The sequence below is a fragment of the Caulobacter sp. 05T431 genome, assembly GCF_056665975.1.
Map to the genome: position 1 here is coordinate 1 of NZ_JBFTKU010000030.1, position 52,792 is coordinate 52,792.

Below are 52,792 nucleotides of genomic sequence, written 5' to 3' on the forward strand. Positions count from 1 at the left end.
GGTCGCGAAGGTCGCGAACCAGGCCGGGTCGGTGTGGCCGTGCGGGCTGATGATCGGCAGGCCCTTGACCTGGCCGTACAGCGCCCTCGCGATCCCCCGCGTGCGCTCGTCGGCCGGGAACAGGCGGTCGTCGTGAAAAACCAGAGGCCGGGTCATGGAACTGCACCTGGAAAAAAGGGCGGCCGACGCCGGGACGCCGGCCGCAGGGGGAGGACGAACGAGGTTAGGGCAGGGGCGTCAGCCCCTCCGCGCGGACGGTCCAGCCGGACCTGGGGAAGCCGGGGGCCGGACCCTTGGAGCCGTCCCAGCCGGCGGCCATCATGCCGACGGCCAGCAGCAGGGAACCGTTGGACGGGAAGTAGGTCTCGGCGGCGCGGCGATAGCCCGGACCGTCGGGACCAGCCCCGCCGGGCGCGCCGGGCGTGAAGGCGATGGCGTGCTCGTCGGCATGGACCCGCGGCGTCATGCCGGTGACGCCCCACTGGTTGTTCTTCAGGTCCTTGAACAGCCAGTCGACCGCGTCCTCCGGCTGACCCAGGCGCGCGGCGGTCATGGCCACCATGGGAAAATCCCAGCCCCAGGTCTGGCGCAGGTCCCAGTGGGCCTCGGTGGCGGCCAGCGTCCGACGCATGGTCTCCGGATCGATCCGGTCGCCGCCGATCAGGCCGTAGGCCATCAGGAACGAGGGGTGGTCGCGGTTCTCGCACGCCCCCGTCGCGTGGCCGTCGCAGGCCGGCGAGGCGGCCTGGGTCCAGAGGTCGGGCGAGCTTTCGGTCGCCAGGTAGAGGCCGTCGCGCTGGGCCGCCGTCGACATCTTGGCGATGACCTCGTCCCACTGGGCTTCGCGCGGCAGGCCCCGGCGCACGCGCCAGGCCTGGGCGACCTGCAGGCCGCGCCGGAAGTACTCGACCTCGAAGGTCGGGTTCACGGTGGTCAGGGGGTCGTAGTTCTCCTGCACCGGGATGATCGGCGGACCCAGTACGTAGCGGCCGCTGGCGGCGTCCCAGCGCGGCCAGGCGGCCAGCAGGCGGGCGGTCTGGTCGACCACCTCGCCGTAGCGCGCCAGGGTCGCCGGGTCGGGACGGGCCCGGAAGGCCAGCTCGGCCATCAGGATCGGGTGCGGCTGCTGCCACATGATGAAGGGCGAGATGGAGCTGGGGCTGTTGCGGCCCTCGGGTCCGGCCATCTTCGGCCACCAGGCGCCGTCGATCCCGTGCCGCCGGGCCTCGGCCCGCGCCTTGGGCAGGTCGGCCAGGTACCAGGCCAGGCCGCGCTCCAGTTCGGCGGGGCGGCCCCAGGTGGCGAAATGGGCCGAGTGCCAGGGATGCATTTCCAGGTGGAACTTGCCGTTCCAGCTGTTGGAGAACAGGCCCTCCTCCTGGGGCGGGGTGTCGCCCGCGCCGTTCAGGGCCGACAGGTACTGCGACAACACTACCCGGCGCTCCAGCTCGGCGGCGCGGGGATCGGTGCTGCCGGTGAAGTCGACGACCCCGCCCTGGGTCCAGTAGTCACGCCAGTGGGCGGTGACGGCGTCGCGGGCCTGGGTGTAGGCGAGGGGCGGCGGGGCCTTCGCGGTTCGTGAAAAGCCGACCATCACCACCAGCCTGTCGCCGGCGCCCGGGCGCACCGTGAAGGCGTGGGGGCCGCTCGCCGCAATCGTCGCCCMGGCGGCGTCGATGCTGGAGCCGTAGACCGTGCCGTCCAGGCGTCGCGACAGGACCAAGTGGCCCGGCGCGCGGCCGGTGACGGTGGTCGTGTGGCGCTCGGGATGGCTCCAGTCCGACGGATCGGGATTGAGGTTCGCCGACACGCCGGGATAGCGCACCGTCACGCCCAGCCGGCTGGCCGCCACCAGGGGCGAGACGATCTCGACAAGCACGACGTCGCGGTCGGCCGCGACGCGGGTCTCCACGCGCACCGGCTGGCCGTCATAGACGAAGGTGCTGGTCAGGGCGCCGGTCCACAGGTCCAGGGTCTGGCGGGTCTGGGACAGGTCGGCGAAGGCGGCGGGGCGGCCCTGAGCGTCGCGCAGGTCCAGGCCGATGCGGCCCAGCGAGAAGTGGTGCGGGTTCTCGCGCAGCCAGGCGTCGGCGGGGTTGGGTTTCTCCAGCCCGCCCTTCATCCAGGCATAAGGCTGCTTGCCGCGTCCTGGGACATCGACCGGAACCAGCCCGTCGGCCTCGGTGTAGCCCTTGGGGTTCGGGAAGCTGTGCCACGACCACTGGGCCATGGTCAGCAGCGGGGCCAGGGGCGAGTACTGTTCGGGGAAGGTCTGCAGGCCGGTGATGTCGGCGGCGAACCCCAGCGACCCGTTGCCGACCATCATCGGCGCGTGCGGATCGACGGCGGTCAGGCTGGGGTCGTGGCGTGAGACCAGGGCGTGGCGGTCGATCGGCTGGGCGAGGGCGGGACCGGCGGCGGCCAGGGCGACGATGKCGGCCAGGGCGGCGAGGCGGATCATGGCGTCACCGCCTTGACCGTCACCCAGTCGAAGTCGGCGTTCCCCGGCTTGGCCTGGCCCGGGTCGCTGTAGGTGAACAGCGCCGGCCGCGCGCCCTTCCACCAGCTGAAGCGCAGCGGGGCGGGGCCGCCCAGAGCGACGAAGGTCTTGCCGCCATCCAGGCTGTAGCTGTAGCGCGCGGTCTGGTCGGCGACCTCGACCCGCAGGTCCAGGACCTTGGCGGGCAAGGCGGGACCGGGGCTTTCGACGCCCGCCGACGAGAAGGTCACCCGCGAGGCGCCGTCCTTGCGGACCACGCCGATCCAGCTGATCCCCTGACCGAACATCGCCAGGCCCGCGCGCTGGCCGTCGGCCAGGCCGCCGGCGTCAAGGCGCGTGGTGATCACCGAATGCTCGGCCTGCAGCACCTGGGTCAGGGTGTTGCGCGCCGAGACCAGGTTCGGAGCCGGGGCCGAGGCCAGGCGCAGGAAGCCGGGGCGCCGGGTCAGGCTCCAGCGGCGGTCGTCGGGATTGTGGTTCCACTCCCACTGCGGCCCCAGCCGGGGCGCGGCGAAGGTGTCGGAGGTCTGGGGCTGGACCGGCGGGAAGCGTCCCCGGACATCCGGCATGGCGTGCTGGGACACCGGCTGGCCGGCGGTCTCGTCGGGGCCGGCGCCGGGGATCGGCTCGCCCATCACCGGCCAGTCGTCCTTCCAGGACACCGGCTGCAGGTGGACGATGCGGCCATAGGCGCCGGCGCTGTTGAAGTGGAGGAACCAACCCTGGCCGGACGGGGTCTCGACCCAGCCGCCCTGGTGCGGGCCCTTCCAGGCGGTCCGGCCCGGCGCCAGCACCGCGCGGTGCTCGTAGGGTCCCCAGATGTTCCGTGAGCGGAGCACCGCCTGCGGGCCGGTCTCGACCCCGCCGATCGGCGCGAAGATGTAGTACCAGCCGTTGCGCTTGTAGAGCTTCGGCCCCTCCAGCACGGGCAGGGCCTCGGGGTCCTCGACGATAACCTTGCCGGCGTCCAGCACCGACTTGCCGTCGGACGCCATGCGGTGCAGCACCAGCGGCCCGGCCCCGACCTTACCGTGGATCAGATAGGCCTGGCCATCGTCGTCCCAGAAGGGGCAGGGGTCTTCCAGGCCCGCCTGGGCGATCACCGCGACCGGCGCGCTCCACGGTCCCTCGGGCCGCTTGGCGGTGGAGACGAAGATCCCCTCGTTGGGCGTGGGGAAGTAGACGTAGAACAGCCCGTCGTGATGGCGGATCGACGGGGCCCAGACGCCGCCGGCGTAGCGTTGGCCCACCGTCCGCTGGTCGCGCGGCATCCGCGCGCCCGTGTCGTCGGTGGGGACGGGGCCGGGCAGGTCGTATTCCGGCGCGAAGGTCAGCTTGGGCAGCACGTGGCCCAGGATCGTCCAGTGGACCAGATCCCGGGACTCCAGCACCGGCAGGCCCGGCGAGAAATGGAAGGTCGAGGCGACCATGTAGTAGCGGTCGCCGACCCGGATCACGTCCGGGTCCGAATAGTCGGCGTGCAGGATCGGATTGCGGTAGGTCGCCGCCGGCTGCGCGGCGGGGACCGGCGCGGCGGCCAGCGTCAGCGCCAGGGCGGATAGTCCCATAAGTCCAAGCGGCTTCACGCGCATCGCACAGGTCCCGTCAAAACGATCGAGGGCAGTCGGGCGCGCGCGGGACGGGGAAGGACCGCCGAACGGACGCGCGCCCGGGCCAGGAGGAAGCGTCGCGCGGTCCGGGGTGATCAGGCCCGGCCCCGCTCGAACAGAAACACACGCTTCCTCCAGACATTCCTAGAACTTCAGCTTGCCGCCCAGGAAGAAGGTGGTTCCCAGGACGTCGTAGGTGGCCGCGTAGGTGTTGGCCGACGGCGACGAGCTGCCCAGGACCGGTGGGTCCCGGTCGGCGATGTTGTTGACGCCGCCGTACACCTGGACGTTCTCGACGATGTCGTAGGTGAACGAGGCGTCGAAGTAGTTCTGGGCCGGCAGCTTGGGGTTGGTCAGGGTTTCCAGGCTCGGCACCGTCCCGCCCGCGCGCTTGGGCAGGATGTACTTGTCGGTCATCACCTCGCCCACATAGCGGTGGCGCAGGTTCAGGGTCAGCGGGCCGGTATGCCAGATCACCTGGGTGCCGCCCTTCCATTCGGGGATCGGCTGGCCGCAGGTCGGGCCGTAGGCGCCCACGCAGTAGTTCTTGATGTTCGGGAAGGCCTGGACGGGGGTCGAGGTGAACTCGTCCAGCCAGGTCCACTGGGTGGAGATCTCGAACCGGCTGTCCTGGCTCAGACCCGGGATGCCGAAGTCGGCGCTGAACCGGTAGTTGGCCACGAAGTCGACGCCGGCGGTCTTCAGGCCGCCGGTGTTGGCGTTGGTGATCGTCGCGTAATAGGGCGGGGCGATCTCGCCGGTGACCGGGTTGCGCTTGATCGCCTGGCAGAACTCGCTCTGGGCGTTCTGGACGATGTTGTAGCAGAGGTTGAGGGTGTTGTTCAGGCCGCCGCCCAGGGCCGAGATCGCGCCGTCCAGGTTGATGTTGAAGTAGTCGATGCTGACGGCCAGGCCGGGCAGGGCGCGCGGGGTGATGACCGCGCCGAACGTGTAGGTGTCGGACTTCTCGATCCCGACGTTCGGATTGCCGCCCTGCAGGTTGCCGATGATGGTGTTGGACTGCACGCCGGGCGTGAAGACCGCGGCGGCCGGGACGCCGGTGGCCACGCAGACGGCGCGGACGGCGGCGGTCTGCTGGGCGACGGGGGCGCGGCTCGAGCACGGATCGGTGGCCGCGTCGAAGCTCTGGGCCAGGCCGCCGTACAGTTCGCCGACGTTCGGGGCGCGGATGGCATGCTGGAACTGGCCGCGGAAGTTGACGTCCGAGGTCACCTGCCAGGCGCCGCCGACCGAATAGGTCCAGACCCCGCCCACGCCTTTCAGATTATAGTCCGAATAGCGGAAGGCGCCGTTGGCGCTGAGGTTCTTGACGAAGGGCAGGTCGGCCAGGATCGGCACGCGCGCTTCGCCGTAGACTTCCTTGACGATCGTGCTGCCGCCGGTCGGCAGGCCGGGGTTGAAGCCGACCACGTCGCCCGAGCGCAGGAACTCGTCGGGGGTGTAGCGGGCCGCGTTGTAGCGCCACTCGAAGCCGGTGGAGAAGTCGACCGGGCCGGCCGGGAGGCTGAAGGCCTCGCCCGACAGGTTGGCCGCCGCGACCTGCTGTTCGGCCTCGGTGATGTTGGTGGCCGCGATCGAGATCGCCTGGACCCCGGCCGTCGAGATGTTCGCCCCGAAGATGTTCAGCACCGGCGGGGCGCCGCCCACCGACAGCAGGTTGGCCTGGAAGCGGCTGCGCGAGGCGTTGCCCTCCTGGTGGTCGGTCTCGGAGGTGCGGGCGTAGGTGTAGTAGGCGTCGTAGCTGAGGTTGCGCAGGAAGCTGTCGGAGACGCTGCCCAGGTCGCCGCGCAGGCCGGCCGCGAAGCGCCAGACGTTGCGCTCGGCGTTGTTGCGGCGCAGGCCGATCTCGCGCAGGCGCCGGCCGACATTGATCACCGCCAGGCCGTCGCCGGCCACCGTGGTGCGGGTGGCGGTGCCGGTGGTCACCGTCGTGGTCCCCACCTCCTTCAGGTCCATCTGCCGGAGCACCTCCTGCATCTGGGGCGAGAGGTAGGGGTTGTTGGTGTTGAACAGGAACGGGCCGTTGATGTTGGTCGGCGCCAGCTGCATGTCGACGACGTTGTTGCTGAAGTGGCCCTCCAGGTAGCCCGTCATCCGGCTGTTGAAGTCGTAGTGGGTGAAGGCGTTCATCATCCAGCGCTTCTGCGGGATGATCAGGTAGTTGTCCGGACCCAGGTTGAAGTCGTCCTGCGGGGTCAGGGCGGGGCGGGCGGTGGCGCCGGCGGTGTCGAAGGTGAAGCCGCGCGAGCCCATGCCGCCCAGGCCGGCGGCGATCAGAGCCGCGTCCAGGCCCGGGGTCGAACCCGCGCCGCCGACGGTCGGCACGCCGGTGAAGCGGCCGTTGGGGATGTCGCCGCTGCCGCCGGCGATCAGGCCCATGCGGCCGCCGGCCTGGGCGCAGGTCTGGCCGGCCGGGATGGCAAGGGGCACGCCGGCCTTGCTCTTGCTGAACGAACCGGCGGTGACGCAGCCGTCCGACAGGGAGTCATAGGTCCAGTGGCCGCGCATACCGCGCGAGATGGCGCCGCGATCCAGGTAGTTGACCGAGACGACGGCGTTGCCGCGGCCCTCGGCGAAGTTGCCGCCCACCGTCAGGTCGAGGTTGTAGGTCGGGGTGGTGGTGTGGCTGTCCCAGCTGGTCTGGCCGTTGAGTTCGACGCCCTCGAAGTCGTCGCGCATGATGAAGTTGACGACGCCGGTGATGGCGTCCGAGCCGTAGACCGCCGACGATCCGCCGGTCACCACCTCGGTCTGCTTGATCAGCGAGACGGGGATCGTGTTGATGTCGGTGGTCTGGTCGGCGCCGGCGATGGCGAAGCGGCGGCCGTTGACCAGCACCAGGTTCCGCTGCGCCCCAAAGCCGCGCAGGTTCAGGGTGGCGGTGCCGCCGGGGACGGTGTTGGCGGTCTGGCCGTTGTTCTGCGAGCCCACGAACTGCGGGTTGGTGCCCAGCAGTTGCTCGGCGTTCACGGTGCCGGACAGCTTGAACTCCTCGGCCCCCACGACCGAGACCGGCGTGGGCGCGCTGAAGCCCCGCGAGGCCAGGCGCGAGCCGGTGACCACCACGGTCTCGACCGTCGCGGCGTCGTCGTTGGCGGTCGCCGGCGGTGTGGCCTGGGCCTGTGCCAGCGCTGGCACAAGCAGCAGCGCCGCGGCCAGGACGGCGGGCGAAGCCGCGCCGAAGTAGTGCTTGGTGTTCATGTCGTTCCCTCCTGAGGCGGCTCTTGGGGCCGCTCGTTGCGCATAAGGTTGGTTAGAAGGTCTGGCTGACGGTCCCGTCGAAGCGGTGATCCTCGAGCCAGCGGCCGCCGAAGCTCCGGAAGCCCGTGACCTGGTCCAGCGCGAAATTGGCCGGGGCCTTGGGCAGGCGGAGTCGGAAGAGGTCGATGTCCTGCACGTCCCGCATCCAGAAGGCGGGGCGGGCGTCCGACGCCTCGACCGCGATCTCGACGTTGCTCATCTCGATATTGCGGGCGTGGCGGATGAAGAAGCCGGAGGCGGGCAGGTCGCCGAACATGTCCGGGTCCGGATAGGCCTTGTCGGCCTCGGGGGGCTGGCGGCGGGCCAGCTCGGCCGAGCCGCCGCCCTGCGAGTGGAAGTAGACGTCGCTGATCTTGACGTCCTCGACCGGATGGCCGGCCACGCCGGCGATGATCGAGGGTTGGGGCGTGGCCCCATGGCTGATGATGTTCTGGATGGTGATCCGCCGCAGCTTGCCCACCTCGACCCCGGCCGGACCGCGCATGCGGCTGCCCAGGCGCAGGAACAGGGGCGGGAAGCCCAGGCCGCGCATGGTGATGTTGCTGATGGCGATGTCTTCGGTCAGCGCCCCGTCCATGGTCTCCAGGGCGATGCCGTAGCAGTGGTCGAACACGCAGTTGGTGATCGTGACGTTCTTGAAGCCGCCGTTCGACTCCGTGCCCAGCTTGATCCGGCCATAGCCGTGGAAGCCCGGCGGCATGGTCTTCCACGTGCCGTCGATCACCGAGCCCATCTCGTAGTTGCCGGTCAGCAGGCAGTCCGAGATCGTCAGGTTCTCGGTGGGGCGGGCGTAGCCTAAGGCGAACGAGCTCTTGGGGCAGATGCCGTCGTCCCAGGGCGAGTTGATCGTGCAGTTGGTGACCCGCACGTTGCGGCAGCAGTCGATGTCCAGGCCGTCGCGGTTGGTGTCGACGATCAGGTTGTCGATGGTCAGGTTGTCCACGCCCGTGGCCAGCAGGGCGAACCAGCCGCCTTGCAGGATCTTGAAGTCGCGCAGCAGCACGTTGCGGCAGGTCTTCAGGGCGATGGCCTTGTCGCCGACGCCGGGGCCGCTGACGTCCGGCGGATCGTCGGGGAAGCGGTGGCCGCGGGTCAGGCCCTTGCCCCAGATCAGGCCGGTCCCGACGATGGCGATGTCGTGCAGGCCCTCGCCGAAGATCAGGCTGTTGGTCCAGTGGCTGTGGCCGTAGTCCTGATAGGCGTTGCCGGCGCCGGGGCCGGGATCGTCATAGCCGTTGGGCGCGACACCGGTCGGGGCGGCGGCCAGCAGCACGGCCCCTTCGCCCAGATGCAGGGTGACCCGGCTCTTCAGGCGCAGGGTGTAGCAGGCGTAGGTCCCGGGCGGGAAATGCACCACCCCGCCGCCCTGGGCCGCGGCGGCGTCGATGGCCTTGTTGATGGCGGGGGAGTCGATGGCCGCGCCGTCGCCCACGGCGCCGAAGTCGCGGATGTTGAACCAGTKGGCGCTCGGGTCGGTGCGCTTGGCCCGAATATCTTGGGGTTGGGCGGAAGCAGGGGCGGCGGAAAACGCCGAGGCGCCGGCCAGGCCCGCGAGCACGAGCCCTCTTCGATCCAGTCTCATCCTGCGCTTTCCCCTCGTTGGAAACCTGTCTTCCGCAGGCTCGTTGCGGGCAGGAAACAGTCGGATACCAACGGTGTCAAATGATTTTGGTACCGGTAGCATTGAAAATGCCAGCGCTGGCACATGAACTGCTAGCGCTGGCAACGCTGTCAAAGGCGCGCTATGCCATATGGTGGGAAAACGGGAGGACTTGGGTGTCTCAAGGCGAATTCGGCGCGACGCTGTCGGTGACGATCGACGACGTGGCCCAGGCGGCGGGCGTCTCGATTCGCACCGTCTCGCGGGTCCTCAACAAGGCCTCCAATGTCGGCGAGGAGACCCGCAAGACGGTCCTGGAGACCATCGACCGGCTGGGCTACAGCCCCAGCATCCGCGCCCGGGCCCTGGCTTCGGGGCGCTCGTTCCTGATCGCGGTGGTGCAGGACGATCCCAACGCCCACGTGATCAGCGCCCTGCAGCGAGGCATCGTCGAGACCTGTTCGCGGCACGGCTACGAGCTGGTCGTCCACCCGGTGCGGTTCGGCGATCCCGAGGTGGCCGCCGACGTCGAGAGCTTCGTGCGGCGCTCGCGGGTGGACGGGCTGATCGTGCTGCCGCCCACCTCCGAGATCGCCGCCATCCCCGCGCGCCTGACCCAGCTGGGCGTGCCGTCGGTGGGCATCGCCTCGGTGTCGCTGCCGGAATATCCCTGCATGCTGGTCAGCGACGAGCGGGGGGCGACGTTCGAGCTGGGCCGCCGCCTGGTCGAGCTGGGCCATCGCCGGATCGCCATGATCGAAGGCCCGCCGCACTTCCGCTCGGCCCAGCAGCGCAAGGCCGGCTTCCTGGCGGCGCTGCCCGAGCCGATGCCCGAGGCCTATCTCCAGAAGGGCGACTACGGCTTCGAAAGCGGCCTGGCCGCCGCCGAGGCGCTGCTGTCCCTGGACCAGCCGCCCACCGCGATCTTCGCCTGCAACGACATCATGGCCGCGGCGGTGATCAAGGCCGCCCGCGAGCGCGGCGTCGACGTGCCGGGTCGGCTGTCGGTGGCCGGGTTCGACGGCAGCGACCTGGCCGCGATGATCACCCCGGCCCTGACCACGATCCGCCGCCCGCTGACCGAGATGGCCCGGCTGGCCACCGAGAGCCTGCTGGCCATGATCGACGACCCGAACGGCGCCTCGCCGCACGAGCCGATCGGTCTGACCCTGATCCAGCGCCAGTCAGTGGGCCCGGTTCCGGCCGCCGGCTAGAACCGCGCCTCCAGCCCCAGGCGGACCTCCCGCCCGGTGTGGTGCTGGTAGTTGGCCAGGTCGCCGCTGTCGGTGAACTGGCGCTGGGCGTTGTCCAGCAGGTTGCCGCCCGCCGCCGTCAGCCACCAGCCGCGCGCGATCCTGTAGCGGGCCGACAGGTCCAGGCTGGTGTAGGCGTTGACGCCGTCCACGTCGCCGCCGGTCGGGGCGGGGATGGCGGTCAGGTAGCGGCCGCGATGCGACAGGGTCGCGCGCAGGTCCAGGCCGTTGCGGCGATAGGCCGTGGTGATCGTGCCCACCACGCGCGGCGAGCCCAGGCTGTCGTGGGCGATGAACGGCGTCCCGTCCAGCGTCCAGAACCGCATGCGCGAGCGGGTGTAGGTGACGCCGCCCCGGACGCTCCAGCCGCGCAGCGCCGGCCGGATCCGGTCCAGCGGCGCCTGCAGCGCCAGCTCGATCCCGTCCAGGTGGCCGCCGCCCTCGTCGGTCCGCGTCAGGAACTGCCAGATCGGCAGGTCCGCCGCGCAGCCCGGCAGGCGGCCGCAGGCCGTGGTCGCGACGCTGTCGGGCAGGCCGAACGGATTGTCGGAGAACACCGAGGGCGCGGTCGAGGTGACCTGGACGCTGGAATGCAGGGTCTTGTGGAACACCGCCGCCGAGAGGATCGCGCCGGGGGCGAAGTACCATTCCAGGGCGGTGTCGAGGGTGTCGGCGCGGGCCGGGCGCAGGAACGGATCGCCGGCCGAGACCGTCCGCAGGCCGCCGGTCGAGACGTTGATCCCGGGGCGCAGGCTGCGCAGGTCCGGTCGGGCCATCACCCGCGCGGCGGCGAAGCGCAGCAGCAGGTCGTGGCGCGGCTCGACGGCCATGTTCAGCGACGGCAGCAGGTCGTCATAGTCCCGCGTCGCCGACACCGGGGCCACGAAGCCGGGCGCGGCGGGATCGGTCGTGAAGCCGTGAGAGGCTTGGCGGGTGTGGGCGTAGCGCAGGCCCAGGTCGCCGTGCAGCGACAGGACGGACGGAACCGCGAAGGCCGCCTGCAGATAGGCGGAGTTGTCGTGCTCCTCGACCGCGTAGTTGAGGCCCAGCAGCGGCTCGGGACCCAGGTCCAGCGCGCCGCACGCGCCAGACGCGCAGGCCGCCTGGAACAGGGCGAAGGCCTTGGCGACGTCCGGGGCCAGCCAGGCGTCGGGCGTGCCCGTCGCGGTGGCGAAACGGTCGGACCAGGCCTGGCGCAGATAGGCGGACGGCGGGATTGCCGCCAGGGCGGGCGGGATGTCGGCGTTGAGGTTGGCGATGCTGCCGTCTGACCGCGCCTTGGCCACGGCGTCGGTGCGATAGACCTTGTGCTGCACCCCGCCCCGCAGGGTCAGGACGCTGGAGGGCGTCCATTCCAGGTCGAGGCCGACGGTCTTGAAGCTGTTGTCGACCCAGTTGGGCTCGGAGCGCAGCTCGGCCAGGGTCAGGTTCGCGCCGGTCGTCAGGTCGGCCGAACCGAAGCCGATCAGGGGCCTCCGACGATCGCTGAAATCGTAGCGGAACCCCTGGACGTCGTACTGGTCCAGCTGGACCGTGGCCTGCAGCGGATTGCTGAAATCCGACCGACTGTAGCCGGCCAGGGCCTTCAGGGTCAGCTGGTCCGAAAGCCGCTGGCTGACCGACAGGGTGGTCTGGCGGAAGATGGTCTTCAGTCGGTCCAGCCGCGACTCGGCGCGGACGTCGACATTGTCGAACGTGCCGGCGACCAGCGCCGACAGGCCCGGTCGCGGGGTGACGATCTCGCCCTCGCGCACCCGGACCGCGGCCAGGCCGCAATCGGAATTGAGCGGCGTGCGGCAGGCGCCCGCCGTGCGGAAGGTGAAGCTCTCCAGCAGGTCCTCGCGCCGCTCCGAGGACAGCTCGGAATAGAGGACGTCCAGCGAGAGGTCGGTGCGGTCGGTCGGCCGCCATTGCAGGTTGCCGGTCAGGCCCAGCCGCTCCTGCTCGATGCTGAAGGCCTCCAGCCGGGGGATGCGGGGGTGGAGGGCGGCGTTCAGGGCGGCCAGGTCGGGCGTGCCGGGCGCGGCGGCGCCGAAGCCCGGATAGACCGTGTCGCCGGCCTGCCATTGTCCGGCGTTGGAGCCGACGTCGTTGACCGCCCGCTTGGCGTAGGCGGCCGAGACCAGGACCCCGAACCGGTCGTCCTGGCTACGGCGCGACAGGATCGCCGAGACGCGCGGCACGGCCTTGTCGCTGCCGAAGTTGTAGGCCGCCTCGACGGTCAGCTGGGCTCGCGAGCGGGGACCTTCCAGCGGCGAGCGGGTCTGCAGGTCCACGGTCGCGCCCAGCGAGCCCTCGTCGACATCGGCCGACGGGGTCTTCTGCACGCGGATCTGGTTGAAGAGGTCGCTGGCGAAGACGTTGAAGTCGAACGCCCGGCCGCGATTGGTGCCGCCGCCCGCGTTCGAGCCGCCGAAGGTGGCCAGGGTCTCCATGCCGTTGATGCGGACCCGGGTGAACTCGCTGCCCACCCCGCGCACGCTGACCTGCCGGCCTTCGCCGCCGTCGTTGGTGACCGCCACGCCGGGCAGCATCTGCATGGCGTTTCCCAGGCTCGGCTCGGCCAGGCCGCGCAGGTCGTCGGCCAGCAGGATGTCGCTGCTCTCGGCCGACAGGCGCTTGCGCCACAGCGCCTCGCTGGCGGCGTCGCGGGCGATCACCTGGACGGCGCCCAGGGCGGCGGGTTCCTTGTCCTCCGGTGGCGGGGGAGGACGGGGGAGGGCGATCGCGGGCGGGGGCGCGGCGGGGCGGATGCTGATGACCCCGTCGGCGCTKACCGAAAGGTCGAGGCCGGACCCGCGCAGCAGTCGCCGCGCCGCCTCGGCCGGCTCCAGGCGGCCGCGCACCGCCGGGGCCGACCGGCCCCGGACCAGGGCGGCGGGGGCGATGATGATGGCTCCCGTCTGGCGCGACAGGGCCAGCAGGGCGGTCGACAGCGGCTGGGCGGGCAGGTCGACGGGCCTGGCCGGCGCGGCCTGGACCATCGCCGGGACAAGGCTCAGGGCCAGCGCCGCCGAGAGGCCGGCCCGTCGGGGGCCGAGGCCGGCGACGCGGGTCTCACCGGGCATGAGGCTCCGGCGCGCCTTTCGGATCGGCGGCCACCAGGACCCGCCCGCCCTGGCCGTCGGGGATCAGGCGCACGGGCAGCACGCGCGGCAGTTCGGCGACGAAGCGGTCGGCCTGGGCGATGTCGAAGGCGGCGGTGACCTTCAGCCGGCCCGTCGCGGCCGAGCCGATGGCCAGCGGCCGCCGGCCGTAGCGGTTGAGGTCGGCGACCACCTCGGCCAGCGGCGCGTCCTCATAGGCCAGGCGGCCCTGACGCCAACCGCCGGCCAGGTCCGGCCGGGGCAGGGCGCCGACGGTCACGCCGCGCGCGTCGGCCAGCGCGGTCTGTCCGGCGCGCAGGGTGACCGGGCGGTCCGCGTCGCCGTCCGAGACCTGGACCACGCCCTGCTCGACCTCGACTCGCACGTGCCGGTCGGGGCCGTGGTGGACGTTGAACCGCGTGCCGACCACGCGCACCAGGGCGTCGCCGGCCTGGACGGTGAACGGATGGCCGTCCTGGTGGGCGACCACGAAGAAGGCCTCGCCGCGCTCCAGCGACAGGGCGCGGGGCCGCCAGCGCGAGGCGGCCCGCAGGCGCGAGGCCGGGGCCAGGGTGACCTGGCTGCCGTCGCTCAAGGCGATCTGGCGGGTCTCGCCCGGCCGCGTGTCGTAGGCGGGGCCGGGGAGGGCGAGGACGGCCAGCGCCACGCAGGCCGCCAGCAGGGCGCCGGCGGCGGCAAGGGCCGGAACCCGCCAGGGCGAGGGGCGGCGCGCGGCGGGGCGCGCCGCGGCCGGGGCGACGCCCAGGCTCCCCAGGTCGCCCAGCATCAGGACCACGCCTTCGGCCTCTTCATAGGCGCGACGGTGCAGCGGGTCGGCGTCCAGCCAGGCGCCGAACAGCCGCGACCGCTCGGGCGGGAAGTCCTCGCCCGCCACCGCCAGGGCCCAGGCTCGGGCGGTCCGGCCGATCGGCGAGTCAGGATCGACGGCTTCGTTCACGCGACAGTCCTCGGTAATCGGCGGTTCCATGGATCAGGGCGCGCTGGCAGACGGCCAGGGCCTCCTCGACGGTCTTGCGGACCAGCGACTGCGAGACGCCGAAGCGCTCGGCGATCGCCACGAAGCTCTGGCCGTCCAGGCGGTTGGCCAGCAGGTATTGGCGGTGCCGGTCGGGCAGGCCCTGCACCACCTTCTCCAGCAGGCCCATCTGCTGCTTGGCGATCAGGCTGCGCTCCAGGTCCGGGGCCTCCTCGGCGTCGATGGCCAGCAGCGGGGCCGAGGCGTCGAGGTTCCGGCTGGCGCGGGCCAGCCCGCGGCGTTCGTCCAGCATCAGGTTGATCGCCACGCGGAACACGAAGGCCCGGGGGCTTTCCAGCCGCTCGGCGCCCTCCAGTTCGCCCAGCTTGAAGAAGGCCTGCTGGGCCACGTCCTCCGGGTCGGGCGGACCCGGCCCGAACCGCGCGCGCAGGAAGGCGCAGACGTCGCGCCATTCGCGGGCATAGGTCGCCGAATAGGACGGGCGGTCGCGCCATCGGCCTTCGACGCGGTCCGGCCCGCTGCGGTCGGGCCTGACGATTCGAAGCTTGGGCGTCTTCGCCTCGAACACCGGTGCTCCCCAGTCGCGTCGGTTCTTTTTCTTGAGGGCGCGACGATGAGGGGGAAGGGCCCCGCGATCAACCGGAAGCGAAAAAAATCGGGGCGATGCGGATTTTCTTGTGCGGATCGACACGTCGAAATCGTCGTTTCTATCGACTCTGTAAAAGGGAAAAATATTCAGCAATTTTAGTATGATACCGCTAACTTTTCCTCTTTTCTCCGCGTTCTCGCCATGTCTATCCTAATGACACCGGTGACAAAAGGCCGGACCAAAAATGGCGGCCCGCGAACCGCCAGGACGAACTGGGGAGGAAGAGTCCATGACCACCATGCATCCGCACACCCGCGCCCTGTTGCGCGATTCATCGCGCTTGGCGCTGACGGCCGCCGTCACGGCGGGCCTTTCGATGGGCCTCGCGGCGACCGCCGCCTACGCCCAGACCGCCGAGGCCCAGACCGCTCCGGCCGCCGCCGTCGAGAACACCGTCGACGAGGTCGTCGTCACCGGCTACCGCGCCTCGCTGCGCAGCGCGATGGAGACCAAGAAGACCTCGGACGTCATGCTGGACGCCATCAACGCCGAGGACATCGCCGACTTCCCGGATTCGAACCTGGCCGAGTCCCTGCAGCGCCTGCCCGGCATCTCGATCGACCGCGACAACGGCGAAGGCCGCACGATCAGCGTCCGCGGCCTGAGCGGCGACTTCAGCCGCGTGCGGATCAACAACATGGAGGCGCTGTCGACCGGCGCGGCCAACGACTCCGGCTCCAGCCCCAACCGCTCGCGGGCCTTCGATTTCAACGCCTTCGCCTCGGAGCTGTTCAGCTCGGTGCGGGTGACCAAGTCGTCGTCGGCCTCGGCGGACGAAGGCTCGCTGGGCGCGACGGTCGACCTGATCACCGGCAAGCCGTTCGACTACAAGGGCGCCGCGTTCGCGGCCTCGGCCGAGGACTCCTATTACGAGAACGGCAAGACCCACAGCCCGCGCCTGACCGCCCTGGCCTCCGACCGGTGGTTCGACGGCAAGGTCGGCATGCTGGTTTCGGGCGCCTACGCCAAGCGCAAGTCGGTGGACGACAGCTACGCCCGCGGCGGCGGCTCGTCCGACTACACCTATCGCGGCTCGACCTGGACCGGCGACGAACTGCCCGGCCGCGCCGGCTTCGCCGCCCCGACCGGCACGATCTTCCGCGCCCTGATCCCGACCACCCTGACGGGCGCGGCGCTGGACGCCTACAAGGCCAACCCGGCCAACTACTACAACCCGCTGGCCAACCCGGCCGCCTATGCCGAGATGACCGGCTCGGACCCGGTGGCCTACGCCAAGCTCTATCCGAACTGTTCGGCCGCCGCGGGCCAGCCGATCCAGACCCTCACCCCGACCTCGCCGGGCTGCAACGACTCGCTGATCCGCTTCCCGGCCTTGCCGTCGCTGACCGAAAAGGACGTCGACACCGAGCGCCTGGGCCTGACCGCCGCGTTCCAGGTCGAGATCAGCGAACGCACCAAGCTGACGGTCGACGCCCTCTACTCGCGCTTCAAGAGCGTGACCACCAACTACGGTCTCTCGCCCGTCGGCCTGAACCGCAACAACACCAACGCCAGCTACCAGTACGGCGCGAACGTGCCCACGGCGACCGCGCGGGCTGGCACCGCCATGACGGCGGCCCAGCGCCGCGCGCTCTATCCCGGCACCTGCACCTTCGCGGACGAGACCGATCTGAACCCGGGCCAGGACTGCGGCCAGTCGCTGTACGGCACGACGCCCCTGCCGGGCTACAGCTTCAGCTACTCGCCCTACAATCTCGATCCGTACGAGTACTACACCAACCCGCTGTCGCCGGGTTATGCCGGACCCGAGGCCTCGCTGCMGTTCCGCGGCGACCTGATCGGCCGTCCGTCGGTCAGGCTGCTGGACGCCGAGGTCGTCGGCCAGAACGCCGAATATCTGAAGCTGGGCAACATCGACTGGCGCTCGTACGCCGACCGCGGCGCCTACACGACCGACTTCAAGCAGGTGTCGCTCGATCTGACCCACGAGTTCAGCGACAAGTTCCGCGGCCAGTTCAGCGCCGGCCTGTCGGAGTCCAAGAACGACAACCAGGGCACCCTGGTCGAGTTCAACTACATGGACGCCCAGGAGGCCTTCATCTTCGACGAGCGCGGCGCCACGGGCATGCCGCGGTTCGACGCGGGCTTCAACGCCGCCGATCCCAAGAAGTGGGGGATCATCAAGGGCTTCTCGGCCATGCGCAATTACAAGCGCGAGACCGACAACACCTACAAGGGCGCCAAGGCCGACTTCACCTACGAGGTCGACGACAACTGGTCGGTGAAGTTCGGCGCCACCGGGCGCAAGTACGAGTTCAGCACCAACCAGTTCGAGCGCAACAGCGACCTGCTGAACCCCACCGAGAAGGAAGCCGGCGTCAGCATCGCCTCGCTGGGCCAGGTCATCGAGTTCGGCCAGGGCCTGGACGTGCCGGAAGGCACGACGACCAGCTTCTTCGCGCCCAGCCTGGAAGCCTTCGACAAGGTCTTCGGCTTCACCTGCAACTGCATCAACAAGTACGGCGACTACCGCATCACGCGGAAGCGCAACCGCTCGGCCTCGTTCGCGGTGAGCGAGAAGAACTACGCCTATTACGCCGAGTTCGACTTCAACTACGACGTCCTGGACGGGCGTCGCCTGTCGGGCAACATCGGCGTCCGCCAGACCCACACCGCCGTGGACGCCCAAGGCGAAACCACCGCCGGCCGGCCGATCTACGGCGGCAACACCTATGACGACACCCTGCCGTCGGGCAACGTGACGTTCGAGGCCTTCCACAACTTCTACATCCGCGCCGCGGCGGCCAAGGTCATGGCCCGTCCGCTGCTGGGCAACCTGTCGCCGGCCGTGACCGGCATCAGCGTCCCGGGCGACGGCTCGACGACCGGCGGCACGCTGACGGTGGGCAATCCCAAGCTGTCGCCGTTCCGCGGCGAGGCCTACGACCTGGCGGCCGAGTGGTACTTCCGCCCGGGCGGCCTGATCAGCCTGGCCTACTTCCGCAAGGACATCTCGTCGTACCCGCAGACGATCTTCTACGAAGCGCCGCTGACCGAGTTCCTCGACGCCGACGCGATCACGGCGCTGAAGGCCCAGTTCCCGGGCGCGACCGGCTCCGACGTGCTGCGCCGGGCCTATATCGACGCCAACTATCCGTTCCTGGCCCGCCAGGTCCGCGACGCGCCGGGCGGGGTCCTCCAGGGCTGGGAGTTCAACTTCCAGCAGGACCTGACCTTCCTGCCCTGGTACTTCAAGAACCTGGGCATCCAGTTCAACGCCACCAAGCTGGACACCGAGCTGACCTACATCCTGGATCCGGGAGCGGTGAACGCCACGACCGGCGTGGTCACCAAGGCGCCGACCTACGGCAAGGCGCCGTGGCTGGGCTCGTCGCCGCAGGGCATCAACTTCACGCTCTACTACGAGACCGACAAGTTCAACGCCCGCGTCTCCACGGCCTATCGCGACCAGTACTACACCAGCTATCCGCTGGCGGCGGGCAACTGCGATCCGGGCCTGCAATCCACCGGCGCGGCGTGCGACAGCCCGCTGATCAACGAGTTCAACGGCGCCAAGTCGACCATGAACGTCGACTTCTCGATGCGCTACTCGCCGATCGAGCAGGTCAGCATCACGTTCGAGGCGCTGAACATCACCAACGAGATGTCCGAACGGTTCAGCTACAACGACCCGGTCATCCAGTCCTACGGCGGCGCCGGCCCCAACTACCGGATCGGCGTCCGCTACAAGTACTGACCCCATTCGGCGCGGTCGCCCGGCGTCGAGCCGGCGCGATCGCGGCCGATCGCCAAGCCGCCTCCCGCGGTGACTTCGGCGGATGGCCGTTCTTCCCGGCCGTCCGTCACCTTTTCTCCAGTACCGAGTCCGGAGTCGACGGATGCGTTTCACGGCCCTTGTCCTCGCCGCCGGCCTGGCGGTCGGTTCCGTCTCCGGCGCCTGGGCCCAGACGCCGGTTCCGAGCCCGCCGCCGCACTTCAACGCGATCAAGATCGTGCTGGTCGGCGACTCCACGACGGCCGTCCAGGGCGGCTGGGGCCCCAGTTTCTGCGCCAAGCACGTGACCTCGTTCGCCGCCTGCATCAATCTGGCCCGGGGCGGCCGCAGCAGCGGCAACTACCGGACGGAAGGATCGTGGGCCTTGGCGATGGACGAGATCAGGTCGGGCGGGTTCAACGACACCTATGTGCTGGTCCAATTCGGCCACAACGACCAACCCGGCAAGCCGGGACGCTCGACCGACCTGGCCACCGAATTCCCGGCCAATCTGAAGGCCTATGTCGCGGACATCCGCGCGGCCGGCGGCAAGCCGGTGCTGGTCACGCCCCTGACCCGCCGCCAGTTCAAGGACGGCCTGCTGGTCGACGACCTGGCGCCCTGGGCCGAGGCGGTCCGCAAGGTCGCGGCCGAGACCGGGACGCCCCTGGTCGACCTGCACGCCGACAGTCATGCGGCCGTCCAGGCGATGGGCGCGGCCGAGGCGACGCGCTTCGCTCAGCGCCCGCCGGCGCCCCACGTGCTGGAAGCGGCCCGGACGGGCACGACCATCGCCGCCKACACCCCCGCGCCCGGAACCGTCGCGACGCCGGCTGTCGCCGCGCCCGCGCCGGCCGCCCAGAACAACGCCGCCGTCGAGCCGATGGGCCAGGCCAAGCTGTCGTTCGACTACACCCATCTGGGCGAGACAGGCGCGGACTATTTCGCGACCATGGTCACCGCCGACCTGGCCAAGGCCGTCCCGACCCTGCGCCGCTTCCTGATCCCCTAGCTTTCGCGTCACGAGGACCTCGCCKTGCGGCTGACCCGTAGAACCACCCTGGCGCTGGCCGCCGGCGCCGCCGCGACCGGCGGCCTGACCCCGGCCCGCGCCGCCGCGCCGGCCTCGCCCCTGCGGCTCTGGTACCGCCAGCCGGCCAAGGAATGGGTCGAGGCCCTGCCGATCGGCTCGGGCCGCATGGGGGCGATGGTGTTCGGCGGGGTGGCGGCCGAGCGGCTGCAGTTGAACGAGGACACCCTGTGGGCGGGCGGCCCCTACGACCCGGCCAATCCCGAGGCGCTAAAGGTCCTGCCGGAGATCCGCGCCCTGATCGACGCCGGCGACTACGCCAAGGCCACCGAGGTGGCCGACGCCCGCTTCATGGCCACGCCCAAGCGCCAGATGTCGTACCAGACCATCGGCGACCTGAAGCTGACCTTCCCGGGGCTGGACGGTCAACCGACCGACTATGTCCGAGACCTGGACCTGGACGGCGCGATCGCCACGACCCGCTTCGTGGTGGGCGGAACGACCTACACCCGCCAGGTCATCGGCAGCTATCCCGACCGGGTGATCGCCGTGCGGCTAAGCGCCGACAAGGGCAGGGCGATCTCGGTGGACCTGTCGTTCGACAGCCCGCTGAAGTCCAAGCCGGTCGCCGGCGTCGAGGGCCGCGACACCCTGGTCCTGGCCGGGTCCAACGACAGCCAGCAGGATATTCCCGCGAAGCTGACGTTCGAGTGCCGCGTCCAGGTGCTGAAGAAGGGCGGGACCCTGAGCGCCAGGGACGGGCTGTTGTCGGTCGCCGACGCCGACGAGGTGCTGCTGCTGATCGCCGCCGCCACCAGCTATCGCCGCTTCGACGACGTGGGCGGCGACCCGGTCGCGATCAACAAGGCGGTGCTGGCCAAGGCCTCGGCCAAGGGCTGGCGGACCTTGCTGGCCGCCCACCAGACCGACCACCGGGCGCTGTTCCGCCGCGTGGGCGTCGATTTCGGGACCACCACGGCGGCGCTGAACCCCACCGACGAGCGCATCAAGGTCTCGCAGAGCACCGACGACCCGGCCCTGGCGGCGCTGTACTACCAGTACGGCCGCTACCTGCTGATCGCCTGCTCGCGCCCCGGCGGCCAGGCCGCCAATCTGCAAGGCGTGTGGAACGACAAGACCTTCCCGCCGTGGGGCGGCAAGTACACGATCAACATCAACACCGAGATGAACTACTGGCCGGCTGAGCCGACCGGCCTGGCCGAGTGCGTGACGCCGCTGATTGAGCTGGTCCGCGACCTGTCTGTCACCGGCGCCCGGACCGCCAAGGTGATGTACGGCGCCCGCGGCTGGGTCGCCCACCACAACACCGACCTGTGGCGGGCCAGCGGACCGATCGACGGCGCCAAGTTCGGGGTCTGGCCGACCGGCGGGGCCTGGCTCTGCAAGCACCTGTGGGACCACTACGACTACAACCGCGACCGCGCCTACCTCGCCGACGTCTATCCGCTGATGCGCGGTTCGGCCCTGTTCTTCCTGGACGCCCTGGTGGTCGATCCCAAGTCCGGCAAGCTGGTGACCAATCCGTCGATCTCGCCGGAGAACAGCCACGGCCACGGCTCGTCCCTGGTGGCCGGCCCGACCATGGACCAGGCGATCATCCGCGACCTGTTCACCGCCTGCATCAAGTCGGCCGGCATCCTGGGGATCGACGCCGACTTCGCCGCCCAGCTGACCGCCGCCCGCGAGAAGCTGGCGCCCTACAGGATCGGCAAGGACGGCCAGCTGCAGGAGTGGCAGGAGGACTGGGATGCCGACGCCKACGACATCCACCACCGCCACGTCTCGCACCTGTACGGGGTGTTCCCCAGCGACCAGATCGCCATCGACACCACGCCGAAACTGGCCGACGCGGCCAAGGTGTCGCTGAACACCCGGGGCGACATCTCGACCGGCTGGGCCATCGCCTGGCGCCTGAACCTGTGGTCGCGCCTGGGCGACGGCGACCGGGCCCACAGGATCCTGTCGCTGCTGCTGGGCCCCGAGCGGACCTATCCCAACATGTTCGACGCCCACCCGCCGTTCCAGATCGACGGCAATTTCGGCGGGACCTCGGGCATGACCGAGATGATCCTGCAGAGCCGCAACGACCAGATCCTGCTGCTGCCGGCCCTGCCGTCGACCTGGCCGACCGGGCGCCTGACGGGCCTTCGGGCCCGGGGCGCGGTCGGGGTGGACGTGATCTGGTCGCGCGGCAAGCTGGAGACGGCGGTGCTGACCGCCGCCGCCGACGGCCGCCACCACGTGCGCTACGGCGCCGCCGCGATCGACCTCGACCTCAAGAAAGGCCAGCGCGTCCGCCTGACGGCGCGCGACGGCGTGCTGCGGAGAGCCTGAGCGTGACCACCCTCCTGAACCGGCGTCTCGCMGTGGTCTGCGGCGTCGCGGCGCTGTGCGTCGGCGGCCACGCCTGGGCCGCCACCCTGAAGGTCGGCAAGGGCGGGGCCTACACCAGCGTCCAGGCGGCGGTGGACGCCTTGCCGGACGACGGCGGGACCCTGGAGCTGGCCCCCGGCGAGTATCGCGAGAAGCTGACCATCGCCAAGCCGAACGTCCGGCTGATCGGCAAGGGCAAGCGGCCGCAGGACGTGGTGCTGGTCTGGAGCGACGGGGCGATCACCGCCGGCGGCACGTTCAAGTCGGCCTCGGTCAACGTCTCGGGCGACGGCTTCCGGGCCCGCAACCTGACCCTCCAGAACGACTACCACCTCAAGGACAGCCGCCCGTCCCAGGCCGTGGCCCTGGCCATCACCGCCGACCGCGCCGTGCTGGAAAAGGTACGCCTGCTGGGCGCCCAGGACACCCTGTACGCCGCCAGCAAGAAGACCGCCCCCAGCCGCCAGTACTTCAAGGACTGCTACATCGAGGGCCATGTCGACTTCATCTTCGGCGACGCCAAGGCCTTCTTCGACCGCTGCCACATCCACGGGATCGCCCATGAGACGGTGATGATCACCGCCCAGAGCAAGGTGCGTCCCGACCAGGACAGCGCCTATGTCTTCGACCGCTGCCGGATCACCGCCGATCCGAAGGTGGGCGAACTCTGGTTCGGCCGCGCCTGGCGGCCCTACGCCACGGTGGTCTTCATGCGCACCCGGATCGACGCCAAGCTGCAGCCGGCGGGCTGGCGCGAGTGGACGCCGGGCAAGACAGACACCTTCAGCACCGCGACCTACCGCGAGTTCGCCTCGACGGGGCAGGGGGCCAGTCCCTCGACCCGTGCGCCGCAGAGCCGCCAGCTGACCGCCGACGAGGCCAAGGCCTGGTCGCGCGACGTCTTCCTGGCCGGCGCCGACGGATGGCGTCCGTGAGCCTGGATCGCCGGAACTTCCTGGCCCTGGCGGGCGTGAGCGCCGCCGCCGGCCTGGCCCCGAACGCCGCCCTGGCCGCGACGGACCAACAGTCGATCCCCGACGACGGTTGGAAGCTGTGGATCGACCAGACMGCGTCCTGGAAGGACGACGACATCCACCTGCCGGGCCGGTTCGACCTGGCCAGCCTGCCGATCAATCCGCCCACCGGCGGCTGGGGCGCCCTGGCCTCGACGGACGCGATCACGGTGACCCTGCCGACCACGGTCGAGCAACATTTCTGGGGCAAGTTCGGCACGCGGCCCTACGGCCCGGACGAATACCGCTACGCCGAGGATGACGACGTGCCGCTCTACGGCGCCTACAAGGGCGTGTCGTGGTGGAGCCGGGCCATCGACATCCCCGCCAGCGCCAAGGGCAAGCGGGTGATGCTGAACATCCGCGGCGCGCGCCTGCGGGCCGAGGTGTTCATGAACGAGCAGCTGGTCGGCTACTCGATCATGTCGGAGTTGCCGATCGCCTGCGACCTGACCAAGGCCATGCGCCCGGGCCAGGCCAACCGCCTGGCGATCCGCATCACCAATCCCGGCGGGCGTTTCGACTGGCGCGACTCGACCACCATGATGTGGGGCAAGGCCAAGCTGTTCGCCTCGCACGGCTTCGGCGGGCTGGATCGGGGCCTGACTCTCAGCGTCCATCCCATGGGCGCGCGCATCGACGACGCCTGGGTGCTGAACACCCCCGACCCGCGCCGCGTCACCGCCTTTATGGAGGTCGCGCTGGAGAAGCCGCTGGGCGCCGGCGGGCTGGACCGGCTGAAGGCCAAGACCGCCGCGACGCTGGTCGACGACCAGGGCCGGCCGGTCGCCGCCGACGTCCGCCTGGAGGCAATGGAGCGGCTCGACGATCGTCGCCTGCAGGTCCGGTTCGCGGTCCATGCGCCCGACGCCCGGCTGTGGGACCTGGACACGCCCGTCCTCCATCGCCTGCGACTGCGGTGGACGGAAGGGAAGGGCGCCGTCGACACCCGCGAGGTCCGTTTCGGCTTCCGCTGGTTCGCGCCCGAGGGCCTGGGGACCGACGCCCTGCTGCGCCTGAACGGCCGGCGCGTGCGGCTCTATTCGGCGATCTCGTGGGGCTATTGGGGCTTCAACGGCCTGTGGCCGACGCCCGAACTGGCGCGGCGCGAGGTGACCTCGGCTAAGACCCTGGGTCTCAACACGCTCCACTTCCACCGCAACGTCGGCAAGCCCGAGGTGTTCGCGGCCATGGACGAGATGGGCCTGCTGCGGGTGATGGAGCCCGGCGGCGGTCGCCACGCCGTCGGCCGCGACCTCAAGCCCGGCGAGACCCTGTCGCCCGCCGACACCTTCAGCCGCGACTTCCTGGTCGAGAAGTGCCGGGCCATGGCGCGGGCCTTCCGCTCGCACCCGTCGCTGGTCCAGTACACCCTGCAGAACGAGATCGGCGCGAACCTGGAGAACCCCGACGTCCAGGCGGTGCTGAAGGCGATCCACGACATCGATCCCAGCCGCACCGTCATCCTCAACGACGGCTTCGTGGCGCGCGGCGCGGCCCAGGCCATGTACCTGCCCTATGACGACCGCTACTGGCGCTCGGACAAGGACGAGTGGGGCGGCTGGTGGGGCAACCACCAGGGCGCCGGCGACCAGTGGTACGACCGCTTCTACCAGGGCAAGGACGACTACATCCACCGCCAGACCGGCAAGCCGTTCATCGTCGAGTTTGGCGAGATGCAGGGCTGCGCCGTCGCCGACAACCACCCGGCCATGCTGGTCGAGATCCTGGCCAAGGGCGGCAAGAGCTACGACCTGGAGGACCACAGGGCCATCGTCGCGGCGACCAACAGCTATCTGGAGCGCTGGGGGTTCCAGAAGGCCTTTCCGACCAGCGAGGCCCTGTTCCTGTCGGTGGGCCGCAAGGCCTACGAGGCATGGCGCGAGTACCTGGAGAACATCCGCATCGGCGAGACGGTCGACGTCGCCGCGATCTCGGGTTGGGAGTCGACGGCGATCGAGAACCATTCGGGCATCGTCGACGTGCTGCGCGGCTTCAAGGCCGATCCGGGTCTTCTGAGCCAGAGCCTGCGGCCGGTGCTGGCCATCGCCAAGCCGAGGGCCCTGGCCTATGCGGTCGGCGACAGCGCCGAGCTCGACCTCTACCTGCTGAACGACAGCGGCAAGCCCGCGGCGGGCGAGATGGTGCTCAGCCTGGTCGGGCCCGACGGCGCCGTCGAGGCCCTGGGCCGCTGGCCGACGCCGGCCCAGACGCCGGATCGGTTCAGTTACCTCGTGGCCGAGAGCGTCAAGACGCCTGCCATGACCCGTCCGGGTCTGAACCGCATCCGCATCGCCCTGGGCGACATCGTCTCCGACCGCGAGATCTGGGTGACGGCCCCGGCGGCCAAGCCCGCTAAGCCGATCCGGGTCGGCGTCTCGGGCATCGCCAAGAGCCTGCGCGACCGGCTGGCGGGCGTGGCCGGACTGACGGTCGAGGACTTCAAGCCGGGCGTCCGCTACGACGGGATCATCGCCTCGGGCCTGAAGAGCGACGAGATCGTCCGCCGTCAGGTCGGCGAACAGACGGGCCTCGAGGCCCAGCCCAAGAAGGACGACAAGCCCGTGGTGGTCCTGGGCGACCTGCCGCCCGAGGTGCTGGCGGCGGTCAAGGCCGGTGCGCCGCTGCTGGCCATGGTCCAGGAGGACGGCCTGGCCGAGGGCGTCGCCAGGCAGCTGTCCGGCCTGGGCCTGTTCGACCATGCCGGCGCGGTCGGCGGCCTGCGCGCGCCCTGGATGGGCAACTGGAACTATGTGCGCGCCCACCCGACCTTCGCCGGCCTGCCGGTCGACATGGGGATGAGCGTGCTGCACCAGGTCGAAGGGCAGCCGTCCAACGGCCTGGTCGTCGACGGGGCCGGCGTCGAGGTGATCGCCGCCTACAGCCGCGACCACGACCGCAAGAACGGCGCGGCCAGCTTCATCGTCCGCAAGGACGGCATGCGGGTGCTGGTCCATCGCCTGCCCGACATGGCTGGCCCGCTGCAGCGGCGCTGGCTGGCCAACGCCGTCGACTGGCTGGTGCACGGAGCCTGACATGACCCAAGCCATGACCCGCCGCGCGATGCTGATGGGAAGCGCCCTGGCGCTTCCTGCCTTTGGCGCCCTGGCCGCGGCGACCCAGCCCCCGATGTTCGAGCGCCTGGGCTGGGCGGCCAAGACGCCCGGCGGCGACGGCGGGACCGTGATCCGGGTCACCACCCTGGCCGGCGACGGCCCGGGCTCGTTCCGCGCCGCCGTCACCGCCAAGGGTCCGCGCACCGTGGTCTTCGACGTGGCYGGGGTGATCGACCTGGGCCGCCGCAACCTCAAGGTCGTCGAGCCCTTCCTGACCATCGCCGGCGAGACCGCGCCGTCGCCGGGCGTCACCCTGATCAAGGGCGACCTGGCCATCGAGACCCACGACGTCATCGTCCGTCACCTGCGCGTGCGCGCCGGCCGCGACGGGGCGGCGGCGCGGAGCGGCTGGGAGGTGGACGGCATCACCTGCTGGAAGGCCCACGACGTGATCGTGGACCACTGCTCGATCAGCTGGGCCACCGACGAGAACCTGTCGGCCTCGGGCCCGCGCTTCACCGGCGGCGAGGACCCCAAGGGCTGGCAGGAAGGGACCTCGCACCGCATCACCTTCAGCAACAACATCGTCGCCGAGGGCCTGTCGAACGCCAGCCACGTCAAGGGCGAGCACTCCAAGGGCAGCCTGATCCACGACAACGCCACGCAGGTGCTGATCGTCGGCAACCTCTACGCCCACAACCGCGAGCGCAACCAGCTGTTCAAGGGCGGCGTCGAGGCGGTGTYGGCCAACAACCTGATCTACGACCCGGGCACGCGGGCCATGCACTACGCGCTAAACGCCGAGGAGTGCAAGGGTCACGCCTGGCGAAACGGGCGGCTGGCCCTGGTGGGCAATGTGGTCAAGGGCGGCGCCTCGACCGACCTGCGGCTGCCGTTCCTGATCGTGGAGGGGCAGGGGGACCTGGACCTCTACGCCCACGACAACCTGGCCGCCTACGCCGACGGCCGTCCGATGCCGGCCAGCCGCGTGATCCCCGCCGAGCCGTTGGCGAAGATCCGGCCGCTGGACAAGCCGCCGGTGTGGCCGGAGGGCTTCCAGGCCATCGACGCCCGCAAGGTCGAGGCCAAGGTCCTGGCCAACGCCGGCGCCCGGCCCTGGGACCGCGACGCCGTCGACCGCCGCATCGTCGCGGAGGTGCGCGCGGGGACCGGCCGTGTGATCGACGACGAGAAGGACGTCGGGGGCTATCCGATCTAGGTCGACCGCGACCCCAGGATCGCCAGCAGGCCGTCGATCGAATACGGCTTGCGCACCAGCGGGAAGCCTTGAGATCCCTGCTCGGCGATGACGTGGCTGTAGCCGCTGGTCAGCACCACCTGCAGGTCGGGCCACCGCTGCTGGATCTGCTGGGCCAGCTCGATCCCGCTCATGCCGGGCATGACCACGTCGGAGAACACCAGGTCGAAGGCGTCGCGGTTGTTGGTCAGCTGCTTGAGCGCGGCCTGGCCGTCGCCCACCCAGGTCACCGTCTGGCCCAGTTCCTTCAGCAGGCCGGCGGCGAACCGGCCGACGCCCTCGTTGTCCTCGACCAGCAGGATCTGGCGGCGGGCGACCGTGGCCAGGTCGACCAGGGCGGAATCGGGGGCGGGGCCGGTCAGGGCGCGACCGACCGCGCTGGGCAGGTAGAGGGTGAAGGTCGTGCCGAGGTCCAGCCGGCTCTCGACGTCGATCTCGCCCCGCGACTGCTTGGCGAAGCCGTAGACCTGGCTGAGGCCCAGGCCCGTGCCCTTGTCGACCGGCTTGGTGGTGAAGAACGGCTCGAAGATCTTCTTCAGCGTCTCGGGCGACATGCCCATGCCGTCGTCGGCGATGTCGACCGCGACGAAAGCGCCCAGGGCCGGGGCGTGGCCGCGCACCGCGGGGACTCCGTCGACCATCCGGGCGCCGATCCGGATCGTGCCGCCGCGCGGCATGGCGTCCCGGGCGTTGATGACCATGTTGAGGACCGCGGTGTCGAACTGGCTGGGGTCGGCCTCGACTACGTGCTCGGTCTCGGGCAGGTCGATCTCGATGGTCACCGACGAGCCGATCGTGCTGCCGATGATCCGGAGCAGACCCTGCAGGCGCGCGCAGACGTCGAAGACCTCGGGCTGCAGGGGCTGGCGGCGGGCGAAGGCCAGCAGCTGGCCGGTCAGGGTGGCGGCGCGCTCGGCGGTCTCGGCGATCGCCTCGACATAGCGGGCGCGCTTGTCCTCGGCCAGGCCGGGCCGGCGCAGGAAGTCGGCCGAGGCGCGGATCACCGTCAGCAGGTTGTTGAAGTCGTGGGCGACGCCGCCGGTCAGCCGGCCGATGGCCTCCATCTTCTGGGCCTGGACCAGGGCCTCGCGCGACTGCTCCAGCTCTTCCTCGGTCCGGCGGCGCTCGGTGATGTCGCGGGTTACCTTGGCGAAGCCCAGCAGGCGGCCGGTCTCGTCGTGGATCGGGTCGATCACCACGCTGGCCCAGAACCGCTCGCCGTCCTTGCGCACGCGCTGGGCCTCGCCCGAGAACTTGCCCTCGCGCAACGCCGTGGCCAGGGCCCTGGCCGGCGCGCCCGCCTCGCGGTCCTCGGGGGTGTAGAACAGCGAGAAGTGGCGGCCGACGATCTCGTCGGCGGCATAGCCCTTGATCGCCTGCGCCCCGGCGTTCCAGTTGGTGACCACGCCCTCCGGATCGAGCATGTAGATGGCGTAGTCGTGGACGCCCTGGACCAGGATCTGGAAGCGCCGTTCGCTGTCCCTCAGGGCCAGGTCGGCGGCGCGCCGGTCGGAGACGTCGCGGGTGATCTTGGCGTAGCCGATCAGCTCGCCGTTCTCGATGACCGGGTCGATCACCACGTGCGCCCAGAAGCCCGTGCCGTCCTTGCGTACGCGCCAGCCCTCGGCCTCGAAGCGGCCGTGCTCCGCGGCGGTCCGCAGGGCGCGCTCGGGCAGGCCCGCCGCGCGATCCTCCTCGGTGTAGAAGGTCGAGAAATGCCGGCCGATGATCTCGTCGGCGGTGTAGCCCTTGAACAGCTGGGCGCCGGTGTTCCAGGTGGCGACGTGTCCCTCGGCGTCGAGCAGGTAGATCGCGTAGTCCTTCACCGCCCCGAGCAGCAGCTGGAAGCGCTCGGCTTGGGCGAGGTCCGTCAAACKACGAGAGAGCATTAATTCAGACATACCTGGGGCGCTGTGCTGAGGTGGAACCCGACTGTTCCGACGAGGTTCCGCAAGGCGACGGTATCATCGAGCGGGCAACATCGCGCGCTTGGCCGGCGCAAGCAACCGGGCCGCGCGATCCGGCAAAATCGACGGACGAACCCACCATCGACTCGGGGGATGTCCGAGGCCGAGCTCAGGTGTCCAACGGATGTCGCGCGAGTTTCTGCCGCGCTACCACCTGAACGAGCCTGCGCCGCTACGACGCCGCCGCACCGGGGGGCCGGAGCGCGGGTAATGGAGAACGCGCAACATGGATATCCGCAAAGCGGTGGTCGCTATGTTCGGGGCGGTGCTGATGGCCCTGCCTGGACTCTCATTCGCCCAGGAGGCCACGGTCTACAAGGGCATCATCACGTCGCACACCGACAACACCCTGGGGGTCAAGATCGGCTCTGAACAACAGACCCTCACCCTGACGCCGGAGACCAAGATCACGGCCACCGCCGGCGCGGGCGTGCTGCAGCGTGAGAGCGGCTCGCCGTCGGACCTGATCCGCGGCCTGGCCATCGAGTTCAGGGGCATACCGACCGACACCGGCCTGGTCGCCCAATCGGTCACCTTCAAGAAATCCGACCTGAAGACCGCCCAGCAGATCGCGGCCGGGATCAATCAGACCGAAGAGGGCGTCGCCGCCAACAAGCAGGCGATCGCCGAGCAGGAAGAACGGCTGAACAACATCGGCAACCTGGTGGCGGCGGGCCGCACCAAGGTGTTCTTCGAGGTGGGCAGCGCCACGCTCTCGGCCCAGGGCAAGCAGGACCTGCAGGACATCGCGGCCAAGGCCAAGACGATCAAGGCCGGCTACCGCCTGGCGGTGGTGGGCCGCGCCGATCCGACCGGCAACGCCGCCGCCAACAAGCGCCTGAGCGCCCGCCGCGCGGTCGCCGTGAAGGAGTACCTGACCGAAAGCTGCGGCGTCCTGCCGGTCTACTTCGTCCCGTCGGCCGCCCTCGGCGAAAACCCCGTCGCCCAGGATCCCGACCCGCCGAAGAACGCGGCCGAAGCCCGTCGCGTCAGCGTGACGATCCTGGTCAGCAAGGCCAGCGTGCCGGCCTCCAACTGATCAGGTCACGGTGATCCGAGCCGTCGCCGGCTTCAGGCCCTGCGCCTGGGCGGTGACGGCGAGGACGTTTCCGGATCCGCCCTTGCGGGCCTGGACGATCACCTGGGCCAGGCCGTTGTAGAGACTGCGACGGTCGCCCTGTTCCGGCTCGTGGCTGTTGGCGTCGCCGTTGCCCAGGCCGATGATCCGCCCGCCCTCGATCGTGAACCGCACCGCGTCCTGCGCCGTCGGCACGGGGCGGCCCTTGGCGTCGACGGCCTCGACCCGGATCGGCGCGGCGTCGCGGCCGTCGCCCGCCAGGCTGGCGCGGTCCGGCGTCAGGCGCAGGGCCATGGGCGCGCCCGTGGTCTCGACCGCCGCCCGGGCCACGACCTTGCCGCCCGTCACGCCGATCGCCTCCAGCCGGCCCGGGGCGTAGGGGACCTGCCAGGTCACGCCCTCATAGAGGTCGTTGTTCTGGCGCGAGACCAGCTTGCCGTTCAGGCGCAGCTCCACCGCATCGCAGTTGGTGAAGGCCATCACCTTGATCGGCTGGCCCTCGCGTCCGGCCCAGTTCCAGTGCGGGACCAGGTGCAGCACCGGGCGGTCATGCACCCATTGCGACTGGTGGATGTAGAAGGCGGTCTTCTCGAAGCCGCACAGGTCCATGATCCCGAACGACGAGCTGGCCGTCGGCCAGGTGAAGGGCTGGGGTTCGCCGCGATAGTCGAAGCCCGTCCAGACGAAGGCGCCCGCCAGGAACGGCCGCTCGGCGATCGCCTTCCAGGCCGCGCGATGGGTGGCGCCCCAGGGGCGGAACTCGTCGTCATAGGCGGCCAGCAGGTTGCGCTTCATGTCGGTGGCCCACTCGCCGCGCGTCATGATCGCCGAGGTGTCTTCCGAGCTGGTCAGCGGCAGGGTGGGGTGGGCCGCGTGGAAGCGGTCGTAGTCCTTGATCTGGTAGTTGAAGCCGACCACGTCGACGGCCTGGGTGACGTTGACGGGGTTGAACATCCCGCCGCTGATCGCCGCCGTCACCGGACGGGTGTCGTCCAGGTCCTTGACGATCTTGGCCATGCGCCGGACCAGCTGGTAGCCGGCCTCGGTCCCCTGCAGCGGTTCTTCGTTGAACACCGACCACAGGATCACGCTGGGATGGTTGCGGTCGCGCCGCACCAGCCACGACAGCAGCCGCGCGTAGTCGGGACTGGCGTTGAAGATCCGGTTCTCGTCCATCACGAGGAAGCCCATCCGGTCGGCGGCGTCGAGCAGGGCCTTGGTCGGGGCGTTGTGCGAGCTGCGGATGGCGTTGCAGCCCAGTTCCTTCAGCCGCCGCAGCCGGAACTCGATGATCGAGTCGGGCAGGGCCACGCCCAGGCCCGCATGGTCCTGGTGGATGCAGACGCCCTGGATCTTCAGCGGCTTGTCGTTGAGGAAGAAACCCTTGTCGGCGTCGAAGCGCTGGGTGCGGAACCCGGCGGGCGTGACCAGCTCATCGGCGGGCTGGCCGTCGACGAGCACGCGGGTGCGGACGTGGTGGAGCGCCGGATCGTCCACAGACCACAGGCGCGGCGCCTCGACGGCCAGCTCGGCGCGCAGGACGGCGGTGTCCAGCGGCGCGACCGATCCCGAGGCCTGGGCGTGGGCGATCGCTCGGCCTTCCGGATCGAGCAGGGTGACTTCCACGGTCGCCGTCTTGGCCGTGTCGGCGATGCTGCCGAGCGTGGCCTCGACGGGCACGACCCAGCGGCCGTCCTCGCGTCTGCGCGGATGGGCGTAGACGCCGTCGGCGACCAGGTGGACGGGCGGGCGCTTGGTCAGCCAGACGTGGCGGTACAGGCCGCCGCCCTCGTACCACCAGCCTTCGATCGGGTCGGCGTCCACCCGCACGGCGATGACGTTGGGCGTGTCGCCGTAGTGGGCGATGGCGGTCAGGTCGACGGTGATGGCGCTGTAGGCGCTGTAGCTGTGGGCCACGACGTCGCCGTTGACCCAGACGGTGGCGTTCACCGCCACGCCCTCGAAGACCAGCTCCAGATGCTTGCCGCGATCGGCCGGGTCCAGGGTCAGGGTCTTGCGGTACCAGGCCACGCCCTTGGGGCGGTAGCCCTGGGCCGGGTTCTCGTCGGGATCGAAGGGGCCCTCGACGACGAAGTCGTGGGGCAGGTCCAGCCCGCGCCAGGCGCTGTCGTCGTACTTGATCGCCGCCGCGCCGCGCGCCGCCCCCGCCTTGGTGCTGTCATAGGTCGGGCTGTCGCCGCGCACCTTGGGGAAGGGGATGTCGCCGCGATGGAAGCGCCAGTCGGCGTCCAGCAGGATCGTCTCGCGGCCGCCCGGCTCCGGCGCGCTCGACGGCGGAGCGGCGGGCCGGGTCTCGCCCCGGACGGGTTTCGATTGGGCCAGGGCGGGCGAGGCCATCGCCATCGCGCCGAGCGTCAGCAGGTCCCGTCGGCGCATTCCCGTCTCCCTTTGTCGTTGTTGCTTTATTTGTACGACAATAGAGCGGGCGGAAAGGGAGAAAACTAGGGTTTCAGCGCGCCGCCGCGACCAGCGCCCGGGCGGCCCCCTGCAACAGGTCCTTCGCCTCGGACGCCGACAGGATCGGTCCGCTGACGAAGGCCCCGTTGATCAGGACCGCCAGTTGTCCGGCCAGGGCCTCGGGGCGGGCGACGCCCAGCGTCCGGGCGATGCCCAACAGCCGCTCGCGAAGCTCGGTCTTGTGCGCCGTGGCMACCAGGCGGGCGGGGTGGTCGGCCTGGGGGAACTCGGCGGCGACGTTCAGCTGCGGGCAGCCGCGATAGTGGGGCCGGGCGACCCGCTCGGCGATCCACGCCATGTGGGCGTCCAGCTCGCCCGCCGGATCGTCGGCATGCTGGTCCGCCACCTCGCCCCAGACCCGCCAGAAGTCCTCGTCCTCGCGCTTGAGGAACGCGGCGATCAGGTCGTCCTTGGTCCGGAAGTGGCGGTAGAGGCTGGTCTTGGCCACGCCGGCCGCCGCGACCACCAGGTCGACCCCGACCGCCCGGACGCCTTCCCGATAGAACAGGCCTGAAGCCGTATCGAGGATGCGTTCGCGCACCTCGCCGCCGTCGGGTTTGCCGGCGCCCGTCTTGTCTGGGGACGCCGCGCGTCCGGTTTCCTGCGTCATCGCAACACCTCTTTCCCGATGCTTAGCACGGGGTGGGTTGACGCGCTACAGACCTGTATGTAGCTGTTACGAACAGACAGGTCTGTAGCGAGTTTGGCGATGACGAGATTTGACCGTTCCAAGGGGCGTGTGGCCGTGTTCGGCGCCGCCGGGCACACGGGGCGGTTCGTGGTCGACGAGCTGCGGCGGCGGGGCCTGACGCCCGTGGCGGTGGGACGCCGCGCCGAGGCGCTGGAGGCGGCTTTCCCGGGCGGGAAGGCGGAGATTCGCGCGGCGAGCGTCGACGACCACGCCGCCCTGGACCGGGCCTTCGCGGGCGTTGCGGCGGTGATCAACTGCGCGGGACCGTTCCTGGACACCGCCGAGGCGGTGGCGTCGGCGGCGCTGCGGGCGGGGGCGCACTATCTGGACGTCTCGGCCGAGCAGCCCAGCGCCCAGGCGGTTTATGACCGGTTCGACGCGCCGTTCCGCGCCGCGGGACTGGTCGCCCTGCCGGCCATGGCCTTCTACGGCGGGTTCGCGGACCTGCTGGTCACGGCTGCCCTGGGCGACTGGGCGCAGGCCGACGAGGTCCGGATCGGCATCGGCATCGACCGCTGGTGGCCGACCGAGGGCACGCGGGTGACGGGCGCGCGCAACACCGCCCCGCGCCAGGTGATCGTCGACGGCCGGCCGGCGCCGCTGCCCAACCCCGCGCCGCGCACGGACTGGACCTTTCCCGAGCCGTTGGGGCGGCAGGCCATGGTCGGAGTCCCGTTCTCCGAGGTGGTGGTCATCGCCCGGCACCTGAAGGTCGCCAAGCTCGACACCTTCCTCAGCGAGACGGCCCTGAGGGACGTGCGGGATTCGGCGACTCCGCCGCCCGCCGCCGTCGATGACCGCGGCCTGTCGGCCCAGAGATTCGCGGTCGATGCGATCGTATCGCGCGCCGGCGAGACCCGGCGGGCGACGGCGGTCGGCCGCGACATCTACGGCTTCACCGCGCCCCTGGTCTGCGAAGCGGTCGAGCGCCTGCTGGCGGGCGGCGTCGAGGCGGCAGGGGCCGTGGCGCCCGGCCAGGTCTTCGACGCCGCCGACTATCTGCGGGCGCTGCCCCTGGACGCGTTCAGCGTGACCTGAGGGCTTAGCCCTTCTCGGACTTGGGGCAGGTCAACGCGCCCGTCTCCGGAACCTGCAGGGATGAATGGTGCACGATGATCCGCACTAGGTTCTTCTCGTCCTTCTTGAAGACCCAGGTCTTGTCGACCGTGATGAAGCAGCCCTTGTTGTCGGTGAAGGTGACCTTGCCCATGGTGTTGGCGACGCTGCCGTTGATCTGCAGGCCGACGTCTTCGACCTTCACGTCGCGCCAGTGCTTGAGCGCGAAGCCGGTGTCCTTCGGGAAGTTGGGATCGTCGCCGACGAAATAGGCCAGGGCGCCTTCCTTGGTCAGGCGGAAGGTCTGGGGGTCCTGGGTCAGGGTCGGCTTGAACAGCACCGGGCCCAGATTGTAGCCGTAGGCCGTGTCGATCACCGTGCGGGCCAGCGGCTTGGCCTTTTCGATGCCGCCGGTGTCGTAGGCCAGGGAGATGCTCACCAGGGCGTCGCCCCACGCCTTCTCGGCGGCCGCCACCTCTTCCTTGGTGATGCCTTCGCCGGGCGCGGGCCCGGGCGCGGGTTTGCTGGGGGTGCAGGCCGTCGCGGTCAGGAGGGCGGCGGCGGCGAAGGTMGAAGCGGTCAGGACGCGGCGGGTCGGAAAGATCGTCATGTCTTACCTCTGCTGTGGGACGGCGGTCCGGCATGGGCTCGAGATCCGGGACGTCTCGGTCCTCCAAGCTTGGCGCTAGAGAACGCTCGAAATCGGTGATTCACAAGACCAAAGGGCGAGCAAGCGCCGGTAGCGCTCAAAGGTTGAATTGGTCCCATGCCGCCGTGGGCTGGCTGAAGCGGGCTGGGCGGGTTAACACCGTCCGATGTCGCGAACCAAACAGAGCCCTGAATTCGAGATCGTGGTCGACGGAGAGCCCTATGTCTGGCGTCTCCATCGCCAGCCCGGCTGGTCCAGCGAGGCCGCCGAGCGGCACGGCATGGCCATCGTCGTGCGCCACCTGGAAGGCAAGCGCGAAGCCCTGGTGGAGTTCCCGCCCGGTCCCCAGCCCCGCTACGGCGCGCCGCTGCTGAAGCCGTCGCGGATCGCGCCGACGCTCATCGCCAACGCCATCGGCTCGGCCATCGCCGCGGGCTGGGACCCGCTGTCGCGCGGCAAGACGGTCGCCATCGTCGTGGACGAGACCGGCGCCTGACGCGCAAGGCGGCGCGATCCCGTTGGGGGCGTCGATCTGGCTGGGAAGGGGAAAATGGTGGATGCGACAGGGATTGAACCTGTKACCCCCTCGGTGTGAACGAGGTGCTCTCCCGCTGAGCTACGCATCCGCCGTGTGGGGAGGTCGGTGAAGACCCCGCCGCGAGAGGAGGGGGCCTATAGCCCGGCGCTTTCGGGGGCGCAAGAGGTCAAAAGCCGGATACAGGCCGAAGGCGTGTCGGAGAAGGCGTCTATCAACAGATCTCCGCCCAGGGTCTCGACCGGCGCCTCGGTGTAGCCGAACGTCACCAGCACGGTCGGGACCTTGGCGGCCTTGGCGGCCAGGGCGTCGTTGATGCTGTCGCCGACCATCACGGCGCGGGCCGGATCGCCGCCGACCGCCGCGATCGTCGCCAGCACGTGGCGCGGATCGGGCTTGGCGGCCGGGGCGCTGTCGGCGCCGACCACGGCGTCGAAATATCGAGTCAGGTCCAGGGCGTCGAGCAGGGCCACCGACAGGTGGGTCAGCTTGTTGGTGCAGACCGCCAGCTTGGCGCCGGCCGCGCGCAGGGCGACCAGGGTGTCGACCACGCCGGGGAAGGGCGCACTCTCGTGGGCGATGCGGCCCAGATAGAGGGCGATGAAGCGCTCGACCAGCTTGGGGGCCTGATCGGCGTCCAGCGGCGCGCCGGCGGCCGCGAAGCCGCGCTCCAGCAGGGCCTTGGCCCCGCGGCCGACCATCTTGCGCACGTCGTCGAACGGCAGGGGCGGCAGGCCCTCCTCGGCGAGGATGATGTTCAGCGAGGCCACCAGATCGGGCGCGGTGTCGACCAGGGTGCCGTCGAGGTCGAAGGCGATGGTCGCGCCGTTCAGGATGTCGGTCGTCAGAATGTCGTTCTGGGCATGCATGGCTCTGGCCTTTCGGCTAAACGCGCGGCTAATGCAACTTTGGTCCGTGCTTCGGGAGTCGCTTCGCCCATGACCAACCCCGTTTCTTCGCCGGCTCGCCCGAGGGCGGCCGTCATCCTGGCCGCCGGCCAGGGCACGCGGATGAAGTCGCCCACGCCCAAGGTGCTGCACCGGATCGGCGCCCGGACCCTGCTGGACCACGCCATCGACACCGCCCAGGCCCTGAACTGCGAGCGCATCGTCGTGGTGGTCGGCGCCCACAGCCCGCAGGTCGGCGAACATGCCAGGAAGCGCCTGGGCGAGGGCGCGACCGTGCTGCAGGACCCGCCCCAGGGCACCGGCCACGCCGTGCTGGCCGCCCGCGACGCCCTGGCCGACTTCGACGGCGACGTAGTGGTCACCTTCGCCGACTGCCCGCTGCTGAGCGCGCCCGTCATCCAGCCCCTGTTCGATCTGCGCGCGAAGGGCGCGGACGTGGCGGTGCTGGGCTTCGAGGCCGCCCATCCCGGCGCCTACGGCCGGCTGATCCTGGCCCCCGGCCACGTGCTGTTGCGCATCGTCGAGGCCAAGGACGCCGACGACACCGTCAAGCAGGTCAAGCACTGCAATTCCGGCGTCCTGGCCGCCGACCGCGCCCTGCTGTTCGACCTGCTGGCCAATGTCGGCAACGACAACGCCAACCAGGAATACTACCTGACCGACGTCGTCGGCCTGGCGCACGACCGCGCGCTGTCGACCCGCGCCGCCTTCGCGCCGGAGTCCGCGGTGCAGGGCGTCAACTCCCAGGCCGAGCTGGCGGCCGCGGAAGCCGTCTGGCAGGCCGCGCGACGGACGGCCTTCCTGGTCGAGGGCGTGACCATGCCGGCGCCCGAGACGGTCCACCTGAGCTGGGACACCAAACTGGCCGCGGGCGTGACGGTGGAGCCGTTCGTGGTGTTCGGCCCCGGCGTCAGCGTCGCCTCGGGCGCGGTGATCAAGGCCTTCTGCCACCTGGAGGGCGCGGCCGTGGGCGAGGGGGCCCTGATCGGTCCCTAMGCCCGCCTGCGCCCCGGGGCCGAGATCGGTGCGGACGCCCACATCGGCAACTTCGTCGAGGTCAAGAAGGTCAAGGTCGGGGCCGGCGCCAAGGCCAACCACMTGTCCTATCTGGGCGACGGTTCGATTGGCCCAAAGGCCAATATCGGGGCCGGCACGATCTTCTGTAACTACGACGGCTTCGACAAGTTCGAGACCCATGTCGGCGCGAACGCCTTCATCGGCTCCAACACCGCCCTGGTGGCGCCGGTGCGGGTGGGCGACGGGGCGATGACCGGCTCGGGCTCGGTGATCACCCAGGACGTCGAGGACGGCGCCCTGGCCCTGAGCCGCGCGCCGCAGAGCGACAAGCCGGGCTGGGCCACCAAGTTCCGGACCATGAAGGCCGCCAAGAAGGCCAAGAAGGACAGCAAATGAGCGCCGACGATCAGAAGCGGATTTCGGGCGAGGCCGCGGCCCAGCTGGTCGAGGCCGGCATGGTGGTGGGCCTGGGCACCGGCTCGACGGCGGCCTGGTTCGTCAAGGCCCTGGCCGCGCGCAAGCTGGACATCCGCGGCGTGCCGACCTCCGAAGCCACCGCCAACCTGGCCCGTGACCTGGGCATTCCGCTGACGGCCCTGGACGACGTCAAGTCCATCGACCTCACTGTGGACGGCGCCGACGAGGTCGGACCCGGCCTGTCGTTGATCAAGGGCGGCGGCGCGGCCCTGCTGCGCGAGAAGCTGGTCTGGGAAGCGTCCAAGCGCTGCGTGGTCATCGCCGACGCGGCCAAGAAGGTCGACCATCTGGGCAAGTTCCCGCTGCCGATCGAGGTCGTGCGCTTCGGCCACGTCCACACCGGCCATCGCCTGGCCGACATCGCCGCCGAGTTCGACCTGCTGCCGCCGCGCCTGCGCATGGCCGAGCGGGGCGTGGTGGTCACCGACGGCGGCAACGTGATCTACGACCTGCCGTCCGGCGTGATCGCCGAGCCGGCCGCCCTGGCGGCCGCCCTGAAGACCGTGACCGGCGTCGTCGACCACGGCCTGTTCCTGGACCTGGCCGACGAAGCGCTGCTGGGGACCGACCAAGGGGTGGTCAAGCTGGTCCCCTAGACCCATATCCGCCCTCTTTCGGGCTCATGGCCGAGCCGAGCCCGCCTCACGTGATTCCGGAGCGCCGCGATGGCTGAGTACGACTTCGACCTCTTCGTCATCGGCGCCGGCTCGGGCGGCGTGCGCGCCGCGCGCCTGGCCGCCATGAGCGGCGCCAAGGTGGCCGTGGCCGAGGAATACCGCGTGGGCGGCACCTGCGTGATCCGCGGCTGCGTGCCCAAGAAGTTCATGGTCTACGCCAGCGAGGTGAAGGCCCAGCTGAAGACGGCCAAGGGCTACGGCTGGACGATCCCCGAGGCCCGCTTCGACTGGAAGGGCTTCCTGCACGACAAGGACGTCGAGATCGCCCGGCTGTCTGGCATCTACGTCACCAACCTGCAGAAGGCCGGCGCCCACCTGCTGCACGGCCGCGCCCATATCATCGACAAGCACACCGTCGAGGTCCTGCCGAAACAGGGCAGCAAGGACGCCGGGCGCTACACGGCCCGCAAGATCCTGATCGCCACCGGCGGCCGGCCGTGGAAGCCGGACTTCCCGGGCGCGGAACTGGGCATCACCTCGGACGAGGCCTTCCACCTGCCGGAACTGCCCAAGCGGGTGATGGTGGTGGGCGGCGGCTATATCGCCGTCGAGTTCGCCAGCATCTTCAACGGCCTGGGCGTGGAAACCACGCTCTGCTACCGCGGCGCCAACATCCTGCGCGGCTTCGACGACGACGTGCGCTCGCACCTGGCCGAGGAGCTCGAGAAGCGCGGAATCAAGGTGGTGCTGGGCTGCTCGCACGAGAAGCTGGAGAAGACCGACGCCGGCCTGGTCAGCACCTTCAACAACGAGCTGACCTTCGAGACCGACGTGGTGATGTTCGCCACCGGCCGCGATCCCTATGTGGCGGGCCTGGGCCTGGAGAAGGTCGGGGTCCAGCTCAACGACCGCGGCGCGATCGTCGTCGACGAGCATTCCAAGACCAATGTCGACAACATCTGGGCGGTGGGCGACGTCACCGATCGGATCAACCTGACGCCGGTGGCGATCCGCGAGGGCGCGGCCTTCGCCCAGACCGAGTTCTACGACAACCCCACCAGCTTCGATCACGAGATGGTGGCCTCGGCGGTGTTCTCGCAGCCGCCGGTCGGCGCCGTGGGCATGAGCGAGGCCGAGGCCCGCCAGACCTTCGGCAAGGTCGACATCTACCGCGCCGTCTTCCGTCCGATGAAGGTCACCTTCTACGGCGGGCAGGATCGCTGTCTGATGAAGCTTGTGGTCAAGCAGGACGACCAGCGCATCGTCGGGGTGCACGTGGTGGGACCGGACTCGCCCGAGATCATCCAGATGGCCGCCATCGCCGTGAAGATGGGCGTGACCAAGCAGCAGTGGGATTCCACCTGCGCAGTGCACCCGACCCTGGCCGAGGAACTGGTGACGATGCGCGAGAAGTACATGCCGTCGGAGATGGGGACCGTATGATCGCCATCCCCTCGCTCGCGCCGAACCGCCCTGGGGACGCCCCGACGGACGCCTCGGCCCGACGCACGCCCTGGCTGAACGGCGTGGCGCTGTTCCTGACGGTGATGACGCCGCTGCTGGCCTATATCGCGCCGCTGGGCTTCGCGCCGTTGCTGGCCCTGACCGGCCTGCTGGTCCTGCCGGGCATTCGACTGACCCGCGCCGCCGCGCCGCCGCTGCTGATCCTGGTGGCCCTGGCCGCCTGGGCGGCGATCAGCCTGAGCTGGAGTCCGGCGGCGATCGACGTGTCCAAGCTCAAGGGCTACGGCGACCTTGAGACCCTGACGGCCATGAAGCTGTTCCTGCAGGTGGCGACCTACGGGGCGGCCGTGGTGGGGCTGCGCGGCCTGGCGGACGCCGGCGCGCGGCGCGCGGCGACGGTGCTGGCCTACGGCATGGTGGCGTTGGCCGTGGTGGCGGCGCTGGACTCGCTGAGCGGCGCGGCGATCTACCAGAAACTGCACGCCATGACCGGCGAGGCGATCCGGCCGGACCTGGCGATGGTCAAGGTCTCGCTGTCGACCTACGTCCTGGCGCTGCTGTTCTGGCCGGCGGCGCTGATCCTGTCGCGCCTCTCGCGTCGCGGCCTGATCGGCCTGCTGGTGCTGGCCACCGTGGTCACCTCCAAGATCTGCAGTTCGGACGCCTGTCTCGTGGCCCTGGGCGCGGGCGCGGCGATCTGGGCGATGGTCTATCTGGTMGGGCGCAACGGGGCCAAGGTGCTGGTCGGGCTGGTGGCGGCCCCCTTCGTGCTCGCCCCCCTGGCGGTGCTGATCGCGGTCGAGACGGGCTTCATCGCCTGGCTGCACAAGATGGTGCCGGCCTCGTGGGACATGCGCCTCAACATCTGGACCTTCGCGGCCGACCATATCCAGAACCACCCGTTCCGGGGCTGGGGGCTGGACGCCAGCCGGACCTTCGGCCCGGCCATCCCGTTGCACACCCACAACGCCCAGCTCCAGGTGTGGCTGGAGCTGGGGGCGATCGGCGCGGCGCTGGCGGGCGTGTTCTTCTGCTGGCTGGCCTACGGCGTGGTGCGGCTCAGCGAGCGGTCGCGGGCCGAGGCGGCGATGGCCGCCGGCGCCCTGGTCAGCTACCTGGTGATCGGCGGTCTCAGCTTTGGGGTCTGGCAGGAGTGGTGGCTGGCCCTGGGCGCCCTGACCGTGATCGCCTGCGGCCTGGCCCGCGCGATGGGCGAGGGGCGGGAGACCAACTTGGATGAACTTACCCCGTTGGGGTGATTTTCCTCTCTTTGTCGCAATGATTTTGCCTTTCTGGAGCGGCTGCGATAAAAGCCGCTCCCTTTTGAGAAGTTCGAGACCGTCATGACCAGCCGCTGGACCCCGTCGTCGTGGAGAGGCATGCCCGCGAAACACGTCCCGACCGACTATCCGGACGCGGGCGCGGTCGAGCGCGTGGAGCAGACCCTTCGCCAGATGCCGCCGCTGGTCTTCGCCGGTGAGGCGCGCCGCCTGAAGACCCTGCTGGGCGACGTGGCCGAGGGCCGCGCCTTCCTGCTGCAGGGCGGCGACTGCGCCGAGAGCTTCAAGGAATTCCACGCCGACAACATCCGCGACACCTTCCGCCTGATCCTGCAGATGGCGGTTGTGCTGACCTTCGCCGGCGGCAAGCCGGTGGTGAAGGTCGGCCGCATCGCCGGCCAGTTCGCCAAGCCGCGTTCGGAGCCGATCGAGACGATCGGCGACGTCACCCTGCCGTCCTACCGGGGCGACAACATCAACGGCATGGAGTTCACGGCCCAGGACCGCGTGCCCGATCCGGACCGCCTGCTGCGCGCCTACGGCCAGTCGGCCGCGACCCTGAACCTGCTGCGCGCCTTCGCCAGCGGCGGCTACGCCGACCTCTACAACATCCACCGCTGGACGCTGGGCTTCGTGGGCGACAGCCCGCAGGGCGCGCGCTATCGCGAACTGTCGGAGAAGATCTCCGAGGCCCTGACCTTCATGTCGGCGGTCGGCGTCACGCCGGAGACCCAGCCCGACCTGCGCCGCGTGGAGTTCTTCACCAGCCACGAGGCCTTGCTGCTGGGCTTCGAGGAAGCCATGACCCGCGTCGATAGCACCTCGGGCGACTGGTACGACACCAGCGCCCACCTGCTGTGGATCGGCGAGCGCACCCGCCAGTTGGACGGCGCCCACATCGAGTTCATGCGCGGCGTGAAGAACCCCATCGGCCTGAAGTGCGGTCCGACCATGGAAGGCGACGACCTGCTGCGCCTGATCGACGTGCTGAACCCGAACAACGAGCCGGGCCGCCTGACCCTGTACGGCCGTTTCGGCTCCGACAAGATCGCCGACCGCCTGCCGCGCCTGATGAGGGCCACCAAGAGCGCCGGCCGTTCGGTGGTCTGGGCCACCGACCCGATGCACGGCAACACGCTGAAGGCCTCGACCGGCTACAAGACCCGGCCGTTCGACCGCATCCTCTCGGAGGTGAAGTCGTTCGTCGAGATCGCCAACGCCGAAGGCGTCCACCCTGGCGGCGTGCACCTGGAGATGACCGGCCAGAACGTCACCGAGTGCCTGGGCGGCGCGCGGGCGGTGTCGGAAGGCGACCTGGCCGACCGCTACCACACCCATTGCGATCCGCGCCTGAACGGCGAACAGGCCCTGGAACTGGCGTTCCTGGTGGCCGAGAAGCTGAAGTCCGCCCGCGACGACCAGCGCCGTCTCGCCACCGGATAACGCCGGTCTTCGAAACGCTGGTGAAGACCCCGGCGCAGGTATAGCCTCCTTCCTCTGGAAGGAGGCTGGTCCCGTGGACAGTCCCATCATTCGCCGGCGCGCCTTGGCCGGCCTGCTGGCCATGACCGCGTCGCCGGTCCTGGCCCGTTCGCTCCCCGATCCTCCGCAGGCGGACAAGACCTCGCCGCTGGGCTATGTGCGCCGTCTGACGGTGCAGGTCCGGATCAACGACCGGGGCCCCTATCCCTTCCTGGTCGACACCGGCGCCAACGCCTCGGTGATCTCCGACGAGCTGGCGGCCCTGCTGGACCTGCCGGCCGGCGAGCCCGTCAACCTGCACGGCATAGCGGGGGCCGAGCGCGTGTCGACCGTGACCGCGGCCTCGATCGCGGTGGGCCGGCGGGTGCGCAAGGGGCTGACCCTTTCGGTCCTGCCGGGACGGTTCATCCAGGCGCCGGGCATCCTGGGGCTGGACTGGCTGGGCGCCCAGGGCCTGGTGCTCGACTTCGCCCGCGAGGAGATGCGGCTGGGTCCTGTCGCGCCGCGCACCGACGAATCGACCGTGTCGGTGCCGGTCCGGGCCACGCGCAGCGGTCTGCACCTGATCGAGGCCTCGGTGTCCGGCGCCTTGACCCTGGCCTTCCTCGACACCGGCTCGACCACCACGGTCGGCAACATGGCCCTGATGCGCCAGGCCGTGCGCCGACGCGCCGTCAGCAGCGAGTGGGCCGACATCGAGCTGCAGAGCCTGACCGGCCAGACCATGGCCGGCCGGCTGGCCGCCCTGAAGACCGTCAGCCTGGGCAAGATCAATCTGCGCAACCTGCCGGTCGTGTTCGGTCCGGTGCATACGTTCGACTATTGGGGCCTCTCGGACCGGCCGGCGATCCTGATCGGAATCGACGTGCTCAACGCCTTCGAGTCGGTGGCCCTGGATTTCATGCGCGGCCAGGTGCACTTCAGCCTGCCGTCGGCCTAGACGCGCCAACCGGCGTTCTTGGACGCCGCCATGTCTTGACCCGCCGCTCAGCGCTCTCCAATGGTTGTTTGAACGGAGTGCGTCGATGAGTTTGCCGGCCAGGTTGAAACGCGAGTTGAAGTTCCTGAAGGGACTCTCGCGCACGCTCAAACGCGTGAAATCCATCGCGCCGGAAAGCCCGAACCTGATCTGCGACGATCTCGAGGCGGCGGTCGACAAGTGGCGCGACAGCCAGGCTATCGTCTTCGAGGGCAAGTCGGTCACCTACGCCGAGCTGGACGCCATCGCCAACCGCTATGCCCACTGGGCCAAGGGGCAGGGGATCACGCGCGGCCAGACCGTGGCGCTGTTCATGCCCAACCGCCTGGAATACCTGGCGATCTGGTACGGGCTGTCGAAGGTCGGGGTGGCCACCGCCCTGATCAACAACCAGCTGACCGGCCCCGCCCTGGCCCACTGCCTGAACATCTCCCAGGCCCTGCACTGCATCGTCGATCCCGAAACCTCGCCCTGCTTCGAGCAGGTGAAGGCCTCGCTGGGCCGCCACGTCCAGCAGTGGGTGCTGGGCCCGGCCACCGGCGACCAGCGCGACCTGGCCAACGCCCTGAAGAGCTGCAGCCAGCTGCGGCCCGACCGCCTGACGGCCCGCAACGGCCTGACCGCCAAGGACACCGCGCTCTACATCTTCACCAGCGGCACGACCGGCATGCCCAAGGCCGCGCGCATCACCCACATGCGGGCCCAGCTCTATATGCGCGGCTTCGCGGGTTCGACCGACGCCCGCGCCACCGACCGCATCTACGTCACCCTGCCGCTCTACCACGCCACCGGCGGCCTCTGCGCCATGGGCGCGGCCCTGCTGAACGGCGGGGCTGTGGTGCTGCGCAAGAAGTTCTCGGTCACGGCCTTCTGGGACGACGTGGTCGCCAACAACTGCACCATGTTCGTCTATATCGGCGAGCTGTGCCGCTACCTGGCCAACCACCCCGAGACGCCCAACGAGCACGCCCATAAGATCCGCCTGATCTTCGGCAACGGCCTGCGCCCCGACGTCTGGGACGTGATGCTGGACCGCTTCAAGGTGGGCGGGGTGCTGGAGTTCTACGGCGCGACCGAGGGCAACGTCTCGCTGTTCAACTTCGACGGCCGGCGCGGGGCCATCGGCCGCGTCCCCGGCTATCTGCGCAAGAAGTTCAACATCCGCATCGTCAAGTTCGACGTCGAGACCGAGACCCCGGTGCGCGGCCCGAACGGCTGCTGCATCGAGGCCGCGCCCGGCGAGATCGGCGAGTGCATCGGCCACATCGCCAGCGACGCCCGCTCGAACTTCACTGGCTACGCCGACAAGGCCGCCACCGAGAAGAAGATCCTGCACGACGTCTTCGACAAGGGCGACGCCTGGTTCCGCACCGGCGACCTGATGCGCAGCGACAGCGACGGCTACCTCTATTTCGTCGACCGCATCGGCGACACCTTCCGCTGGAAGGGCGAGAACGTCGCCACCAGCGAGGTGTCCGAGCGCCTGTCGGCGGTGCCGGGCGTCAAGGAGGTCAACGTCTACGGCGTGCCGGTGGGCGACCTGGACGGCAAGGCGGGCATGGCCGCCCTGGTCGTGGGCCCCGAGTTCGAGATCGCGGCCCTGGCCGAATATGTCGACCGCGAGCTGCCCGTCTACGCCCGGCCGATCTTCGTGCGCCTGCAGCCCGAGATCGAGACGACGGGCACCTTCAAGTACCGCAAGATCGACCTGGTGAAGGACGGTTTCGACCCGGCCAACACCAAGGACCCGTTGTACTTCCGCGACCCCAGCAAGGGCTACATCAAGCTGACCAAGGCGGTCCACGCCAAGATCCTGGCCGGCGGCTACAAGCTCTAGGCGACCCTGGGGGCGCGGATGGTCGGATCGATGCAGCGCCAAGCCGCCCTGGCCGCCTGGGTCCGCCGCAACCTGGCGCCGGTGGCCCTGTTCGGCGCGGTGATCCCCAAGGACCCGGCTCGCCGCGTCGCCGCGAACGCCGCCTTCGGCCCGCTTCCACGCCTGAAGCTCGACGCCTACGCCCCGGCGCGGGGCGAGGGGCCGTGGCCGGTGCTGGTGTTCTTCTACGGCGGCTCGTGGGACGCGGGGAACCGGCGGGACTACGGCTGGGCCGGGCGGGCCCTGGCGGCCCAGGGTTTCCTGGCTCTGGTCCCGGACTACCGCCTGCATCCGGAGGCGGTCTATCCGGGCTTCCTGGAGGACGGCGCCCTGGCCGTGCGCTGGGCCGTCGACCACGCCCGCGCCCTGGGCGGCGACCCGGACCGCCTCGTGCTGGCCGGCCACTCGGCCGGGGCCTACAACGCCGCCATGCTGGCCCTGGACGACCGCTACCTGACGGCGGCGGGCGTCGATCCCAAGGGGGTGCGGGCCTTCGCCGGCCTGTCGGGGCCCTACGCCTTCCTGCCGCTGGACAAGCCCGTCACCCAGCGGACCTTCGGCGGCGCCGACGACCTGGCGGCCACCCAGCCCGGCGCCCACGTCCGTCCCGACAGCCCGCCGGCCTTCCTGGCGACCGGCGAGGACGACACCCTGGTCCGCCCGCGCAACACCCGCCGCCTGGCCGCCGCCCTGCGCGAGGCCGGGGTGGTCGTCGAGGAGCGCTGCTACGCCGGCCTGGCCCATGCCGGCCCGATGCTGGCCCTGTCGCGGCCGTTCAGGCGCAAGGCGCCGGTGCTGGCGGAGATGGCGGGGTTCCTGAAGGCGCGGACAGGAGAGACGCCATGACCGTGATTACCGCCGCCGAGCCGCAGCTGTTCGTCGCCGATCTGGACACGGCATGCCGGTTCTATGTCGAGGTCCTGGGGTTCGACCTGGCCTTCTCGCACGGCGACCCGCCGTTCTACGCCCAGGTCGTCCGGGGCGGGGCCCGGCTGAACTTGCGCCGGGTCGAGGGCCCGGTGTTCGACGCCGGCTTCCGCGTGCGCGAACCCGACGCCCTGTCGGCGACCCTGACGCTGGACGACCCCGAGCCGCTGTTCCGCACCTTCCAGGCGGCGGGCGCGCCGTTCCACCAAGTCTTGCGGACCGAGCCTTGGGGCGCGCGCACCTTCATCGTGCGCGACCCGGACGGCAACCTGATCCTGTTCGCCGGAACCGCCGGCTAGGAGCAGTTCCCCCCGTTCAGCTTGCGCTGATAGGCCTCGGCCAGGCTCATGTAGGGCGGCAGGAAGGTGTGCAGGACCACGGCCTTGCCGTCGGTGGTCGTGCCCGCCACCCCCGCCCGCAGCTCGAAGTGCAGGTGGATGGTGGTGGGCGTGCCGCCGAAGTCGTTGCTGACCTTGCCCAGCTTCTGGCCGGCCACCACCGTGTCGCCCTCGTGCACCGCCAGGGCCGCCATCTGCATGTGCAGGTAGCGATAGACCCGGTGCGGGGCGGCCGATGAGGTCAGGGTGACCGTGTAGCTGCCGATGTCGGTGATCACGCCCTTTTCGGCGGCCACCGCCCAGTACTGGTTCTTCTTGCAGGCGGCCGGGCGAATGTCCTGGCCCTGGTGGCCCGTGCCGCCGCCGGCGCACAGCGGATTGTCGCGCGAACGGGCCTCGCAGAAGGTGTCGTGCCAGGGCAGGCTGTAGTTGACCGCGTCGCACTGGCTGGTGCCCGCCGGACCCATGCCGCCGCCGTGGCCGTAGACCTGGGAATTGGCGAAGGCGTCGTCCTGCAGCGGCCAGCACATGTTGGGCGACCACACCGTGCGGTCCAGATAGCCGTGGCCCTGGCCGGCCGGGATCACGCCCGGGGCGTCGTGGTTGAAGGTCGCGGGCGAGGGAGCCGGCGGCGTCGGGGGCTGGGACGGCGGACCGGGCGCGGGCGGGATCGGCTCGCTGGACGGCTGCTCGGCCCCGCCGTCGGACGGCTGGTCGTCGGGCGTGGGCGGGCCGGGCTCGGGCGAGGCGGGCGTCTTGACCTCGCCGCCGGGCGGAGCGGGCGCGGGCTTGGTGGTGTCGTCGCAGGCGCCCAAGACCAGCGCCAGCACCAAAGGGGAAAGGATGAGCAGCTTGCGCATGGTCCTAGCCCCCCAGGCCGGCGGCGGCGCGGGCGGCGGCGCCCATCACCACGGCGGTGGTCTTGGCGGCCAGGCCGCGGGCGTAGTTGTCGTCGGCGCAGCGCGGGTCGGTGGGCGCATCGCACCGCACCTCGACCGTGTAGAGCACGCCGTAGCGGACGAAGCTGATCAGCTGGCCGTCCACCGTGCGCTGCGAGGTGGCGCCTTCCGGACCCATCGGGGTCACCTTCAGCGGTGTCGCGGCGGGCAGGGGGACCACGGCGGTCGTGCCTGTCAGCGACACGCCCGCGCCCGGCGCGTCGGCGGTGATCGTGTAGTAGTCGCCGAACGAATAGATCCGCGCCCCGGCCGTCAGGTCGCCGTCGGTGGGCAGCAGGATCGGCACGCGCGTCATGTCGACGGCGGCCTGGTTGAGGTTGGGCGCGGGATTGCCGCCGCCGCTCTGGCGCAGGCCGCCGATCGCGGCCTTCCAGTCGACCTGGCCGCCGCGCGGCGGGGCGCGGTTCAGGACGGCGATGCCGGGACGTATCGCCGCCGGCGCCGCCGTGGGAGCGGTGGTCGGCGCCGCGCCGGGGACCTGCGCCCCGGTCGCCGGGTCGATCCGCGTCTGGGACAGCGCCGCCCCCAACGCGCCGGCGGCCACGATCCCGCCCAGCACCAAGCCTGTCACCAGTCGCATGAGAGCCCCCTCGCATCACGCCGTTATCCGGACCATACGGCGCCCAAGCGTCGCTGTTAACCTTTGTTCGCGGCGGGCGCGTTGCGGCAGTGCGATTGAACGGGGCGCGCTTCCTGTCTATATGGCCGGGACTGATCACGGGTCATGTGTGTGGCGGCCCAAAGAATCCCATAATAAATCAAATGGATAGGGTTATTCCGCCATGCTGCTGACGATGATGAAGGCCAAGCTTCACCGGGCCACCGTCACTCAGGCCGACCTCGACTACGAAGGCTCGATCGCCATCGATCGCGACCTGCTGGACGCCTCGGGCATCCTGCCCAACGAGCAGGTCGACGTGCTGAACATCACCACCGGCGCCCGTTTCACCACCTACGCCATCGAGGCGCCGCGCGGCTCCAAGGTCATCGGCGTCAACGGCGCGGCCGCTCGCCTGGTGCAGAAGAACGACACGGTGATCGTCGTCACCTATTGCCAGATGCCGGCGGAGGAAGCCCGCAACTACGCCCCCACCGTGGTGCTGCTGGAAGACGGCAACCGCATTAAGAAGGCCGCCTGAGCATGAAGACGCCCGCCAAGACCTTTGGGGTCCTGATCGCGGCGGGGCTCCTGCTCGCCGCCTGTTCGCCCAAGCTGCCGCAGGGCGTCGACGAGCAGCGGCTGTCGGAAGCCGTCGGCCGCGCCATCGGCGGGCCCAACACCTGCGTGCTGCTGGCCAACAAGGCCGGCAAGGTGGTCTGGACCGGCGGCGGCTACATCACCTGCGCCCGCAACCTGCCCACCTGCGGCGGGACCAGCACCACGGCCCAGACCGTGCTGGAAGGCGCGGTCGGCAAGCCCGCCCGCTTCGCCAGCTGCCCCTCGGGCCCGGGCGTCAACACCGTCGGCTGGGCCATGGGCCCGGTGCCGGTCGGCGCGGGCAAGTCGGACCACGGCCTGTCGTACGTCGCCGTCATGGAAGGCGAACGCGCCCTGCCGGGCCGCGAGGTGCAGGAGCGGGTGGAAGAGGCCTTCGCCAAGGCGGGGCTCTGATCCTTTCCTTCTCCCCTTGCGGGAGAGGGTGTCGGCGATAGCCGACGGATGAGGGGTCTCTCAAAAGCAAAAGCCGCGTCCGGTCCTTCGACCGGGCGCGGCTTTGTCGTTCTTCAACCCCTCACCCGACCGCCTTCGGAGGCCACCCTCTCCCGCAAGGGGAGAGGGATCGTGAAGTGTTACTTCGCCAGCTCGTACGTCGCCGAGACGCTGACCTGCACGTTCAGCTCGCCGGCCGAGACCGGGCTGCTGTAGCCGGCCTTGTCCATGTTGGCCCGCATCATCACCGGCATGGGCGGGGCGGGGGTGTAGCCGCCGCCCTCGCCCAGATTGACCAGGCGGACGATCTTGTAGCCGGTGGCCCGGGCGTAGAGGTCGGCCTTGGCCTGCAGGGCCTTGACCGCGTCCAGCCGCGCGGCGTCCTCGGCCGCCTTGGGGTCCTGCAGGCCGAAGCTGATGCCCCCCACATTGGTGGCGCCGGCGTTGACCGTGGCGTCGACGGTCTGGCCCAGCTTGGCCAGGTCGCGCACCTGGATCGTCACCTGGTTGCTGGCCTGGTAGCCGGTCAGCTTGGGCGGCTGGTTCTCCTTGTAGACGTACTGGGGATTGACGTTGAGGTTCGAGGTCTGGATGTCGCGGTCGGCGATCCCGGCCTTCTTCAGCGCCGTCACGACCTTGGTCATCTGGGCGGCGTTGGCCGACAGGGCGCCGGCGGCGGTGGGGCCGTCGGTCTGGACGCCCAGGGTGATGGTCGCCATGTCGGGCGTGACCTTGGTCTCGCCCTGGGCCGACAGGCTCATCGTCGTGGCGCGGAAGGCGGCGTCGGCGCTGTCGGCGTGGGCGGGCATCACGGCCGCGGCGGAGGTCAGCAGGGCGCCGGCCAGGGCGATCGAGGCCGTGCGGGCGGTGAGGGCGGTCATAGTCGTCGTTCTCCATGCGGCTGCGGCGCCGCGACCCTAGCATCCCGTCCGCCGGCCGCGACAAGCGCTGCCGGCGACGGACGCCCCCAGTCCTGACAGGCTCAACCTGAACCGGACCTTTAAGCCGCGTGCAGCCCATGCTAATCGACCCGTCCTCCCGAAGGGGCCGCGCGTCGCGCCGCCCGACGGTCTTGGGGGCCTGTAGCTCAATGGTTAGAGCCGACCGCTCATAACGGTCTGGTTGGGGGTTCGAGTCCCTCCAGGCCTACCACCCTTGTTCAGAGCCTTGTGGGACTTGAAGCCCTTTATTCAAAAGGTTGTGGGCGTTGTAGGTACCCACAAAAGGCCTACAAATTGGGAAGCCGGAGATAACGAAGTGACCGGTGCATCTTGCTGGTCATTATCGGCGGCGGCACCGCCGCTGTCGTGTTCGGCCTTCGCTAAATAACTCTGACCCCTTCGGATCGCCGCTCACGAGAAAGGCCTCCGGAGTGATCCGGGAGATTTTTTCATTCACAGTATGAACGTAAATTAGCACCGGACATAATTTAATATATCCGGTGCTTTTGCAATGAGTTCTCGACAATCACAGCGAGTGCTAGGCGCACGCTAATGAGACGTGCCTTCGTATGTTCAACACTGCGTTCCGAATGCTTTGGATTGGCCATGCCTGAGCATGAACGTTGCATAAGCCCTGTCGTTAACCAACGTCAAGTTCGTTAAGAAATGACCTGTGGATAACTTCTGTATAGATGTCCCGTTGCGTTCCCATTTGGAGCAGAGATTTGACCTACGCGGTGCGATGTTGCGCTGCTAACGTCGTCAGTGCGGTTCCGTTGTCCGATGCGATGTACGGTACTGCTATGAGGTGTGATGAAAAATACTACATCGAAGGCGCGGAGATGCGAACGAATATGTAAAGGGGGTTACGGCGTCCGATACACTGCATGTCATCACTGGGTACGACCGTTACGAGTACCGCTACAGCGAACGTGCAGAACCTTTGCAAAGTGCAAACTCGGAGTGCGCGGCGAAGCGGTACCGAGTGGACCGGGCGCGCGGTCGGAAATGATCTCCGCTGAGAACGATCATAGGCCGGGCCGAGGTCTCTTGTTGGAGAGCGTGGGGATCGCTTCAGCCCATCCGGGGAGATCAGTGGAAGAGCGTGTAACACCAATGACCTTCAGAGCCCTGTGGAGGCCTCTGAAGGGTGATCTGGTCCACGAGGCCACAGAAGTTAGTTCCTGGCATCCGTGTGACACGTTTAGGGTTTGGAGGTCCCCCGAAAGATAGGGAAGCTCGTAGGGGCGTTTAAGGGTCCAGCCGGTACACAGTGCCTCGGATGTCGTTTCCGGGCTGTCACTAGTGACGTCTTGGCTTTCGCCTAAGTCGATAGGGTAGGGCGCGATCCAGCCCACTACACCCCTTGGTCCACGCCGGCGCGGCGACGCGCAGTTGCGAGGATTTCGGTCAAGCCGTTGGGGCTGACGCCGCTTTCCTCGGCCTCGTCGATCAGGCACTGCATGGCGGCGATCTTGGCGGTGCGTTCCTGGTCGCGGCGGATCAGGTCGCGGACGTAGTCGCTGGCGTTGCTGTAGCGTCCGGTTTCGGCGCGGCTTTCCACCCAATCCTTCATGGCGTCGGGCAGGGAAACGTTCATCGTAGCCATGGTTCACCTCTGCTCGAGAGAGTGGTTCTTTGGCAAAGATTGTCAATCTTTGCTGAACCAGCAAACCCCACCCGACGCTGAGTCCCCCTGGGCCACCCTCCCACAAGGGGAGGGAAGGGCGTTACGTGCTCGGCGGATAGCCAGCAGAGTTCAGCGATTTCAACGCCCTGAACTTTTTCGACCAAACTTATGCTCACCCTTCCAGACGGCCGTATCCTGATCTCACCTGAAAGCATGGGAAGGGCGTCGGCCGGCGACCGAACGGCTTTCAGGGGTGGACGAGCGGGAAGGCTTAGTCCGTCGTGTCCCACAAGGACGCCCTGGGTTGGAGTTGGAGCAGGTTCGCCTC

Annotated in this window: 37 protein-coding genes, 2 tRNA genes and 1 pseudogene; 22 read left to right on the top strand and 18 right to left on the bottom strand. The window is 69.8% G+C overall.

The window, feature by feature from the left end:
• The 5 genes and pseudogenes from AC1U89_RS22310 to AC1U89_RS22330 all read right to left on the bottom strand — a co-directional run.
• A pseudogene (locus AC1U89_RS22310) lies at positions 1-156 on the bottom strand (glucuronate isomerase); the annotation flags it as partial.
• Positions 157-223: 67 nt separating this feature from the next.
• Positions 224-2,461, bottom strand: coding sequence for a hypothetical protein (locus AC1U89_RS22315; protein ID WP_479901830.1), 2,238 nt, complete (start codon positions 2,459-2,461; stop codon positions 224-226).
• The gene (locus AC1U89_RS22320) at positions 2,458-4,068 is read right to left on the bottom strand and encodes a glycoside hydrolase family 43 protein (protein ID WP_479901831.1); all 1,611 of its coding nucleotides are present in this window, start codon (positions 4,066-4,068) and stop codon (positions 2,458-2,460) included. Before AC1U89_RS22320 ends, AC1U89_RS22315 begins: the two co-directional genes overlap by 4 nt.
• Before the next feature lie 186 nt (positions 4,069-4,254).
• Positions 4,255-7,332 (bottom strand): TonB-dependent receptor domain-containing protein, encoded by a 3,078-nt coding sequence (locus tag AC1U89_RS22325; protein ID WP_479901832.1) that lies wholly within the window; start codon positions 7,330-7,332, stop codon positions 4,255-4,257.
• Between the two features lie 52 nt (positions 7,333-7,384).
• Complete coding sequence (locus AC1U89_RS22330; protein ID WP_479901833.1) at positions 7,385-8,950, bottom strand: rhamnogalacturonidase; 1,566 nt, start codon at positions 8,948-8,950, stop codon at positions 7,385-7,387.
• Positions 8,951-9,168: 218 nt separating this feature from the next.
• Between AC1U89_RS22330 and AC1U89_RS22335 the strand changes: the two genes are divergently transcribed.
• On the top strand, positions 9,169-10,206 hold the full coding sequence (locus AC1U89_RS22335) for a LacI family DNA-binding transcriptional regulator (RefSeq protein WP_479901834.1): 1,038 nt from the start codon (positions 9,169-9,171) through the stop codon (positions 10,204-10,206).
• Here the strand turns inward: AC1U89_RS22335 and AC1U89_RS22340 are convergent.
• From AC1U89_RS22340 to AC1U89_RS22350, 3 genes are read right to left on the bottom strand one after another with little or no spacing between them, the layout of a single operon-like run.
• Entirely contained in the window at positions 10,203-13,313 is a 3,111-nt protein-coding gene (locus tag AC1U89_RS22340) for a TonB-dependent receptor (protein WP_479901835.1), read from the bottom strand. The genes AC1U89_RS22335 and AC1U89_RS22340 overlap by 4 nt on opposite strands.
• Complete coding sequence (locus AC1U89_RS22345) at positions 13,303-14,289, bottom strand: FecR family protein (protein ID WP_479901836.1); 987 nt, start codon at positions 14,287-14,289, stop codon at positions 13,303-13,305. The genes AC1U89_RS22340 and AC1U89_RS22345 overlap by 11 nt, the downstream gene beginning before the upstream one ends.
• Positions 14,267-14,896, bottom strand: coding sequence for a sigma-70 family RNA polymerase sigma factor (locus tag AC1U89_RS22350; protein ID WP_479901837.1), 630 nt, complete (start codon positions 14,894-14,896; stop codon positions 14,267-14,269). The genes AC1U89_RS22345 and AC1U89_RS22350 overlap by 23 nt, the downstream gene beginning before the upstream one ends.
• Positions 14,897-15,206: 310 nt before the next feature.
• Here AC1U89_RS22350 and AC1U89_RS22355 point away from each other — a divergent pair, with 310 nt between their 5' ends.
• The 6 genes from AC1U89_RS22355 to AC1U89_RS22380 all read left to right on the top strand — a co-directional run bounded on the left by AC1U89_RS22355 (position 15,207) and on the right by AC1U89_RS22380 (position 27,425).
• On the top strand, positions 15,207-18,695 hold the full coding sequence (locus tag AC1U89_RS22355; RefSeq protein ID WP_479901838.1) for a TonB-dependent receptor domain-containing protein: 3,489 nt from the start codon (positions 15,207-15,209) through the stop codon (positions 18,693-18,695).
• A gap of 142 nt (positions 18,696-18,837) precedes the next feature.
• A complete protein-coding gene (locus AC1U89_RS22360) occupies positions 18,838-19,725 on the top strand; it encodes a rhamnogalacturonan acetylesterase (protein ID WP_479901839.1) in 888 nt (295 codons plus the stop codon).
• Between the two features lie 84 nt (positions 19,726-19,809).
• Positions 19,810-22,098 carry a glycoside hydrolase family 95 protein gene (locus AC1U89_RS22365; protein WP_479901865.1) on the top strand — a complete coding sequence of 763 codons (2,289 nt, stop codon included), beginning with the start codon at positions 19,810-19,812 and terminating at the stop codon, positions 22,096-22,098.
• Positions 22,099-22,100: 2 nt separating this feature from the next.
• Complete coding sequence (locus AC1U89_RS22370) at positions 22,101-23,072, top strand: pectinesterase family protein (RefSeq protein ID WP_479901840.1); 972 nt, start codon at positions 22,101-22,103, stop codon at positions 23,070-23,072.
• Positions 23,069-26,185, top strand: a complete 3,117-nt coding sequence (locus AC1U89_RS22375; RefSeq protein WP_479901841.1) for a sugar-binding domain-containing protein — start codon at positions 23,069-23,071, stop codon at positions 26,183-26,185. The genes AC1U89_RS22370 and AC1U89_RS22375 overlap by 4 nt, the downstream gene beginning before the upstream one ends.
• A 1-nt stretch (position 26,186) precedes the next feature.
• Positions 26,187-27,425 (top strand): pectate lyase family protein, encoded by a 1,239-nt coding sequence (locus AC1U89_RS22380; protein WP_479901842.1) that lies wholly within the window; start codon positions 26,187-26,189, stop codon positions 27,423-27,425.
• Here the strand turns inward: AC1U89_RS22380 and AC1U89_RS22385 are convergent.
• Positions 27,422-29,338, bottom strand: coding sequence for a hybrid sensor histidine kinase/response regulator (locus tag AC1U89_RS22385; protein ID WP_479901843.1), 1,917 nt, complete (start codon positions 29,336-29,338; stop codon positions 27,422-27,424). The genes AC1U89_RS22380 and AC1U89_RS22385 overlap by 4 nt on opposite strands.
• Before the next feature lie 319 nt (positions 29,339-29,657).
• Between AC1U89_RS22385 and AC1U89_RS22390 the strand changes: the two genes are divergently transcribed.
• Positions 29,658-30,470 carry an OmpA family protein gene (locus AC1U89_RS22390; RefSeq protein WP_479901844.1) on the top strand — a complete coding sequence of 271 codons (813 nt, stop codon included), beginning with the start codon at positions 29,658-29,660 and terminating at the stop codon, positions 30,468-30,470.
• Here the strand turns inward: AC1U89_RS22390 and galA are convergent, their stop codons facing one another.
• Together galA and AC1U89_RS22400 are read right to left on the bottom strand one after the other, a co-directional pair.
• Positions 30,471-32,906, bottom strand: coding sequence for a beta-galactosidase GalA (galA, locus tag AC1U89_RS22395; protein ID WP_479901845.1), 2,436 nt, complete (start codon positions 32,904-32,906; stop codon positions 30,471-30,473).
• Positions 32,907-32,979: 73 nt separating this feature from the next.
• Positions 32,980-33,597, bottom strand: coding sequence for a TetR/AcrR family transcriptional regulator (locus AC1U89_RS22400; RefSeq protein ID WP_479901846.1), 618 nt, complete (start codon positions 33,595-33,597; stop codon positions 32,980-32,982).
• Between the two features lie 99 nt (positions 33,598-33,696).
• Between AC1U89_RS22400 and AC1U89_RS22405 the strand changes: the two genes are divergently transcribed.
• The gene (locus tag AC1U89_RS22405) at positions 33,697-34,716 is read left to right on the top strand and encodes a saccharopine dehydrogenase family protein (protein WP_479901847.1); all 1,020 of its coding nucleotides are present in this window, start codon (positions 33,697-33,699) and stop codon (positions 34,714-34,716) included.
• Positions 34,717-34,720: 4 nt separating this feature from the next.
• Here the strand turns inward: AC1U89_RS22405 and AC1U89_RS22410 are convergent, their stop codons facing one another.
• On the bottom strand, positions 34,721-35,344 hold the full coding sequence (locus tag AC1U89_RS22410) for a hypothetical protein (RefSeq protein WP_479901848.1): 624 nt from the start codon (positions 35,342-35,344) through the stop codon (positions 34,721-34,723).
• Between the two features lie 205 nt (positions 35,345-35,549).
• Between AC1U89_RS22410 and AC1U89_RS22415 the strand changes: the two genes are divergently transcribed.
• A complete protein-coding gene (locus AC1U89_RS22415) occupies positions 35,550-35,879 on the top strand; it encodes a hypothetical protein (protein WP_479901849.1) in 330 nt (109 codons plus the stop codon).
• A 55-nt stretch (positions 35,880-35,934) separates the two neighbouring features.
• On the opposite strand, the gene AC1U89_RS22420 is transcribed toward AC1U89_RS22415, so the two are convergent.
• Both AC1U89_RS22420 and gph read right to left on the bottom strand, forming a co-directional pair.
• Positions 35,935-36,009 (bottom strand) — tRNA-Val (locus AC1U89_RS22420).
• 46 nt (positions 36,010-36,055) lie between these two features.
• The gene (gene gph, locus AC1U89_RS22425; protein ID WP_479901850.1) at positions 36,056-36,787 is read right to left on the bottom strand and encodes a phosphoglycolate phosphatase; all 732 of its coding nucleotides are present in this window, start codon (positions 36,785-36,787) and stop codon (positions 36,056-36,058) included.
• Between the two features lie 69 nt (positions 36,788-36,856).
• Here gph and glmU point away from each other — a divergent pair, with 69 nt between their 5' ends.
• The 9 genes from glmU (at position 36,857) to AC1U89_RS22470 (ending at position 47,244) form a co-directional block, all read left to right on the top strand.
• Positions 36,857-38,239 carry a bifunctional UDP-N-acetylglucosamine diphosphorylase/glucosamine-1-phosphate N-acetyltransferase GlmU gene (glmU, locus tag AC1U89_RS22430; RefSeq protein WP_479901851.1) on the top strand — a complete coding sequence of 461 codons (1,383 nt, stop codon included), beginning with the start codon at positions 36,857-36,859 and terminating at the stop codon, positions 38,237-38,239.
• On the top strand, positions 38,236-38,916 hold the full coding sequence (gene rpiA, locus AC1U89_RS22435; RefSeq protein ID WP_479901852.1) for a ribose-5-phosphate isomerase RpiA: 681 nt from the start codon (positions 38,236-38,238) through the stop codon (positions 38,914-38,916). Before glmU ends, rpiA begins: the two co-directional genes overlap by 4 nt.
• A 69-nt stretch (positions 38,917-38,985) precedes the next feature.
• The gene (gene gor, locus AC1U89_RS22440; RefSeq protein ID WP_479901853.1) at positions 38,986-40,380 is read left to right on the top strand and encodes a glutathione-disulfide reductase; all 1,395 of its coding nucleotides are present in this window, start codon (positions 38,986-38,988) and stop codon (positions 40,378-40,380) included.
• Positions 40,377-41,660, top strand: coding sequence for an O-antigen ligase family protein (locus AC1U89_RS22445; protein WP_479901854.1), 1,284 nt, complete (start codon positions 40,377-40,379; stop codon positions 41,658-41,660). Before gor ends, AC1U89_RS22445 begins: the two co-directional genes overlap by 4 nt.
• 84 nt (positions 41,661-41,744) lie before the next feature.
• A complete protein-coding gene (locus tag AC1U89_RS22450) occupies positions 41,745-43,124 on the top strand; it encodes a class II 3-deoxy-7-phosphoheptulonate synthase (RefSeq protein ID WP_479901855.1) in 1,380 nt (459 codons plus the stop codon).
• Between the two features lie 73 nt (positions 43,125-43,197).
• Entirely contained in the window at positions 43,198-44,103 is a 906-nt protein-coding gene (locus AC1U89_RS22455; protein WP_479901856.1) for an aspartyl protease family protein, read from the top strand.
• An 85-nt stretch (positions 44,104-44,188) separates the two neighbouring features.
• A complete protein-coding gene (locus AC1U89_RS22460; RefSeq protein ID WP_479901857.1) occupies positions 44,189-45,979 on the top strand; it encodes a long-chain-acyl-CoA synthetase in 1,791 nt (596 codons plus the stop codon).
• 30 nt (positions 45,980-46,009) lie between these two features.
• Entirely contained in the window at positions 46,010-46,864 is an 855-nt protein-coding gene (locus AC1U89_RS22465) for an alpha/beta hydrolase (protein ID WP_479901858.1), read from the top strand.
• On the top strand, positions 46,861-47,244 hold the full coding sequence (locus tag AC1U89_RS22470; RefSeq protein ID WP_479901859.1) for a bleomycin resistance protein: 384 nt from the start codon (positions 46,861-46,863) through the stop codon (positions 47,242-47,244). Before AC1U89_RS22465 ends, AC1U89_RS22470 begins: the two co-directional genes overlap by 4 nt.
• Here AC1U89_RS22470 and AC1U89_RS22475 read toward each other — a convergent pair.
• Positions 47,241-48,143 (bottom strand): peptidoglycan DD-metalloendopeptidase family protein, encoded by a 903-nt coding sequence (locus tag AC1U89_RS22475; protein WP_479901860.1) that lies wholly within the window; start codon positions 48,141-48,143, stop codon positions 47,241-47,243. The two genes, AC1U89_RS22470 and AC1U89_RS22475, sit on opposite strands and share 4 nt — an antisense overlap.
• Before the next feature lie 4 nt (positions 48,144-48,147).
• Complete coding sequence (locus AC1U89_RS22480) at positions 48,148-48,822, bottom strand: hypothetical protein (protein ID WP_479901861.1); 675 nt, start codon at positions 48,820-48,822, stop codon at positions 48,148-48,150.
• Between the two features lie 202 nt (positions 48,823-49,024).
• Between AC1U89_RS22480 and panD the strand changes: the two genes are divergently transcribed.
• The gene (panD, locus tag AC1U89_RS22485) at positions 49,025-49,381 is read left to right on the top strand and encodes an aspartate 1-decarboxylase (protein ID WP_029915369.1); all 357 of its coding nucleotides are present in this window, start codon (positions 49,025-49,027) and stop codon (positions 49,379-49,381) included.
• Positions 49,382-49,383: 2 nt separating this feature from the next.
• A complete protein-coding gene (locus tag AC1U89_RS22490; RefSeq protein WP_479901862.1) occupies positions 49,384-49,854 on the top strand; it encodes a hypothetical protein in 471 nt (156 codons plus the stop codon).
• Positions 49,855-50,033: 179 nt separating this feature from the next.
• Here AC1U89_RS22490 and AC1U89_RS22495 read toward each other — a convergent pair whose 3' ends face one another.
• Positions 50,034-50,774 (bottom strand): SIMPL domain-containing protein, encoded by a 741-nt coding sequence (locus AC1U89_RS22495; protein WP_479901863.1) that lies wholly within the window; start codon positions 50,772-50,774, stop codon positions 50,034-50,036.
• A 195-nt stretch (positions 50,775-50,969) separates the two neighbouring features.
• On the opposite strand from AC1U89_RS22495, the gene AC1U89_RS22500 reads away from it, so the two are divergent.
• Positions 50,970-51,045: transfer RNA gene (locus tag AC1U89_RS22500), tRNA-Ile, on the top strand.
• A gap of 1,146 nt (positions 51,046-52,191) precedes the next feature.
• Here the strand turns inward: AC1U89_RS22500 and AC1U89_RS22505 are convergent.
• Positions 52,192-52,443: a type II toxin-antitoxin system ParD family antitoxin gene (locus AC1U89_RS22505; RefSeq protein WP_479901864.1), complete on the bottom strand. Its 252-nt coding sequence runs from the start codon at positions 52,441-52,443 to the stop codon at positions 52,192-52,194.
• Positions 52,444-52,792: the final 349 nt, after the last annotated feature.

Bases quoted from the DNA above. Each gene is read 5' to 3' on its own strand.
- AC1U89_RS22475 (WP_479901860.1), bottom strand. From the start codon at position 48,143: ATGCGCAAGCTGCTCATCCTTTCCCCTTTGGTGCTGGCGCTGGTCTTG.
- AC1U89_RS22415 (WP_479901849.1), top strand. From the start codon at position 35,550: ATGTCGCGAACCAAACAGAGCCCTGAATTCGAGATCGTGGTCGACGGA.
- AC1U89_RS22320 (WP_479901831.1), bottom strand. From the start codon at position 4,068: ATGGGACTATCCGCCCTGGCGCTGACGCTGGCCGCCGCGCCGGTCCCC.
- AC1U89_RS22490 (WP_479901862.1), top strand. From the start codon at position 49,384: ATGAAGACGCCCGCCAAGACCTTTGGGGTCCTGATCGCGGCGGGGCTC.
- AC1U89_RS22405 (WP_479901847.1), top strand. From the start codon at position 33,697: ATGACGAGATTTGACCGTTCCAAGGGGCGTGTGGCCGTGTTCGGCGCC.
- gph (WP_479901850.1), bottom strand. From the start codon at position 36,787: ATGCATGCCCAGAACGACATTCTGACGACCGACATCCTGAACGGCGCG.
- AC1U89_RS22325 (WP_479901832.1), bottom strand. From the start codon at position 7,332: ATGAACACCAAGCACTACTTCGGCGCGGCTTCGCCCGCCGTCCTGGCC.
- AC1U89_RS22390 (WP_479901844.1), top strand. From the start codon at position 29,658: ATGGATATCCGCAAAGCGGTGGTCGCTATGTTCGGGGCGGTGCTGATG.
- AC1U89_RS22465 (WP_479901858.1), top strand. From the start codon at position 46,010: ATGCAGCGCCAAGCCGCCCTGGCCGCCTGGGTCCGCCGCAACCTGGCG.
- AC1U89_RS22460 (WP_479901857.1), top strand. From the start codon at position 44,189: ATGAGTTTGCCGGCCAGGTTGAAACGCGAGTTGAAGTTCCTGAAGGGA.
- AC1U89_RS22505 (WP_479901864.1), bottom strand. From the start codon at position 52,443: ATGGCTACGATGAACGTTTCCCTGCCCGACGCCATGAAGGATTGGGTG.
- AC1U89_RS22480 (WP_479901861.1), bottom strand. From the start codon at position 48,822: ATGCGACTGGTGACAGGCTTGGTGCTGGGCGGGATCGTGGCCGCCGGC.
- AC1U89_RS22450 (WP_479901855.1), top strand. From the start codon at position 41,745: ATGACCAGCCGCTGGACCCCGTCGTCGTGGAGAGGCATGCCCGCGAAA.
- panD (WP_029915369.1), top strand. From the start codon at position 49,025: ATGCTGCTGACGATGATGAAGGCCAAGCTTCACCGGGCCACCGTCACT.
- rpiA (WP_479901852.1), top strand. From the start codon at position 38,236: ATGAGCGCCGACGATCAGAAGCGGATTTCGGGCGAGGCCGCGGCCCAG.
- gor (WP_479901853.1), top strand. From the start codon at position 38,986: ATGGCTGAGTACGACTTCGACCTCTTCGTCATCGGCGCCGGCTCGGGC.
- AC1U89_RS22470 (WP_479901859.1), top strand. From the start codon at position 46,861: ATGACCGTGATTACCGCCGCCGAGCCGCAGCTGTTCGTCGCCGATCTG.
- AC1U89_RS22495 (WP_479901863.1), bottom strand. From the start codon at position 50,774: ATGACCGCCCTCACCGCCCGCACGGCCTCGATCGCCCTGGCCGGCGCC.
- galA (WP_479901845.1), bottom strand. From the start codon at position 32,906: ATGCGCCGACGGGACCTGCTGACGCTCGGCGCGATGGCGATGGCCTCG.